Here is a 56,479-nt window from a genome sequence, read left to right as displayed (position 1 = left end):
CGCCACCGTCCACCACGTCCACGTAGTCCAGCAGGGTGAGGTTGCCCCGGGAACACAACCGGGCGGCCGGATCGGCGCGGCGGCGATCGAGGTCGATCCGGCGAGTCGCCGGACGGTGCTCATCCAGCCAGGTGGGCACGGACTTCCCCGCGTCGAGACCGGTCTGGTTGGCCAGCGCCTCGTCGCTGAAGTAGCCGAACAGTGTTTCGCCCCGGTAGAACGGCTCGCCGTCGGTGAACAGGGTGTAGGCGAAGCTCTGGAGCGAAGAGCCGGGCAGGATCGTGGTGGACAGTAGTTCCGACTCCTGCCGGATCGTCTTGTCCCGCAGGTCGACCTCGCGCAGGACGGTCGCCGTGCCACCGAGGTTGCGCAGGCTCATCGTCCGTTCCGGAGTGGACAGTGTGGGTCCGAGGTAGTACCCGACGAGCAACGCGGCCTGCAGCGACGTCTCCATGTAGACGAAGTTGGGCATGGAGTCGTTGGCGGTTTCGGCGTAGTACCAGGAATCCGCGGGTGAGTCGTACTCGGTGGTGTAGGTGGCGTGGTCGAACTTGCCGCGCTCACCGTCGATGCGCACCACCCGGTCGACCAGGAGCAGTCCGCCGGTCGGCAGGCGGGTGGCCTTGCGGCCGGTGTAGTGCGCGAACTCCGGCCCCATCGCGATTCCCTGGTCACCACGCGCCAGATGAGCCATGTGGAACTCGCTCAGCAGCGCTCCCTTGCGCCCCAGGTCCGGGACCTGGCCGCCGCGCTCGGGACCGATGGGCGTTCCCGGCTTCTCTTCGACGGTGACGGCCACGTCGGTGCCGTGCCCGTGCAGGCGAAGCCACGGCCGGGGCACGAGGTCCGCGGCGGTCAAGTGGAAATCGAGCGGACCGGTGGGCAAGGGGGCCAGCGGTTCGTGTGCGAAGACCGCGTCGGGCAGGCACAGGTGCAGGCCGAGGTAAAGGGCGAAGAGCTGCGCTGCTTGCCGGGCGGCCTCCTCGCCGTCCTGGCCCTCCCACGTCACGGCGACGCCGTCGGGACGCAGCGTCGCCGAGGTCAGGACGAGCGGATTCCCCGCACCCAGGCGAATGTCCGGGTTCGCGCCTCCCTGGTCGTAGGCGGGCCCGAAGACGTCCGCGATCGCGCCCTCCGCCAGGCGTTCGAGGTGAGCGCGGTCAAGGTTCGTGACCGGGGTGCGGGCGAGTGGTTTGAAGGCGCCTTCGTCGACCGTACTCGCTCGCAACGGCGCCGGAGGGGGCGTCCGCAACAGCGCGAGTTGCATCCGTTCCTGTGCCCGCAGGGCACTCACATGAGCGTCCATAATGGACTTGCGAAGATCGTGTGCCAGGTCGGCCGCCGCACGCGTGGGTGGTGCCTGAACGGCCGGCACCGCGGTGGGTTCGGAGGGCGCCTCGTCAGGCTCCGCCCAGGCGAGCGCGTCGAACGGCTCGCCGACGAACTCCAGGACAGTCATGCTCGTTCCTCGATTTCCTCGGTTTCGCGCCAGCCGCGCACGGACTCGCGGAACTTCTCCGTCATGTCCGGTGTGGACACCACGGTCACGCCGGTGAATCGCTGCCGGACCAGGCCGTCGCGGTCGCACGCGGTCGCGGTGACGGTCACCTGTGCGGCCGAGCCGTGCACGTCGTCGAGCACGAGGACGAACGCCTCTCCGTCCGGCAGCGGGGCGAAGTACTCCGCTCGGCCGACGCCCAGCGGCAGGCACGCCCCGCCGAGGATCTCCTTACCCAGGACCGGTGGTCCTTGCAGCAGCAGGTCCGCGAGCACCGGGCTGTGCAGCCGCCCGTGGAAGGCACCGCGCGGTTCGTCGTCGATGCGGCATTCGAGCACCAGCCGCCCGTCGGACCGTTCGAGGATCCGGCGCATCCCCTGCAACCGCGGCCCGTGGAACTGGATCGCTTGGCGGTAGATCTCTGCCGCGTCCTGTCCCTCCCCGAATTCGGGAAGCGCTGTCCGCGGCGCCTTGTCCGGTTGCGGGGCGAGCACGAAGGTCGCGGCGTAGTGCGAAACGGGCAGTGCGCCACCAGAATCGGAGCGGATCGCGGCACGCAACCTCACCCGTTCACCGTCCGGTGCGCCCGCCTCCACCTCGGCGCGCAGGCCGGTGGGCAGGCGGTCGTCGAACACGATGCCCTTGTGGACCTGGTAGTCGTGCACCTCGACCACGGTGAGGCCGGGGTGGGCGCGTTCGAGCACGTGGATGAGCCAGCCGAGGCCGAACGTGGCCGGCAGCACGGCGTGCGCGCCGATGCGATGCGCCTGGATCACCGGTTGCTCGGACAGCCCCGCCAGGTCGCGACGCGCGGTGAACGCCGACCCGCCGGAGCGGCTTGCGGAACTCAGCGACACGTCCGCGCCCACGAGCACGCACGTCTCGTCCTGGTGTGCCTCGGTGAACTGCTGGACGAAGGCGCGGGCGCCGACCTCCGGGTCGAGCAACGGCACCCCGCGCGCGGCGAACAGCTCCCGCAACTCGGGGGTCACCATCCCGCCAGCCCAGGCGCCCCAGTCGATCGCGGTGACCTGCGTGCCCGGGTGACGGGTGCGCAGGCTCGCGGCCAGGCGGCACAACGCCTCGTTGGCGGTGGCGTAGTCGGCCTGGCCGGAGTTGCCGAGGAGCCCGGCGACCGAGGTGAAGAACACCAGGTGCCGCAATGGTGCCTTCTCCAGAGCCGCGAGCACGGCCGCCGCCCCGCCGAGTTTCGCGGCGAACACGCGCTCGATCTGCTCGGCGGTCTTGTCGGGCAGCAGCGCGTCGGCGAGAACTCCGGCCCCGTGGACGAATCCCGTGACCCGGTGAGCGACATCGGCCAGCGCGGCACGCACCGCGGTCTCGTCGGTCACGTCGACCGTGAGGTACCGGGCGCGCGTGCCCAGCGCACCGAGCGTGGCCCGGATTTCCCGCTGCGCCAGCAGTTCCCGGTACCGGCGCTCGACCTCACGCGGGACCGGGCGGGGGGTGTTCGCGATGACCGCCGCCTTGAGGTCGCCGTCCTGGACACCCCACGCCCATTCGGGCTCCGCGGCGAGTTCGGTGCGGCCCAGGAGCACGAATTCCGCGGAGGTGTGGTCCGCGAGCGCGCGGACGCACAGGGCGGTGACACCACGGGCGCCGCCGCTCACCACCAGCACGTCTTCGCTGCCGACGGTGACTCGGTCGACTTCCTGGTCCACAATGGACACCCGGCCGGCCGAGGCGTGGCGGCTGGGCGCGATGGTCCAGCGATTGCCCATGGCGTCGACGCCGACTTCCAGCGTGTCGGTCGCGGCGTCGTCCAACTCGTCGAGAACCGCGTCCAGCGGCAGATCCGGATGAAGGTCCACGGCCCGGCAGAAGACACCGGGCGCCTCGGCCGCGAACGTCTTGACCAAACCGCCGACACCACCGAGCAGTGCTTCGGCCGGTTCGCACGAACCGTGCCAGCCGAGGCCGCCGTCGAGCCGGGTCACCGTCACGAAGGCGGGACGCGGACCGCCGAGCCGCCTGATGGCCTGCCCGGCGATCAGGATCGTGCGCGAGAGGGATTCCGTCGCGGCCGCCCAGGCGGAGTCTCCGGGGTCCGCGTCGAGGACGACCAGGCACAGGTCCGCCCGCTCGGGCATCTCGTCGCGATGGACGGTCCAGCCCCTTTCCTCCAGCGCGGCGGCCAGGGTGTGGTCGGCGCCGTAGACCGCCGCGACGGGATCGGCCCGGTGAACCGGGTCGATCCGGTCGAGGGGCGGAAGGCGGATCAGTTCGACGCGATGGTGCGGGGTGGCGTCGAGCCGATCACCTCGCCGGGGCTCGCCGACCCCGGCGTCACGCGCTTTTGGGTCCGCATCACCGGAGCCCTCCAGGTAGGCGACGATCTGGTCGAGGGTCCGCAACTCCCCCAGTTGCTCGGGACCGATGTCCGGCAACCCGGGCACCTGCTCCTGCACCGCGCCGAGCACCTGGACCCGCTTGATCGAATCCACCCCGAGGTCGGCTTCCAGATCCATCGACGGATCCACCATCTCCACCGGATATCCGGTCTTCTCCGCCACCACCGACAACAACACCTCACGCACACCGCTCGCGGGCGCGGCCTCCACCGGTGCGGCGGGCGCAACCGGTGCCGGCGCCGAGACGGCCGGAGCCGGAGCGGACGGCGCCACCGGCAGCGGGGCGGGCTGGGCCGGGACGGGCGCCACGGGCAGAGCCAGTGCGGGACGACTGGTCAGGGCCCGCAGTTCGGCGTCCACATCGGACACCGGCCCGGCACCCAGTTCGACCTCGGCCAGGGCGGCGAGGATCTCGTTGGCCCGGGTGTGGGTCTGCCCGATCGCCACGCTCTGGTCCTTCACCGCCGTGACGGCCTGGGCGAGCGCGGCGTCCACTTCACCACGTCCGAGGACGGAAGCCAACTGCTCGGCGACGCGAAGCTGGCCTTCGAGATACTGCGCATGGACGGTCAAATGTTGTTGCAGCGCGGAAAGCCCGTTCCTGGCTGCCGGGACCGGCACGGTTTGGGGTGTCGTGGCGGGAGCCGGGCTGGGCGTGACCTCTCGGGAAAGGGCGGGCGGTTCGGGGAGAGCCACTCGATATCCTCCGTTCAAAGCTTCCTCGTACGCGACGCGCCGGGCTTCCGGCACGTATTCCGGTGCGGAAAGCCGCACCGTGTGGGGTTTGGCCGACGGGATCTCCTGCGCCGGCGCGTCGAAGCGGTTGACCTGCTCGAGCGGGGCGCCCAGCACCACCAGGCGCAACGCGGCCTGCTTGAGCGCGAGGTCGCCGTCCCCGAGGGGGCCGGCGTCGGTGGGAATGGCGACGACCTCGTTCCCGAGCGTGCGGCGCACCAGCGAGGTGAGCACCTGCTTGGGACCGAACTCGACGAACACCGTGCAGCCCGCGTCCCGCATCGCCTCCAGCGCGGTGGCGAACTCGACCGGCCGCAGCAACTGGTCGACCAGGGTCCGCGCGTTGGCCTCGGGATCCGCGCCGTACTTCGCGCCGGGCGAGTTGGCGTAGACGGGCACGGACGGTTCGCCGATGCGCGCCGCCTCGACGGCCGGGCGGAACGCCTCGACCGCGTGCCCGACGTAGTAGGTGTGGAAGGCCGCGGCGACCGGAAGCCGACGGGCGGTCAGCCCGCGTTCGCCGCAGGCGGCGATCACCTTCTCGACCGCCTCCGTCCCCCCGCCGACGACCACCTGGTCGGGCGCGTTGTGGTTGCACACCACCACGTCGGAGTACTCGGCCAGGATCTCGATCACCTGCTCGCGCGACGCCCCGATCGCGGCCATCGTGCCGGGGTCTTCGGATCCGGGCTCCGCCGGAGCCATGGCCTGGCCGCGCGCCCGCGCCAGCCGGAAGAAGTCCCCATCGGACAGTGCTCCGGACGCCCACAGCGCGGTCAGCTCACCGAAGCTGTGCCCGAGGTAACCCGCGCACTCGAGCCCCAGCTCCCGCAGGTAGCGGAACTGCCCGGCGGACAGCGCACCGATCGCGGGCTGCGCGTAGTCGGTGCCTCGCAGCGTCGCCTCCTGCCGCTGACGCTGGTCCGCCTCGAACACCGGCGGCGGGAAGATCGCCTGGGCAAGGCGCGGCGAAGCCCCTTCGAAGGACGCGTTCGCCTCGTCCAGTGTCGACGCGACGACAGGGTTGTTGAGAGCCGCCTCCAGCCCCATGTCCAGGTACTGACTGCCCTGACCGGCGAACAGCGCGCCCACCTTCAGGTCCGGCACTGCCCCACGCCGGTAGTAGACCCCGCGCGGGTGCGTCCATTCGTCCACATCGGACAGACTGGACAGCTGTTTGACGGCCAGCGCACGCAGTTCGGCGGAATCGTCCACCGCGACGAACCCGATCCGGGCGTGGTCGGCGGGCACCGGTTCACCGTCGGAGGAAGGCGCGTCCGAGGTCAGCAAGTCCAGCAGCGCGGCCGGATCGGGCGCGTGCCACAGGTGCACGCGCGGGGTGCGGTGCAGGATCGGACCGTGATCGTGCTCTTCGAGCACCAGATGGAAGTTGGTGCCGCCGAAACCCATGGCCGACGCCGCCGCGCGCCGTACCGGACGTTGCGGGTCCCGGATCCACGGGCGGGTCTTGACGTTGACGTAGAACGGGCCCTCGGCGAAGTCCACCGCGTGGTTCGGGCGCTCGACGTTGATCGTGGGCGGCAGCACGCGGTGGTAAAGGCCGAGCGCGAGCTTCATCAGGCTCGCCGTGCCCGCCGCGCCCTTGGTGTGCCCGATCTGCGACTTGACGCTGCCCAGTCCGGCGCCGTGCCGCTCCGCCCCGGCTTCGGCCAGCACCTCACCGAGGGCGGTCAGCTCCGTGCGGTCGCCGACGGCGGTGCCGGTGGCGTGCGCCTCGAACAACTCCACCGAGGCAGGCGAACACTCCGCGTCCACGTACGCGCGCTCCAGCGCGACGCGCTGCCCCTTCGCCAAGGGCGCGTAGATGCTCTTCGACCGGCCGTCGCTGGAGGATCCGAGGCCGCGGATCACCGCGTAGATGCGGTTGCCGTCCCGCTGTGCGTCGGCGAGACGCCGCAGCGCGAGCATTCCGATGCCCTCACCGAGCAGCGTGCCGTCGGCATCGTCGTCGAACGGGCTGATCCGGCCGCTCTTGGACAGCGCGCCGACCTTGCTGAAGCACAGGTAGATGAAGATCGTGTTCTCGGTGTCCACGCCGCCGGTGATCATCGTGTCGGCACGGCCGTCGACCAGTTCGGCGATGGCGGTGCGGATCGCCGACAGCGACGCCGCGCACGCCGCGTCGACCGTCGAATTCATTCCGCCGAGCCCGAGCCGGTTGGCGACCCGCCCCGCGACGACGTTGGCGAGCAGGCCCGGGAACGAGTTCTCCTCCCACGGCGCGAACGCCTTGACGTACTTCGCCGAAATCTCCTCGGCGTCCTCTTCGGACAGTCCGCAGCTGCGCACGACGTCGCGCAGCACCGGGGTGGACAGGCGCGCGGCCAGCGGATGCATCAGCGGAACCGGTCCGGTGGTGCCCAGCACGACACCGGTGCGCAACGGGTCGTACCAGTCGCCGTCGGCGCCCGCGTCCCGCAGCACGTCCCGCGCCACGCCGAGACTGAGCGTCTGCATGGTGCTGGTGACTTCGAGTTGGTTGGGCGGCAACCCGAACTCCAGCGGATCGAAGTCCACGTCCGGGATGAACGCGCCGCGCCGCGAGTAGGTCTTGTCAGGCGCGTCCGGATCCGCGTCGTAGTAGTCGTCGAGGCTCCAGCGGGACGCGGGCACCTCCTCGGTGCAGTCCCGGCCGTCCACGATGTTCTGCCAGTACTCCCGGTGGTTGCGCGCCATCGGGAACAGGCCCGACATCCCCACGATCGCGATCGGGTTGCGCGCCAGCCGCCGGTCCGAGAGGTCGCTCACAGTATTCCTTTCTTATGCGGCGATGGCCAAAGTGGACAGTTCACCGGCGATGGCTTCGGCGAAGCGGCGGTGCCCCAGCGGGCTGGGATGCAGGCCGTCGGCCGACCACATGGCCCGGTTCCGCCATTCCGGATCACCGGCGAGATCGAGACAGAGGGTTCCGGTGGCCGCGGTGACCTCGGCCAGCACGCCGTTGGCTTCGGCGAACCGGTTCCGCAACAGCTTCCGGAAGCCCTCCGGCACCGGCAGATTGCCCGGGATGTCCGGGTAGTTCGCGGTGCACACCGTGGTGTCCATTCCCCGCAGCGAACCGAAGAGGGTGCTCAGGTTCCGGCGGAACCGCTGCGGGTCGTAGGCGGTGACCAGATCGTTGACGCCGACGATGACGCCGATCAGCGGCGGCTTTCCGGCCAGCGCCTTCGGCAACTGCGTCTCGACGACATCCTGGGTGGTGGCCTGGTAGGTACCGAGGTTGCGCACCGCGCCGTGCGGCAGCCCGAGCAGTTCCGCCAGCCGCGGCACCCAACCGTGGTAACCGCCGGGCACCGGATCACCCCGGCCCTCGACGAAACTGTCCCCCAGCACGGTCAGCCTGATCTTCGTCATCTCGTCATCCCTCGGTGCTTTTCTGGGAACGCGCCCATCCGATCGCGTGGCCAGGGCTCTCCTCAGCACCAACCTCACGCTCCGCGCGTCCGGAGCCCTGCCCCCACGATCGGATACCTTCGGATGGCGCGTTCATGACTCACCTCGAACAGGCCCGTCCTGTTTCGCTGATGGACTGTCGGTGAGAAGGCGCTGCTCGGCCGGGGTGCCCACTTCTTCGTAGAGCTGTTCGAGGTTGCGCGGCGCGAAGAATTCCTCGCCGGGGTAACCACCGGCGATGAGCCCGAAGAACTTCTTGATGTAGGAGGGACTTTGGCTCGTCGCGCCGAAGATGGCCTCGTAGTACGGGGTCAGGCGCAGCGTCGAGAGGCTGCAGGTGAGCTTGAACGTGCCGGCGCTTTCCGCGTCACGGATCTTCTCGTAGTCGGCCAGCGCCTCCTCCATCGGCACTTCACCGGCGAGCGCGCTGTGCAGCTTGCCTGCCAGCACCTCGCCGTACTTGAAGGCGTCCGTGATGCCCCAGCCGGTGAACGGGTCCTTGTGGTAACCGGCGTCGCCGACCAGAGCCCAGCCCGGGCCGTGCGAGCGACGGTAGTAGTTGTCGGGATAACGCATCGGGCGGAACGGCTCGACACGCTCACCGGCGTCTCGCAGTTGCTCGCCCATTTCCGGGTCGACCTCGTCGTAGATGTCCTGGAAGTGACGCTCCGGGTCGGCGCGGAACTCCGAGAACCGCTCCCGGGGCCGGATGATCGCCAGCAGGTTCAGCCCGTCGTTGGTGGGCCAAGTGCCGATTTGCTGCTCGGCGAAACTGGTGCGGTGGTGCATGCCCCAGTCCAAGCCGCTGTAGTAGGAGTAGTAGATGAACCCGGCGGCCGGTTCGTGGCGGTAGGTCTCGGCGCCGACCGCCTTCGCCACGACCGAGTTCGCGCCGTCGGCGCCGACCACGACCGTGGCGCGGAACTCCAGTTCCCGCCCGTCGGCCTCGCGGCCGCGCACCCCGATGACCCGGCCGTCGTCGAAGACCAGTTCGGTCACGGTGAACCGCTCGATCACCTCGGCGCCGGCCTCGCGCGCGGCGTCGACCAGGATCTTGTCGAGCACGGTGCGGCGGGGGCAGTAGACCACGTCGACGCCGTCGATCGGGTCGGCGAAGCCACGGATGTCGATGCCGGTGTAGGTGAAGTTGAGCTCCCGGATCGGGGTCACCCCGGTCGCGGCGACCCGGTCGAGCAGTCCCCAGTCCTGAAGACGGGACAGCCCGGCCTGGTGCAGGTAGTGCGTGGAAACGGTGTCGCTCGGGAAACTCGCCCGGTCCAGGACGAGCACACGATGCCCCTGCCTGGCCAGCAGCATCGCCACCGGCGAACCGGCACAGCGCGCGCCGACCACGATTACGTCATACATGTGCGCCTCTCCCGTCACACGGCGGTTGTGGAACAATTCTCCGCAATCGCTGGAATTGCGGTCAACGCGCTGCGCCGGATCCCCATGGCCCGATTGGCCCGCGCAATAGCCCGAACGTCGGGCGAAACCGGGTGGAAACAATTACCGCGATTTATTTGGCCGATTGTTCACTTCGAATCCACTCGGTAGAGTGCGGCGATATCGGCGGCATAGGCCTGGGCGATGACGGCACGGCGGAGCTTCATCGACGGGGTGAGATGCCCGGCGTCCACGGTGAAGTCACCGGCCACGATGACGAACTTACGGATGGATTCGGCGCGGGAGACCAGTTCGTTGGCTTCGTCCACCGCACGCTGAACATCGGCGACCACCGTGCGATCGGTCGCGTCGGCCGAGGAGTCCACTGTGACCAGTGCGGTGACGTACGGCCTGCCGTCACCGACGACCATGCAGTTGCTCACCAGCGGATGCGCCCGGACGCGGTCCTCCAGCGGTGCCGGGGCGACGTTCTTGCCCCCGCTGGTGACCAGGATCTCCTTACGCCGCCCGGTGATGACGAGGTAGCCGTCGTCGTCGACGCGCCCGAGGTCGCCGGTGTGCAGCCAGCCCGGCTCGGTGTCCACCGGTGCCGGCCAGTATCCCGGCGAGACGTTCGGACCCGACACCAGCACCTCGCCGTCGTCCGCGATACCGACGGTGGTTCCGGGAATCGGCCGTCCGACGGTGCCGGCGCGGTTGGACGCCGGGGCGTTCACCGTGACCGCGGTCGCGGCTTCGGTCAGCCCGTAGCAGTTCAGGATTTCGACACCCAGGTCGCGGTAATGGGCCACGGTCGTGTCGTCGAGGGATGCTCCCCCGCTGATGACATACCGCAGCGGGCCGAGATCACGCAGGCCGAGCTTCCGGATCTTCTCCAGCGCGTAGGGCACGAGCGCGAGGAAGGTCGGCCGCACCGTGGGCAGTTCGCCCAACAGTTCGGGCACGCCGGGCAGCAGAGCCGTGCGGGTTCCGGCGATCACGCAGGAAAGCAGGATGGTGCGGCCGAACACGTGGGAAAGCGGCAGCACCAGCGCGGTGGTGGCGGGCTCTGCGCTCCCTTCCGTCGCTTGACGGAACAGCCAGTCCGTCCGCAGCACAGTGTTCGCCGAGGAGGCGTACATGTTGCCGTGGGTCAGCAGACAACCCTTGGGCGGCCCCGTCGTACCGCTCGTGTAGACGATCGTCGCGAGGTCACCGGCACGGACTTTTTCTTGGTGGGCTTCGAACTCGGTGCCGGGCTCGTCGCGCCACGAGTCGAGTTCCGCGAACAACCACACGGTTTCCGCGCCCAGCCGGCTCGCGTCTTCCGCGGTCTCGGCGAAGAACCAGCTCGCCCCGGAATCACCGAGCACATGCCGGATCTGGTGCGGTGATGACGTCGGGTACACCGGGACGGTGACCGCGCCGATCGCCAGGATCGCGAAGTCCGCCAGCGCCCATTCGTACCCGGTGCGGCCCAGGATCGCGACCCGGTCCCCGCGCCGGACACCTCGCCGGAGCAGTTCTCCGGCCACCGATTCGACGTGCCGGACGAATTCGCGGTAGCCGATCTCATGCCAGCCGGATTCGCTCCGGCGGCGAAACAATGGACGGTCCGGATCTTCCCGGCGACCGGTCCTGAGCACCGAATGCAGTCCCCGATCGGCGGTGAGCTCCCGCCCGGGTCCGGAAAAAGAGGTCTTCACACGAAATCATTCTTCGGCCACCCCGCACGAGCGGCAACGCGCATTTCGCGAACGCCCGGTTGGATTCGCCTATCGCCCGGCTCGAGGTGGCTCAGGCACGCACGGCCTGCGGAGTGGAGAACGGGCCGCCCGCCTCCAGGCAGTCCAGGAACGCTTCCTGCAACCGGCTGTTTCCCGAGTCTCGCCACACCGCGTACAGGTCGACGGTCGGCACCGGATCGTAGAGCTGCACCGGCACCGGACGCACCCCGCCCGCCGCCGCGCCCGCGAACATGCCCCGCGACGCCGACGCGAAGCCCACCAGCGGTTTGACCGACACCAGGATCGCGGTCGCGCCCGGATCATCGATCACGTGGGCCACGTTGAGCCGGATGCCGGTCCGGTCGGCCGCCGAGGAGATCGCGTCGTACATCGCCGGGCTCTGCGCGCGCTCGAACAGGATGCACGGCTGACGGCCCAGCTCCGCGAAGGGCACACCCGGCCGCCCCGCCCACTTGTGGTGCGGCCCCACGACGGCGACCATCGTCAGCCTCAACAGCTTGCGGTACTGGAAGTCGGAGCTGACCGGGCGGCCGTAGACCAGGGCGACATCGAGGCCGCCGTCGGCCAGCGCGACCAGTTGCGGGCCCGTGCGTTTCTCTTCCAGCCGGACCGTCACATCGGGATACTCGGCGTGCATCTTGGCCAGCGTCGCGGGCAGAATGTGCTGGCCCGCGGGGAAGTTGTAGCCGACGCGCACGGTCCCGGTGCGGCCGGCCGCCGCTTCGCGCGCTGTGTGCGCGGCCTTTTCCATCTGTGCCACGATGGCCCGCGCCTCGACCTCGAACGCCCGTCCGGCCGAGGTCAACCGCACCTCGTGGGAGGTGCGCGCGACCAGTTCGACCCCGAGGGTGCGCTCCAGCCGTTGTAGTTGCTGGCTCAGCGAAGGCTGGGTCAGGTGCAGCCGAGCGGCCGCACGGCCGAAGTGCAACTCCTCCGCGATCGCGAGGAACGACACCAGATGTCTGAACTCCATCTCCGACCTCCAGCCGACTGCCCTGGACCAGCGTCGCGTACGCCGGAGAATTTTCGGTGAACCGCTGTTGCAGCCACCGGGAACAGCTGAATTAGCTGATGCTGCGGCACGAATCGACGAAGGTCACCAGTTCGCCCAACCGGTCACTCGGCGTGTCGACGGCGCGGTTGAGCACCTTGATCAGGTGCTCGTACGCGTCGGTGTGGTCGTAGCGCGCGGTGTCCGCGATCTTGAGCGCCCAGCGCCAGTAGCCACGCAAGGTGTCCGCGAGTGGCATCCGGAACCCGGCGATCACCTCACGGATCGGATCGAGGACCTGGTCGCCGTGATGCCGCAGATAGGACGAGACCACGTCGGCCATGAAGGTGAAGTGACGGGCCTCGTCACGGGACAACCTCGTCAGCAGTTCGCCCAGGACGGGATCGCCGGAGACCGCGCGCAGTTGCTGGTAGTAGATCTGAGTCGCCTTCTCCTGCACCAGGGCGTAGGCGAAGAACTGGACCGGGTGGCCGAAGGGCAGTTCGAACCGCGCCTGCCCCGGCTCGACCAGCGCCTGCCGCACCGACCGTTCGTCACGGAGGCCGGACGCGGCCTGGTAACGGGCCAGGGCCCGGGCGTGCGTGTCCTCCTCGGCCGCCCACCGCACGGTGAAGTGGTACAGCACACGGTTGTGCTGGTACTCGTCCGCGTCGACCGAATCGTCGACCGGGAAATGCTCGGTGTAGAGGGCGAAGTAGCCGGGCAAGTGATCTTCGATGACCGTGACGAACTCGACCGCGGAGCGCTGCCCGTCGGTGAGCCGTCCGGCATCGGCACCAGCCCAGTCGACCGCGGTTTCGACCTGCCACGAGCGCGCCTGCGCGGCTCCGGCGAAGTACCGGTCCACCGCGGTGGCCATCGCCTCCGGCGACAACAGTGTCACCTTGATCACCGTCCTTTCCGCGACCTTGCGCGCCCCCGCGATCGTGTCGACAGGGCGCGTCTCCCAGTGCATCTCACGCAGGATTGGTGGGCGCCCTGCCGCCCCGATAGCGGACCCAGACGGCGCGCTCCGTGGTCACCTTGATTGCCGCGGCTTGACACGGTCATTGGGTCACCGAGCCTTCGCGCAGACGAGGGCGTAGTGCTTGGTCGTGTAGCCCCAGCCCGCGTTGGCTATTTCCAGATACCGCAGCAGTTGCTCGGTGAGCCCGTCGGCGTGCGCGTCCAGCCTGCCGGCCGCGCCGCGGAGGTTGTCCATCCAGCATTCGATGGTGCGGCGGTAGTCGTCGGTGAGATCATGCACCGCACGGACGGAGAACCCCGCCGACTCGGCGCCGGCGACCAGCTCCGACAACGGGCGGAGGTTCCCCGAACCGAAGATGCCGTGCCGCACGAACTCCGTGCCGGGCCGCTCGTCACAGGCCTGCCGCACCGCTTCGCTGCGGAAACAGCTTTCCGACAGGTAAAGCAGGCCGCCACGGCGCAGCGCGACCCGGGTCTTGCCGAAGACCTCGTCGAGGCGTGGCATGTGCACCACCGAGCCGAGCATGGTCACGGCGTCGAACGCGCCCGGCTCGGGCCGGTATCCCTCGAACGACGCGACTTCGGTGGTGATCAGGTGATCGAGGCTCAGCTCGCCGCGCCGTCGCGCGATGAACTCGTGCTGGCGCTGGGCCGGACTGATGCCGTGCGTGTGGCAGCCGTACTCCTGCGCCAGGTAGATCAGCAGGGCACCCCAGCCGCAGCCGACATCGAGCACCCGCTCGCCGCCCAGCAGGCGCAGTTGCCCGGCGACGAACGAGAGCTTGCGCCGCTGAGCCTGCTCCAGACTCGTGGTGTCGGCATCGAACAACCCGGACGAATACTTCCGTAGCGGATCGAGGAATCCCGCGAAGATCTCCGGATCGAGGTCGTAATGCTGGTTCGTCGCCGCTGTCATGAGTGCTCCCGCGCCACGGCCCGGTCCACGACCGTGACGACCTCGTCGATCGTCTTCAACGCGAAGATCTCGTCGTCGGGCAGCTCGATGTCGTAGATCTGCTCGATCTTGGCGACGATCCGCAGCACCTTGATCGAGTCGGCGCCCTCCACGGCACGCAGGTCGGCGCCAGGGCTCAGCTCCCCCGTCTGACGGCCCAGCTCGGCGGCGACGATCGCGGTCACGGTCGTGGCGACGTCGGTCGTGTGCATGGTCACAACTGGCTCCCTTGTGGTTTGTAGGTCGCTTTCGCGGCGCCGACGACGGCACCGTGCGCGTCGAGGATCTCCGCATCGGCAGGCACCAATGGGCCTCCCGTGACGGCACGGGCGACGCACCGGTAGGGATGTCCCACCGTGACCACCCTGATGTAACGCAGGCGCATCGAGACGGTCAGCGCGGGCACGCCCAGCCGCATGACCACGAGGTTGCCCATGGTCTCGTCGCAGATGAGCGCGAGAATCCCGCCGTGGACCACCCCGGGGTAGGACTCGTAGTTCTTGTCCAGCGTGAAGTCTGTGGAAAGCGTTTTCTCGTCTTCGGCGAACTCCAGGGCGAGGCCGGCCGGATTGACCGGTGAACAGCCGAAGCAGTGGTGATCGGCACGGCCGGACCACGGCAGGACGGCCGTCATCACAGCGCCATCGCGATCGCGCGCCGGACGGCCCGGTTGGAGGAAAGGTCGTAGCCGGTCAGTGAACCGAAGGTGCGCCGGATCTTGCCCTGCAACTCGGCGAGTTCCCCGCTGTCGGCGACGCGGTCGAGGAACAGTTCGAAGCCGGTGTCGATCGTCTCGGTCTCGGCGAGTTCGTCCAGACCGGCCTTGAACACGCCCACCGGATGCTTGATCTTGTCGTCCGCGGTGTAGAAGTACAGCGTCTCCAGCACGGACGGGATCTCGCCGGGGTAGGCCTCCAGCCGCTTGGCGGCGAAATGCCGGAACTCACGAGCGTGTCCGGCCTCGTCGCGGCTCGCCCGCAACAGGAGGTCTTTGAGCACCGGCTCGTCCACCCACGCCGACACGGCACGGTAGACGTGGTTGACGGTCAGCTCCGAGATGATGTTGGTGGCGAGCGTGGCCGAAGGCGTGGTGCCCGGGTCGTAGGGCGCGCGCATCGCCTCGACCGCCCGGTGGTCCACCGTCTCTCCCACCGCCTGCAACCAGGAGGTGAACGAGTAGTGGTGCTGGACCTCCTGATAGCCCCAGATGACCGCGAATGCGGAGAAGTCGTAGTCGTCGGCGAACTCGTTGAGGAACCCGTGCACGGCGGCGATCACGTTGGACTCGCCCATCACCGCGCTCTTGACCAGGGTGACGTACTCGGGCTTCACCAGGCTGACGTCCACTTCGGACAGCGGAAGGGTGTGCAGCCGCCAATGGTTGCGGTCGTAGTGCCGGAAGACGTCCAGGCTGTGCATCCCGTCCATACCCGTTGTCATAAGCTCCTCCTTTTTCGCGGCTTTGCGCGCCCCCGCGATCGTGTCGACAGGGCGCGTCTTTCCAGCGCACGTCGCGCGATGCGGATCGGCGCCCTGCCGCCCCGATAGCGGACCCAGACGGCGCGCTCTGTGGTCACTTTGATTGCCGCGATTTGCTTTGATCGCTGAGACTCTCTCTTAAACGCTCCCGCATGCCGAGCCGCTGGAGCTTTCCGCTGGTGGTCCGGGGAATCGTGCGAGGCCGCACGAGATGGACGGCGAGATCGCCCAAGCCGAGTTCGGCCGAGCAGCGAGCGATGATCTCCGCGGTGAGGCGTTCGCGGTCGGTTTCCCGGGTTTCCGCGCACACCACGATCCGCTCCCCGTCGGCGAATGCGACGCACCGTCCTTTGTAGACGCCAGGGACGGATCGGACGATCGCTTCGACGTCGAGCGGGTAGACGTTCTCCCCGCGGACGGTGATCATTTCCTTGATCCGGCCGGTGAAGTACAGTTCACCGTCGCGCAGGTAACCGAGGTCGCCGGTGCGCAGCCAGCCGTCGGCCGTGAAGGGGCCGTCCGACCGGCCGAGGTAGCCACCGGTGACGGCCGCTCCGTCGACCTCGATTTCGCCGACGACACCGTCGCTCACACCGCCGTCGACGCGCACCCGCATGCCCGGCACCGCCCGGCCCAGTCCGACGATGCCGCGGGCACCCGGGTCGGTCTCGGCGAGGCGCACGGCCTTGCCCTCGGCCGCCAGCGCCGCCCGGTCCACCCAGTCGTAGACCGGCGGCCGGTCCAGCGGCGGAAGCGTGGCGACCAGGGTCGCCTCCGCCAGCCCGTAGGCCGGGGTCATCGCCTCGGGACGGAAGCCGGCCCGGCCGAAACGGTCGGAGAACGCCCGGATCGAGTCGACCGAGATCGATTCGGCGCCGTTGAACGCGACGCGCCAGTGCGCCATGTCCAGTCCCCGGTCGGCGGGCACCGCGGTGAGGAGGTAGTCGTACCCGAAGTTGGGCATCGCGCAGATCGTGGCGCGCGAGGCGAGGAACTCGGTGAGCCAGCCGGCCGGGCTTTTCACGAAGGTCGCGGGCGACCAGACGGTCATGGGAATCGCGTTGAGCAGCCCGGTGATCGTGCCGAACAGGCCCATGTCGTGGAACAGCGGCAGCCAACTGCCCCACGCATCGCCGTCGGTGATGGCGATGGCCGAGGTGATCGAATCGGCGCAGGCCAGCACGTTCGCGTGGGTCAGCACGACACCCTTGGGCTCGGCGGTGCTGCCGGACGTGAACTGCAGCACGGCGGTGTGTTCGGCGGTGGCCGCGTAGCCGCTCCACGGCTCGTGCCGAACCGTAGAAGCGGCGTCGTGGATCCGCGGACCGGTCAGCTGGTCCGCGACGGGGCGCAGCTTCGGCACGATCACCAGGTCCGTCATCGTCGACGTGTCCACAATAGACTGAAGACGGCGAACGTAGGCCTCGAGATCCCGCATGCCCATCGGCAAGGGCAGTGGGCACGCGGCGGCACCGAGGCGTCCGGCCGCGAACACGGCCTGGACGAACGCGGCACCGTTCGGGCACAGCACGCCGATCACGTCCCCCTCACGGGCACCGGCCTCGGCGAGCGCCGCGGCAATGCGCCGCGAGCCGTCGGCCAGTTCGGCATAGGTCAGGCGCTCGTCCTCACCGGGAAAGGAGATCGGCAGATCCGGAGCGGTCGCGGCCGCCGTGTCGAACCGTTCGGGCAGGGTCATGGTCACCTCCTGGCCTCACTCTGCGGGCATTTCCGGGCCAGGGGCAACGGAATTCGGGAAGCGTCTATCGAGCCATTGACATGCCGTCACACCAACGATTTCGCCGTTTTCCGTTCAGAATTCGTTCACTCGTGGCGAGCATAGTGACCGACCGTCGAGCGAGAAAATGAAGTCCACTGTGGACACTTCGGCCACTTCGCCCGTCGCGTTGGAGAGGATCACATGAGCGTCGCCAAGCGGATCGAAGAACTACAGGCCCTGCTGACCAAGGGGCTGACCGAAGGCATCGGTGTCGGCCACTCGCTCGGCGTGCTGTGCGCCGAACTGGGCGAGGGCCGGGCCGTCTACACGTTGAAGCCCAACCCGTCGCAGGCCAACGCCATGCTCACCGTGCACGGCGGCGTGCTGTCGACGTTGATGGACACCGCGATGGGCAGTGCCGTGTTCACGCGGTTGCCGGACGCGACCCTCTACACCACGCTCGAACTCAAGGTCAACTTCATTCGCGGGGTCGCGCTGGACGACGGCGAACTTCGCTGCGAGGCGACCACAGAGCACGTCGGCCGCCGCACCGCCACCGCGCAGGCGCGCGTCCACAACTCGGCGGGCAAACTCGTCGCGCACGGCACCTGCACCTGCCTCGTCCAGCCCCTCGGCTGAGGCCGGGCAGCGCCGGCACCGGCGATCACCCCGTGATGGCGGACGCGAACCGTTCGGCCATCATGGCCACGGTCGCGTTGAGGTTCGCGCGGACCGAGTCGGGCATGACCGAGGCGTCCACGACACGGAGGCCGTGCACGCCACGCACCTCACCTTCCTGGTTCACCACGGTTCCCGGCGCGTCCGGGCTCCCGATGGCGCAGGTGGACGAAGGGTGGAAGGTGCCCTGGATCTTGCGGCGGAGCCACGCGTCGAGAGCGGCGTCGCGAGCCATCTCGTCGTCGTCCGGGTCGACGCGTTCACCGATGACCGGACGCAGCTCCGCCGACGACTCCACCAGGTCGACGGTCAACCGCACCGCCTCGCGCATACGGCGCAGGTCCTCGGGATGGTCGAGGAAAGCGAGATCGACGACCGGCCGCGCGTCCGGCCCCTCGGGAGCGAGGGTCACACTGCCCGCACTCAGGGCCTGCATGAGGAACACCGACGCCTGGATTCCGGTGCCGCCGCCGTCCTCGAAGGCGGCGATCGAGAGCTTCATGTCGTCCCGGAGCGTCGACCCCGGCGCCGTCCAGCGCAGGGCCACCGGCGCTCGCGCCGAGGTCTGGTCGAGGTTCTGTCCCGGCCTCGCCCGCCAGCGCACACAGACCTGGGGATGTTCCCGCAGCGACCTGCCGACCCCCGGCAGGTCCGCGACAACGGGAAGGCCGTGTCGCCGAAGCTGTCCGGCGGGGCCGACCCCGGATCGCAGGAGCAGCCAAGGCGTGCCCAGGGCACCCGCGGCCAGGACGACTTCCTGTTCCGCACGGACGATGACCTCGTGCCCCGACGGGCCCCTGGCGACCACGCCGACCGCCCGGTCGTGGTCGAAGAGGATCCGCACGACTTCGTGGTCCCCCACGACACGGACCGTGGGACGCCCGCGCACGGCCGACAGGTGGGTGAACGCGGAGCTCAGCCGGACACCGTCCACGTTGTTGAACGGTTGCGGCCCCACCCCCGTCGCCCCGTCGGCGTTGAAGTCGGGACAGAGCGGGAAGCCCTTGGCCAGGCACATGTCCACGAAGCCGGCATGCAACGGATGCCAGTTGCCCGGCGCCACCCGGCTGACGGCGACCGGTCCGTGGTCACCGTGAGCGGGAAAGTCCTGGTCGGCCTCGGTCGCCGCGTACCACGGGGCCACCTGCTCCCAGGTCCACTCGGTAGCGCCGCGGCCGGCCCAGTTGTCGTCGAAGTCGTCGGCCAGCCCTCGTAGCCACACCTGCCCGTTGACCGAGCTTCCGCCTCCGATGACCTTGCCGCTGTGGAGCGTGTACGGCGTGCCACCCTCGGCGGTGAGGACGGTGTCCCATTTCCAGCTGTAGTCCCGGGTGGTGACGCGTCCCTCCGAGTACCCGCCGTAGCGAAGGATCGGCGGGGTCTCCTCCGGGCTCCCGAAGTCCGGTCCGGCTTCGAGCAGGACAACGGAACGATCGCCCCGCTCGGCGATGCGCGACGCCACGATCGCGCCCGCCGTGCCGCCTCCGACAACGACGACAGCGGCGTCGACTGTCGCTGTGCCAGCGTTCATGCTCACCTTCTTCGCGCTCCGTCAACCCGTTGCGGGCACAGTGTCACCGGACCCAGGGCGCCCGGCGGGGGCTCGCCTGCCCCGACCGAGGAGCCACCGGAGCCTCGCACCATTGACTATTAGGCACCCTAACATCTTTTCTCTCTCCCCTTCCGAAACGATCTTGTGTACCGCCCGGCGTGACACCGTTCCACCGGCACGGCGGTCACCTCCGTTCTCTCGGCGCCCTCTCGGCGCCCTCTCGGCGTGAGGGCCCACCACGCCGACCGTCGACACCCGCGTCCACTCCCCCTTTCTGTCGTATGCCTGCCGTAAGGTCCGCCTCGATCACCGTCCGACCACCACCCTCCGCCACACCGGCCCGCGCCGTCTCGATAAACATCGTAACCATGCGAACATACTCACGAACATCACTCTTTCCGGTACTATTTTTCGCGTGCCGCTGCGTCATTTGTTCGATAATATCGCCCTATGAGCGAACAGCGTGATCACCTCGAACAGCCCCGGACCACCCCTGGGGAAGCCTTGCCACGGCTGGGAACTCGCGAAGACGCGAAGCTCGACCGCGTTACCTCGTCCGCGCTTCCGGGTGCGCCCACCGTTTCTTCGTGTGACCCGGGCGAGACCGCAGATGGTCACAGACGAAGTCACGCCAAAGAACTATGGCGTCGGGTCTGGTTTCGGCGTGAGAACCGGCGTAGCCGAGCAGTCGCTTGTCCCGCGACCCCAGCGAGTCGAACAGGGCCAGCTGGCCGTCCCTGGGGAACACCTCGTCGTCCCACTGGAGGTGAAACAGTGCTGGAGCGTGGATCCGTCCGGCATCGGCCGCCATCCGTCCGGCCGCCTCCAGCCCCTTGGGGAAGCCCGGGCCCTGCCGGAGGCCGAACTTTCCCAGCACCACACAGCGGAGCCGGTCATCCAGAGCCGCCGACAAGGGAAGGCCGAACCTTGTTCCCATTGACATTCCCAGAAAAGCGAGGTGACCGGGATCCACCATGCCCAAGGCACCCAGAGCGCGCACCACCGCTTGCCAGTCACCCGTCATGCGATCGAGGACGACATCGAGCCCTTCCTCGGCGATGCGAGCCTGGTACTCGGCGGCCCGCGTCAGCCGGAGATCGTGGCGTGGTAGTCGGAGTTGCCGCAGGAAGCGCCCCCGTAGCCGGTTACGTCGACGGAGCCCCGGACGCCGCCGCCGTCACCGATGGTGACCCGCAACTGCCCGGCCACCGGATTGAAGAGGCAGGCCCAGATGTAGTCCGACGACGAAGTGAAATTGTTCCCGCCGGTCGCGGCGACCCGCTCGTCCGGCTTGATCGTGATCGTGTTCGCGTCCACGGTCACGAAGGCCAGGTCGATGTCGGCCGCGCTCGCGTCGGGATCGCAGCCCGAATTCGAACTGAGCCAGATCGCGCCGACGTCCGGTTGTCCCGCGGGGAAGCCGGAGATCAGGCAGACATCGGTCGCATTCACACCGTTCGTGGTACCGATGGCAGCGATGGTGGGAACCACGCGAAGTGTCGCGGCGCGCCGGAAAGAATTACCGGAAACGGTGCCGGAGATCGTCACATTGTACGAGCGGGCCGCCGATGTCCGGCTCGTGGCGGAGCTTGTCGGGGAGGTGGTCAGGGACGAAGAAGTAGGGGTATTGGCGCTGTTTTCTTCAGCCGTCGGTGATGGAGACGACGAGGATCGGCTGGTGGACAGTACATCGGGACTTGCCGTCACCGTGGACGACGTGGGAACGGCAGCGCCTGATCCTCCGCCACCGCAGGCGGACAAAGAAATGCCGATCGCCAGGGACATGACGATGATCGGTACTCCCGCACGGCGTGTTGTGCGCATGGTCTTTCTCCCCGTCGCCGTCCTCAGCATGGGCCGTGTTTCGCGGACTAAGTCCGCACGGGCCGGCCAGACGTTACGAGGGGATAATTCTTCCGGACCAGTAACGCCCGACCGCGCGCCGACGATCCCGCTGGCGTCGTTTTCTCTCGAGCATTGGCGCAGAAAAGGACGTGACCGGGTGAGTGACGAGGAGATCGTCGACTGGGCGCTGCGGTTGGCGAAAGAGGTGGTGCCCACCGAAGTCGAACTCGCACCGTCGATGGTCGTCGCCTACGTAGCCGGTGGGCGCGAGCGCGAAGAACTGTTCCGGACGAGGGGATCGGTCCCGTCAGGGTTCGATGTCGGCAGTGTGCTGGTCGTGTTCCCGCAGATCCTTGCCGGGCTCGCCGTCGCGGGACACAGCTTGTGGAACCTGTTGGGCGGCAACGCAAGCAGCGTGTCCACCCTGCTGAAGAATGTCGGTGAGCTGTGGGATCGCCGCAAGGCGGCACGGAAAGGAAAAACGGAGCAGACCGCCGTCGCGGACGACCCCGACCTGAGCCGCGTGATCGACGCGATCGAAACGCAACTCGCCGCGGCCGGAATGGCTCCCGCCGACCGGGAGTTGCTGACCTTCCGGATCGTGCGGGCTCTCATCGCCGACGGCAGCGGCACGCGTGCGTTCCTGACCGCCATCCGGCCGCCGTCGGCCTCGTGACCGGCAGGCTGACCTCCATCCGGCGGGCCGCCTCGCCCGCGCCGCCGTGGCCACTGTTCTGGCTCGCCACCACAGTGGTATGGACATTCCCGCACGGGGTGGCCCAGTGGTGGTCGGCCGTCCTCGATCTCTTCGGCGCCACCCCGAATCCCGCGTCCACGGTCTTCGGCAGCGACCTGCTGCGCGTCGCCGACCTGGTCGATCTCGTGCCACCACTGGTGATCGCGGCGGCGGTCCTGACCGTGTTCGGGGCGGGTCTTCGCGGTCGCGTGATCGAATCCCGCTTTCGCCTGCGCGCCCGGTTTCCCGCGCCCACGGTCGTGGCGATCACCGAGTTCGCCCGTGCTCACCTGCCTCACGTCGAGGTGCTGGCGAACCTCAACCGGACCGACCTGCCGGCGTTCGCCTATTTCCGGACACCGCGCAAGCCCCGGCTGGCCGTGTTCGCGCCACTGGTCGTCCTCTGGCAGGAAGATCGCGCGGCGGCGGAGGCCGTCCTGCGGCACGAGTTGCACCATTGCCGTCAGGGCGACAACGCACTCCTGGGTGTGGTGAGCCCCCTTGAGTTCGTCATCCGGCATTGGCCGGTCCTGTTCGCTTGCACCGTGCTGATCCCCACCGCGTCGCTTTGGCTGGCTGATTCGATCAGTTTCCTGTCGAGCGTCGATTCCCGTGGCGTGCCGCACACGTTCACCCAACTGGTGAAGCTGGCCGTACCGGATCTCGTCCTCATGCTGATCAGTTCCGCCAGTTTGCTTCTCGCCGCCATCACCATGCCCGTAGCCGCGTCGTGGAGCGCGGAACTCAACGCCGACCACATGGCGGCGGGCGCCACGCCACAAGCGATGATCGACGCGATCGGCCGCGCCGGCACCACCGGCGGTATCCGGCCGTGGCTGGTCAGCAGGCTCACGCACCCGCCGCGTGCCCTGCGCAAGGCCCTGCTGCGCGGCGGGCGGCGCACCACCGCCGTCGCGGCGGTCGCCTGCTACCCGCTGGCCTGGCTGGCACTGCTGGGCTGGGAACTCGTCGCCGCCAACGCGGTGTGGCTGTTCTTGAGACTGCCACCCGGCATGATCGGCGCCGAAAACCGCCACGCGGTCGGGATCTGGTGCGCGAATCTCTGGCCGGTGTGGCTCGCGGCGGCCGCGTTCGCGTTGCTGTGGCCGTTCCTCCGTCATGCCTGGACCCTGCGACGATAATTGACAACCCGCGCAAAAGCCGGATCGGACGGTGCAGATCCGGGAGCTGGGATCCGGCCGGCGGTAGCGCACTCGTCCGCAGCACCTGATCCATCGCACGAACAGGGTCCGTTTCGCATGAACCCCCGGACATCGGGTACCCCGAGACCATTGCACAAGACAACAGTCCCGGGTGCGGAAGGAGGGACCGGAAATGGGTCGCGGTCGTGTGGTGGTGGTGACCGGAGCCACGGGCGGTGTGGGACGGGCCACGGCCCGTGCGTTCGCCGCACGCGGAGACAGTGTCGCCACGCTGGCGCGGGGCGAGGAGGGGCTGGCCGCAGTCGCGGAAGAGATCGGGTCCGCGGGTGGGCGAGCGCTGCCGATCCCCGTCGACACCGCCGACTTCGCCGCGCTCGATCGCGCGGCCGGCGAGGTCGAGGAAAAGCTGGGGCCGATCGACGTGTGGGTCAACGACGCGTTCACTTCGGTGTTCGGGCGGTTCACCGATATCGAACCGAAGGAGTTCGAGCGCGTCACCGAGGTCACCTATCTCGGGTTCGTCCACGGAACGCGGGTGGCGCTGGACCGGATGCTGCCCCGCAAGCGCGGCACGATCGTCCAGGTCGGCTCGGCCATGGCGTACCGGGGTATACCGCTCCAAACCGCCTACAGCGGGGCGAAACACGCCATTCAGGGTTTCACCGAAGCGCTGCGCTGCGAACTCCTGCATGACAAGGTGCCGGTGCACGTCACCATGGTGCAGTTGCCCGCGGTGAACACACCCCAGTTCGACTGGGTGGCTTCCCGGCTGCCGCACAAGGCTCAGCCGGTGCCCCCGATCTACCAGCCCGAAGTCGCCGCCCGGGCCATCGTGCACGCCGCGGACCATCCGAAACGGCGGGAGTACTGGGTCGGCGGCAGCACCGTGGCGACCATGATCGGTGACAAACTCGCCCCCGGGATCCTCGACCGCTACCTCGCCAGGACGGGCTACCGGTCGCAGCAGACCGACCAAGCGCGGGAACAGGACCGGCGGGTCAACCTCTGGGAGCCCGTGGACGACCGGCCGGGTGCCGATTTCGGCGCGCACGGCCGGTTCGACGCCCGCGCGAAGCCCAGGAGCGTCCAACTGTGGGCTTCCCGCCACCACGGGCTGCTCGGCACCGTGGGCGCCGCGGCCGTCGCGGGGATCGGTGCTCTGGCGCTCCGGCGTGGCGGGGACTGAGTATCACCCTGCTGGGGGAGGCAGTCGAATACCAAATGTGTCGTCGCCGTGTACCGGGGCCGGACACGGGTACGTCTCCGTTACCACAACTGAGGACTCCCATAACGGGAGACGGAAACCGAGAGGCGCCGGGACACGCGCGAGTGGACCGGGCCCGCGGAATCTGTCCGGAGAAAGGAGAGGGAAATGGCAGAGCGCGCGGCTGCCCATGCCGCCGGCGGAGACGGCATGGAATACTCGTTCTGGCGAGAGCACACGCACATCAACCTGAGCCCGGTCGCCGCCCCGTCGATTCTCGGGCTGTTCGGTTTCGCGGTCTCGACGTTCATGGTCGCCGCCAACATGGCGGGCTGGTACGGCAATTCGACCTTGACGCCGTTGATCCTGGCTCCGTTCGCCTTCGCATTCGGCGGTGTCGCCCAATTCCTCGCCGCGATGTGGTCGTTCCGGGCGCGTGACGCTCTGGCCACGGGGATCCACGGAGCGTGGGGATCGTTCTGGATCGCCTACGGCATCTACAACCTCTTCGTGGGGCTCGGTGGCCTGCCGGGTCCGACGGCGAGCCCGCTCGCGGCGACCGCGTTCGGGTTCTGGTTCATCGGCCTGGCGGCGGTCACCTGGACCGGTGTCTTCGCGGCCTTCGCGGAGAACATCTCGATCGGGCTCGTCCTGCTGACCTTGGCCGCCGCTTCGACCCTGCTCGCGATCGGCCTGCTCGGCAACATCGGCATCCTCCGGCTCATCGCCGCGTACCTGCTGATCGTCTCGGCCATCCTGGCCTGGTACACCGCCAGCGCGATGATGCTGGAGGCGACCTACAAACGCGTCGTGTTGCCGGTGGGCAAGGTCGGCGCCGAGCCCAACGTGCCGGGCACCAAGCCCAAGCGCCTGATCCAGTTCGAGATGGGCGAACCCGGCATCAAGGTGGGCCAGTAGATCCACAGTAGTCGGTAGGTTCACAAGTAGGTTCACCGACGGTATGGGGCGCGGACGGAAACGTCCGCGCCCCATCACAACGTTGACTATTAGGTACCCTAACAGTAGCGTCGCCCGGGCCGAATCCGACGGAGAAGGGGCCAGGGCATGCCTTCCTTGCCTGAAGCGGTCACGACGGCGGACGCGTTCGTGGGCGCGCTCGGCGACGCCGGGATCGAGATGGTGTTCGGCAACCTCGGCAGCGACCATCCCGGGATCATCGAAGCCCTCGCGAAGGCCCGCGAACGCGGCGACCGCACCCCGGCGGTCGTGCTCGCACCGCACGAGGCGGTCGCGCTCGCCGCCGCGCACGGCTACGCGCTGGCCTCCGGGGACGCGGCCGCGGTGCTGGTCCACGTCGATGTCGGGACGGCGAACCTCGGCGGCGGCGTGCACAACGCGGCGCGCGGCAGGGTGCCGGTCCTGCTCGTCGCCGGCCTGACCCCCTTCACGATGGAAGGTGAGCTTCCCGGCTCGCGCAACAGCTACCCGAACCATCTCCAGGACGTGCACGACCAGCACGCGATCGTCCGGCCGTATGCGAAATGGAGCTACGATCTGCGCACCGGGGCCAACGTCCGGCAGGTGACCCACCGCGCGCTTCAACTGGCACGCAGCGCCCCGCGAGGCCCGGTCTATCTCACGGCGGCGCGCGAAGTGCTGGCGGCGCCCACCGACGGACGGCGGGTGGATCCCGCGCTGTGGCAGCCGGTCGAGCCGATTCCGGCGCCCGAGAAGACCGTCCGCGAAATCGTCGACGCCATCGCCCGGGCACGCTTCCCCGTCATCGTCACTTCGAGCTTCGGGCGAGACCCGTCATCGGTGGAACTCCTTGTGGAACTGGCGGAAACGCTGGGCGTCGGTGTCGCGCAACCGATCGCCGACGCGATGGGCTTCCCGGCGGATCACGAGCTTCATCTCGGCTATTCGGCTGGGCCCGTGCTCGAACAGGCGGATGTGGTCGTCGTGCTCGACAGCGACGTCCCGTGGATGCCCACGATCGCCGCGCCGAAGCCGGACGCGGCCGTCTTCCTGATCGACGCCGATCCTCTCAAAGAGGAAATCCCGTTGTGGTATCTGGAATCCCGCCGCTTCGTCCGCGCTGACTCGACCGTCGCGATAGGACAGTTGCTGGCTTCGGCGCGGGCCGGGACACAGCTCGGCGATGTCGCCGGGCGTCGTGGTGCACTGGCCGCCACGCACCGCGCGCAACGGCAGGGCTGGGCAGCCGAGCGGGAGGGGTCGCGGCTGACCGTGCCCGTCGTCGCGGCGGCCGTCGCCGAGGCCATCGACGAGGGCACCATCGTGCTCAACGAGTCCGTCAGCAATGCCGAGACCGTCTTCCGCCACCTGCCGCGTAATCGCCCGGGCACGTTGTTCGCCAGCGGCGGCTCGTCACTCGGCTGGTTCGCCGGTGCGGCGGTCGGCGTGAAGCTGGCGCGACCGGACGCCACGGTCGTGGCGCTCGCGGGCGACGGCACCTATTTCCTGAGCTCACCGGCGGCCGCCTACTGGATGGCGCACCGCTACGACGCCCCGTTCCTCACCGTGGTCCTCGACAACGGCGGCTGGCACGCCACGAAGCGCAACGTCCTTCGCCAGTACCCCGACGGAGCCGCCGCCAAGACCGGCCGCTACTGGGTGGATCTTTCCCAGACGGCCGATCTCGCCGGGGTCGCGGCGGCCGCGGGCGGGGCTTTCGCCGCCACGGTAACGGAAATCGACGAGCTCGCGCCGTCCTTGGCGGAGGGACTCGACGCGGTCAAGACCGGTCGCGCCGCCGTGGTCCGGGTCGTCCTGGACCGCATCGCCGCGGAACCCGCCGACTCGCTGCCCGACGGGTCCTACTGTGCCGGTCGTTACCAATCCGACCACAGCCACGGCGGAAATGGGGCCCGGTAAGCGGTTCGGCTCCGGGCCGTCTCCGCCTGCTTTTGGCCGGATTGGTAAAGGCGTCACCCAGCGGCCGGAAGCACCGCGACAGCTTCGATTTCGACGAGTTGATCGTCGGACATCAGGGCCGCCTGGACCATGGTCGAGGCGGGCGGTGGTGCGGTCGGGAACCACCTCGCCCTGGCCTTTCCGACCGCCGCCGCATACGACCGGTCAGCGACGTAGATGGTCAGCTTGATCGTGTCGTCCATGCCGCCTCCGGCCTCCCGGAGGATCGCGTCGATGGCGGTCAGGATGTGATCCGCCTGCCCACCGGGATCACCGGGAGCGACTGTCCTCCCCTCGCCGTCCCGCGCGGTGAGACCACTGACGAAGACGACGCGGCGGCCGGCGGGGACGACGAAGGCCTGGGTCAGCGGCACCGGCATCTTGAGCATGCCGACATTGAGCGGAGTCGCGTCGGTGCGGCCGCTCACGGAAAGGTCCGTGGCGTGCGCGGGAGTGTGCCTTCGCGCGTGACGATGGAATTGGTCATCGTCGCGTAGTCCGACAACAGGAACATCACCGGCCCCACCGCGTCCTCCGGCCGGTCGAGCTTGGAGTAGTCGGCATCCGGGTTGGACGCCCGGTACTGCGGGGTGTCGATCACGCCCGGGCGGCACAGGTTGACCCGCACGCCGTAGGGCGCCACCTCCCGCGCGAAGGTGGCCGCGAACCCGGCGACCGCGCCCTTCGACGAGGTGTAGGGCGAGGAGTGCGGTTTGCCGAAGTTCGCGGTGCCGGAGGCGAAGTAGACGATCGACCCACTGTTCTGGCGCGCCATCACCGGCGCGACCGCTTTCGACGCCCAGACCACCCCACCGAGGTTGATGGCGAACACCCGGTTGAGCTGATCCGGGGTCATCTCGAGGACGGGGATGAGCGGCTGCACGATCGCGCAGCACACCAGGCCGTCGATCCGTCCGTGTTCCGCCACCACGGCGCCGATGACCGACTGGACCTCGTCGTGGTCCGACACGTCGAGCCGCCGGAAGGTGATGTTGTCGTGCCTCGCCGCGACCGCGGTCCCGGCGTCGGAGTCGAGATCGAGCACCACGACCTTCGCCCCGGCCCCGGCCGCCGCGACCGCCGTCGCGGCGCCGATGCCGTTGCCGCCACCCGTGATCACCACCACCCGGCCGGAGAAGTCGTATCCGTCGGCCATGCGCGAACCTCCTCGTCCACCCGCCTGCGGAGGACCCGTCGTCCGCGCGGCAATTTATTTGGGTACCTGTCTATCAGGTACCCGAACCTTGTGGAAGCACGGGACGAAGGTTGCCAAGTTAGGATTGCTAACAGTAAGGTTCCCTAAGAAACGAGCAACGTGGCTCGAAGGGGATTGCGATGCGCACGAAGCGGACAGCGGCGGCCCTGCTGATCGTCACCGGCCTGGCACTTGCCGGATGCGGTGGCGGCGGAGCGAGCGCCTCGAAGCCCAAGGGAGTCCAGGGCGGCAACTGCGGACCGCTCGGCCAGATGACTTCGGCCACGGTCGCCACCAACCCCGGCGCGCAGGATCTGGTGGTCAAGACCGTCAAGGCCCAGGGCATCGACAAGAAGTACAACCTGGACCTCGACGTGAAGTCGTTCCTCAACCCGCCCGCCACCGCCCAGGCGATCACGCAGCACGCGGTCGACTTCGGCTTCGGCGGTCTGACCACGATGGTGCAGGCGCGCGCCGCGCATTCCGACGTCATGCTGATCGGGGCGCTGTCGACGCCCGGAAGCGGTGTGTTCGTGCCGAAGGACTCCCCGGCCGGCAACCTCGGTGATCTCAAGGGGAAGCGGGTCGGCTCCTTCACCGCGCTCAACGGCGCGGTCACCTCGTTGCTCCAGGTTTACGCGCAGAAGAAGTACCACCTCGACCTCCTGCATCAGGTCGACGGGACGATCCACGTCGCGCCGGAAGCGACGCTGGCCGGCCTGATGGACAAGGGTGAACTGGACGCGATCTATCTCTCCGTGGACGGAACCGCCCTCGCGCAGTACGAGGGCAAGTATCGTCAGATCGTCGATCTCACGACGGACTTTTCGACTGAGATGGGTTACGACGCCCTTTATCTCGGCCCCGTCACCACCGAGAAGTACGCCGGTCAGAACTGCTCGGCCGTCCGCGCCTACGTGAGTTCCCTCCAGGACGCGATCAAATACATCGAGAGCACGTCGACCGTGTGGACCACCTACGCGCAGTCGCTGGGACACCCGGACGCCGCGTCCGCCTACCAGAAGCTCTACAGCGGCTCGTTTGTCACGCAATGGACGCAGAAACAGGTCGACGACATGAAACACCTCGTCACCGACTCCATTCCCTATCTCGATCCGTCGTTCCCGAAGACTATTCCCGACGGATTGTTCTCGCTCGACTATCCGGTCTTCACCCCCTGACGCCGAAGGTGGGCAGGACGGCGGGCGCCGCGTACCCGATCGTAGGATCTCCTCCAATCGATGACGGGGATTTGAAGGAGACGCATGGCCATGGCCCGGCGACCAGTGACCGAACGCCCGGTCGAGGGCGAGACGCAGGATCTCGTCGTCGCGGTGCCCGCCCGGCTGTCCAGGCTCAACCAGTTGATCCTGGCCGGCCTCGACACCCGGCTGACCTTCCAGCAATACCGGACCCTGTCACGGGTGGCGGCCGGCCAGACATCGCTGAGCGAACTCGCGGCGCGAGGGAACATTTCGCTGCCGACGGTCTCGGAGAACGTCGACGGGCTGGTCCGGCGCGGCCTGCTGGCGACGGCGCAAAGCGAGCACGACCGCCGGGCGATCATCCTCGGCATCACCGACAAGGGCCGCGCCGCCGTGGAAGCCGCGGACGCGGCACTGGCCGACGCCGTGAAATACCTCCTCGCCGACATCCCGGCCAAGGACCTGCCGGTGGTCACGCGCGCCCTGCAGAGCCTGTATGACCGGGCGACCGGCTACATCGGCGAGCAGCTCGGCGGAGGCTGACGGCCCTTCGACGACCCGAGGAGAAACGCGTGACCGGCACCGCGCGGGGAGCGACCAGAGGCACTGAGCGCGGTTCAAACCCGCCGGCGTATGAGGCAAGAGAAAGGTGGCCCCAGGTGTCCACAATCCCAGCGCTCCAAGGTGAGGTCGTGATCGACACCGCCTCGATCCGGCGGAGAGCACGGCGCCGGTTCCTGCGCGGGTTGTGGCGGCGGGCGCTGTCGGTCGTGCTGCTCGTGCTCATCTGGCAGGTCATCGCCCTGTTCATGGAGCCGACGATCGTGCCGTCGCCGGGGACGGTGTTCGCGCAGATGGCGCGGAACCTCGGCGAAGGGAACACCTATCAGCAGCTCGGGGTGACGATGGTGCGGGTGGTCGGCGGGATGCTGATCGCCGTGTGCGCCGGCATCGCCATCGGCCTGATCATGGGACTGTCCAAACTCGGGGAAGATCTGCTCGACACCTGGGTCCTCATCTTCTTCACCATTCCGGCGATCGTCTACGGAATCCTCTGCATCCTCTGGTTCGGCCTCAACGATCTCGCCGCGATCATCGCCGTCGGCGTCGGGGCGACCCCGGCCATCGCGATCAACATCTGGCAGGGCACGAAGGCGATCGACCGCGACCTGATCCACATGGGGAAGGCGTTTCGCTTCTCCCGCCGGTCGATCCTGTTCCGGGTGGTGGTCCCCCAGCTCATTCCCTACATTCTCGCGGCGCTCCGGTACGCGCTGGGGCTTTCCTGGAAAATCGTCACGATCGTCGAGCTGCTCGGGCTTTCCAGCGGCGTCGGGTACACGCTGAACTACTGGTTCGGCAACTTCGACATGGTGCAGGTCCTGGCGTGGACGCTGTTGTTCACGGTCGCGCTGCTCATCGCCGAATTCGCCATCCTGAAGCCGGTCGAGGCCCGGCTGACCCGATGGCGGCCCGCCGCCCAGTTCCAGAGGGGAGCCTGAAACCGTGGCCGAATCCTATTTGGTGCTCGACCAGGTGGCGAAGTCCTACCCACGGCCCGGACAGCCGCCGCTGCGGGTGCTGGACGGCCTCGACGTCGCGGTCGAGGAAGGCGCGCTGCTCTCGATCCTGGGGCCTTCCGGCTGCGGCAAGTCGACTTTGCTGAACATCATCAACGGACTCGACGACGCCACCAGTGGCACCGTGCTGCTCGCGGGAAAGGAAGTCACCACGAAGACCCGCTCCGGCGTGAAGATCGGCATGGTCTTCCAGCAGCCGCGCCTGCTGAACTGGCGGTCGGTGCGGGAGAACGTCGCGCTCCCGCTTCGGGAAATGGGGTTGGGCACCGACGAGATCGACGCCCGCGTGCGCCGGTATCTCGACATCGTCGGCCTGTCGGAATTCTCGAACTACTATCCCTTGCAGCTTTCGGGCGGAATGCAGCAGCGCGTTTCGCTCGCCCGTGGCCTGGCGATCGAGCCGGATCTCCTGCTCGCCGACGAGCCGTTCTCCGCGCTCGACGAGATCTCCGCGCGCAAGCTGCGGCAGGAGTTCCTCCGCATCTGGGACCGGACCGGGACCACGATCCTGTTCGTCACCCACAACATTCGCGAGGCGGTCTTCCTCTCGACCAGGATGCTCGTGATCACCGCCAGGCCGGCGCGGGTTCACCTCGACCTTCCGGTCGAGGTCCCCTACCCGCGACGGCCGGACGACGACGCCCTCTTCGAGTTGGAGAAGTCGGTCACCCGCGACTTCATGCGGATGGAGGAAGAGACCGGCCTCACCGAAATCGGAAGCTGACCGGACGGGTTTTCCCCGACGGCTTGACCTTGACGCTGGGTCAACCCTTCATCCTTTGGCAGGAGCTTTCTCGTAGTCGGCGGGAAAGGCTCCGCGAAGGAGGGAGCTGACCATGTCGACCCGACCGGCCGCTGATCCGGCGATTCGCGTGCGGGGGCTGAAGAAGTCGTACGGAAAACTCGAGGTGCTGCGCGGTGTGGACTTCGACGTGTCCCGGGGCAGCATTTTCGCCCTGCTCGGTTCCAACGGGTCGGGCAAGACCACGACCGTGAGGATCCTCGCCACACTGCTGAAGGCCGACACCGGCACGGCCGGCGTCAACGGTTTCGACATCGCCACACAACCGGCGAACGTGCGGGAGTCCATCAGCCTCACCGGACAGTTCGCCGCCGTCGACGAAATCCTCAGCGGCCGGGAAAACCTCGTTCTGGTCGCCAGGTTGCGGCACCTGGAGGACCCCGGCGCGATCGCGGACGACCTGCTGAGGCGTTTCTCGCTGACCGACGCGGCCACACGCCGGGTCTCGACCTATTCGGGTGGTATGCGCCGCCGCCTGGACATCGCGATGAGCCTCATCGGGAACTCGCCCGTGATCTTCCTGGACGAACCGACCTCCGGGCTGGATCCCGAGGCGCGCATCGAGGTGTGGCAGGCGGTCAGGGAACTCGCCGGCCACGGCACGACGGTGCTCCTCACCACGCAGTACCTGGACGAGGCCGAACAACTGGCCGACCGGATCGCGATCCTGCACAAGGGCCGGATCATCGCGAACGGCACCCTCGCCGAACTCAAGAAGCTCTTCCCGCCCGCCACGGTCGAGTACGTCGAGAAGCAGCCCACGCTGGAGGAAATCTTCCTCGCGATCATCGGCCACGACGACAAGACCGCCACCGGCGCGAACACCTAGGGGGCAAGGATGACCACGCACTTCTTCGGCGATACCGGCGTGCTCACGGCACGAACCCTGCGCCATGTCATGCGCAGCGCGGACACCATCATCACGACCGTCATCACGCCGATCGCGATGATGCTGATGTTCGTCTACGTCTTCGGGGGCGCGATCGACGCCGGTCCGGGCCGCTACATCGACTACATGCTTCCCGGCATCCTGCTCATCACGATCGCGTCGGGCATCTCCTACACCGCATACCGGCTTTTCACCGACATGAAAAGCGGGATCTTCGAGCGTTTCCAGTCCATGCCGATCGCACGGCCGGGCGTGCTGTGGGCACATGTCTTCACCTCTTTGGCCGCGAACCTGATCTCGCTTGTGGTCGTCGTGGGCGTGGCTCTGGTCATGGGCTTCCGCTCGGGGGCAGGGGTGCTGGAATGGCTCGCGGTCGCCGGCATCCTGCTCCTGTTCACCCTGGCCCTGACCTGGATCGCGGTGATCCCCGGGCTCTCCGCGGGGTCGGTCGAGGGGGCGGGCGCGTTCTCCTATCCGCTGATCTTCCTGCCGTTCGTCAGCTCGGCTTTCGTGCCCACGAAGACCATGCCCGGGCCGGTGCGCGCCTTCGCCGAGCACCAGCCGGTGACGTCCATCGTCAACACGATCCGCGACCTGTTCGCCCAACGGCCGGTCGGCGGCGACATCTGGGTCGCGCTCGCCTGGTGCGTCGGCATCCTCGTCGTGGCGTACGTGTTCGCGATGGTCGTCTATCGCCGGAAAATCGCCTGAGGCAGGCTGGACCCATGCTCACCATCAGCCAACTCGCGGCGCACGCCGGGGTGACGGTGCGGGCGGTGCGCCACTACCACCGGATCGGGCTGCTGCCGGAGCCCGAACGCGATCACTCCGGATACCGGATCTATGACGCGGCCGCGATCGCGCGGCTCATCCGGATCCACACCCTGGCCGATGCCGGCGTGCCGCTGGCCCGGGTCCAGGAACTCCTGGACGCCGGCCCGGAGGAGTTCCGCGCCGGTGTCCAGGAGATCGACAAGGACCTGCGCGCCGAGATCCGGCGACTGCGGCACACCCGCGAACGGCTCGCCCGGCTGGCCGCCGGCGACCACCTGGCGCTCCCGCGGAGCGTGGTGGACTACCTCGACCGGCTACGCGATCTCGGCGTCGAAGAGCGGTACATCGAACTGGAGCGGGATGCCTGGATCATGATCGCAGCCCAGGTGCCGCACCTGATCGACGCCGTGATCGCCAAGAAGCACGAGCAGTTGGACGACCCTGACATGGTGAAGCTCTACAGCCTGCTCAGCGGGGCGCTCGACTGGCCGGCCGACGATCCGCGGATCGTCGAGATCGCCGACATCCTGGAGCGCCTGATGATCCGTGCTGTGGAGACCCGCGACGGCGGTGCCGACGGCTTCGACGACCGGTTCGTCGACCTGCTGGACTCGACCATGATCGAGTCCGCGCCGGGCGCCAAACGGCTCAGAGAAATCCTGGAGGCACGGGGCTGGAAGGGCTGGACCCGCGTCGAGCGAGTGCCTGCTGACAGGCTCGCCCCTCAGCCCGTAGACGCTCACCAGAGCACGAGGATCGCGAGTACGGGGACACCGGCCAGCAGCCAGGCGACGTAGTCGCCGATGTGGCCGGAATGCAGGCGGTGCAGGCCGTGCATGGTCCCGGTGACGGCCTTCGCTTGCCGCCAGCGGGGCCAGAGCATCGCGGCGCAGACACCGACCGAGGCCAGCGTGGTCAGCAGGCCGACGACCACGCCGGAGGTCGTCCACGCGGCCGGAGGCGGAGCCGAAGCCGCGGCGGCGGGCAGCGAAGGCAGGGCATCGTGGAGGTAGCCGGCGCGATCGGTGGCCTGGGAGCCTCCCTCGGCCGCCCACTTCCCGATCACCGGAACCAAACCGACGGCGAGCGAACACAGCAGGAGACCGGCCGCGGCGACCGTCATTTCCGGTGGGGTGCGGGAGATCCGGCCCTTGGTCTCCGGTTCCTCGTCCGAGCCGGTGGTGGTGTCTTCCGTACTGTCCGGCCGCGTTCCAAGTCCTAAGTAGACTCTCGCACCCGCGCGCAGGACCGCCGCCCCGGACACCGCCGCGACGACGAACGCCACCGGCAGAAGCCAGTCCGGCCCGGTCTCGTCGGACACCGCCTGGCCGAGCGCGACGCCGAACGGTGGCAGCCCGGCCAAGGCGAGCCCGCCCACGAGGAAGAGTGCCGCCTGGAACCGGGAATTCCGCACTCGTCCATGCAGTTCGTCGATGTCCACACTGCCGTAGCGGTCGCGGATCACACCGGTCAGCAGGAACAGTGATCCCTTCGCCCCGGCGTGCCCGGCCACCGCGAGCACGAAGCCCACCAGCGCGGGTCCCTCCAGAGTGCTCAGTCCACAAAGGAACAGGCCGGTGTGGGCGATGGTCGAATAGGCCAGCATCCGTTTCAGATGACGCTGCGTGAAGCTCATCACCGCGCCGAGCAGGGCGGTCACGATGCCCAACACGGTGGCGATCCGGGGCAGCGCCGAGGACAGCACCGGCGTGAACACGATTTCCTGAATCCGGAAGGTCCCATACAGGCCGAGCTCGACCATGATGCCGGAGAACAGCACGCACACCGGTGCCGGTGCGACCGCGTGCGCGTCGGCGAGCCAGAAATGGAAGGGCACCACCGCGGCCTTGACCAAGAGCCCGGTGATCACCAGGACGAAGGCCGCCACCACGAGCCCGTCCTTCGGCCCCTGGGCCAGCACCACGCCGACCTGCGCGAGCCCGAGTTGCCCCGTCCGCGCGTACAACAGCCCGATGCCCATCAACGAGAAATACGCCCCGAGCGAGTTCACGACACCGAAGTTGAGCGCCCCCTGGACCGACTCGGCTTCCTCGGTCTGATAACCGGTCAGGGCGTAGGCGACCGCGCTCATCAGCTCGAAGAAGACGAACAGGGTGAACAGGTCGCCGGTGAACAGAAACCCGAGCATGCCGGCCAGGAACAGCAGCATCATGGCGTGGAACCGGGCTTCGACGGCCTCGAAGTAGCGCCGGCTGTACAGCAGCGCGAACAACGTGAGCACACCGGCGAGAAGGCCGAGCAGCGCGGCAAGCTGGTCGGCCACCAGCACGGTCCCGACCGAGCGAACCCCTTGGGGCGTATGGTTTCCGACCCAGTTCACCACCCGGCCGTGCCGGCAGGACAACGTCAGCGCGAACAGCACCACCGTGATCACCGCGGACAGGCCGAGCGCCAGCGCGTCGACGGCGGCGCGAGGAAGGAGGCGGCCGAGGGCGAGCAGCAGGCAGGCACCGGCCAGCGGGACCGCGATCGCAAGGGCGGGAAGGGCAGTCACGGACACGTCAGCCTCGCAGCGCGCGAAGCTCGTCCGGGTCGATCGTGCCGTGCCGCCGGGCGACCTGGATGGTGATCGCGAGCAGCAACGCGGTGACGGTCGCCGACACCACGATGTCGGTCAGCGTCATCGCCTGCACCATCGGGTCGACCACCGGGCCGGCCGGCAGGATCGGCGGGCTCGCCCCACGCTGGTACCCGATGCCCAGCAGCAGCACGTACGTCCCGGACTGGGCGACCGACAGCGACACGACGGCGTGCACCAGGTTCCGGCTGCGCGCGATACCGAGGCTTCCGATCAGCAGCAGCCACCCGGCGACGGCGTAACAGCCGTAGGTCGCGATCATGCGCCGTCCCCCGACCGGACCATGGCCTGTTCGAGGAACTGAGCCAGCAGCACCAGCAGGCCCGCCGCGACCTCGACACCGACGAAAAAGCTCAGCACCGGAACGATTCCGGCCGAGAGCAGGGAACCGAACGTCCCGGACGGCAGGAAGTTCGCCAGGAAGGATCCGGCCAGGCCCAGCCCGATCAGACCGGTGACGACATAGAGGCCGGTGGCGGCGGCATCGACGTACTCACACCAGTCGATCGGGCGCAACCGGTCCAGCGCCGGGTAGTCACCGGCCAGATACAGCAGATGCCACCCGGTCGCCAGCGCGACGCCGCCCTGGAATCCGCCGCCGGGGGTGAGATGGCCGTGCAGCACCACAATGGCCCCGAGCACCACGGTGACCGGCAACAGGAGATAGCCGGTGAACTTGACCGACGGGAGCACCGGGCGTACGGGCTGCTCGATCTGGCGGCGGGTCGCCCGGGAAGGCGCCAGGAGCGACAGGGTCCCGACCACGGCCGCCACCACGATGGTCTCCTCCCCCAAGGTGTCGAGTGCCCGCAAATCGAAGTTGACCGAGGAAACGACGTTCTGCGTCGACCGTGCCTGCGCGATCGGCACCGCAAGATCGCTGTAGACGTGCGCGGCTCCAGGCGTGCGGAGGAAGGCGGCGCACAGCAAGGCGGCGATGCCGGCGGCACCGGCCAGCGCCAGGACGGTCCGGAACCGGCGGTTCACGACTTGCCCCGCCCGATCTTGCGCAACGTCAGCAAGACCAGCAGGGGCACCACGGCCGCGCCGACGGCGAGTTCGGACAGGGCCACGTCCGGTGCCTGGAGCAGGACGAACAACAAGGTGAGCGAAAAGCTGTAGACGGACAGCGTGACCGCCTGACGGGCGGGCTCGGTCGTGCGCACCACGACCAACCCCGCCACCGAGACCAGGGCGAGCATGCCCAGCAGTAATGCCGTGCTCATCGGCGCTCCCGCACCAAGCGAGCGGTGGCGCTCTGCTGCACCGGTCCGACCACGGCGAGCAGGACCACGGTCAAGGCGACCATCGCGGAGGTGAGGTTCCAGCCGATTTCGATCACGAGCCCGAGCCCGATCAGTGGTCCGCCCAAGGTCGTCACCGGGGTCAGGAAGTGCAGCCGGGCCAGCGTGCCGTGAGCCCGCAGCATGCCGGCCACGGCGACCAGGACCACCGCCACACCGGCGAAGGCGAGCACCGCGGCGACAGGGTTCATGGTGTTCACCGCTGCCCGAGGAGCCGGGTGAACACGATCGTGCCCGCGAAGGAAAGCACCACCAGCACCAACGGCAGGATCAGCGCGCTCGATGGCCCGTACGCCTGCGTGAGGCACAGCAACGACAGAACGGTCACCGCCGCGGCGAGTTCCGTACCCACCAGCCGGTTCACCGGATCGCCCCGGGAAGCCAGCCACAACGAAGGAGCGAAGCCGCCCGCGAGCAGTACCGCCGCCGCGATGAGCCACGTCGTCATCGCTGTACCTCATCGAGCGCCCGGAGCCGGCCCGGCACAAGCCGGTGCACGATCACCGCGGCCTCGTCCGGTGGCACATCGGCCACCATCGCGCCCGGTGACATCCCGATCGCGACCGTCGCCACGGCCTGCCGGGCTTCGAGCCGATCGGCCGGAAGCGTCAGCCGTTCCGTCCGGCCGGGCCCGCGTATCCGCAACGCGGTGATGGTCTCGGCCACCGCCGACAGCGGGACCCGCACGAACCAGCGCCACCAGCGACGGTCCGGCGCTTCGAGCCCGCCCAAGGACCGCCGCGCCGCCACCGCGATGGCGGCGCCGGGCAGTGCGAACACCGCGGCCGCGACCGCTTCGGGCGCGGTGACGCTCGACGCGGTCAGCAGCCAGACAACGCTGAGAACGACCCACCAGCAGACGAATTCCCCGGCAACCGTGCGCACGGCTGACGGATGCCCCTTTCGCAGGTCCGTCAAACCGCGGTGACGCGACGGTGACGGCGAAACAAGCGCCGGCTCAGATGTCCGTTTAGGAGATTTCGTCCCGGCAACCTTATGGCCATGGCCGAAACGAGAACGGGACTACGGGTGTTGTCGTGGCACGTGCATGGCTCCTGGACGACATCGTTCGTGCGGGGGCCGCATACCTACCTGGTGCCACGGTTGCGCGGCGGCGGTCCGTGGGGTCTCGGTCGCGCGGGGCGGGACTGGCCACCGAACGTGCGCGAGGTCGCCCTCGGTGAACCACTCGAGGTGGATGTCGCGGTCCTGCAACGGCCGGAAGAGTTCGCCCTTGTCGAAGGGTGGCTCGGCCGCCGACCCGGAATCGACCTTCCGGCCGTGTACGTGGAGCACAACACTCCGCGAGAACACGCGGTCACCAGCCGCCATCCGCTGGCCGGGCAGGACGCGGTGCCCGTCGTGCACGTGACTCACTTCAACGATCTGATGTGGGACAACGGTGATTGCCCGACCCAGGTGATCCCGCACGGCGTGGTGGACCCCGGATATCGTTACACCGGAATGCTTTCCCGCACCGCGGTGATGATCAACGAGCCGGTGCGCCGTGGCCGGATCACCGGCACCGACCTGTTGCCCGCCTTCGCCGAAGACGGGCCAGTCGACGTGTTCGGGATCGGCACCGACGCGCTCGGTGCGCCGCTGACCGGCGTCGGGGACCTCGCCACCGCGGACCTGCACACCGAGGTCGCGCGGCGGCGCGTCTATCTGCACACCGCACGGTGGACATCGCTCGGCCTGTCCTTGATCGAAGCGATGCTGCTGGGCATGCCGGTCGTCAGCCTGGGTACCACGGAGGCCTTTCGAGCCGTGCCACCGGAAGCCGGTGTCGTCGACACCGATGTCGGACGGCTTCGCGAAGGCGTCCGCGCCTTCCTGAACGACCCCGATCTCGCCCGCGTGACCGGCAAAGCGGCGCGCGAATCGGCGTTGGCCGACTTCGGGATCGAGAAATTCCTGCGTGCCTGGGACCGCTTACTGACCGAAACCTTCGAGCGGACGCGGTAACGCGCAGTGTCGCCCCAACGAACTCGCGGGAAGGAGAAGAGCCATGAAGATTTCCCTGGTTTCCGAACATGCGAGCCCGCTGGCCGCGCTCGGCGGGGTGGACGCGGGCGGGCAGAACGTGCACGTCGCCGAGCTTTCCGCCGCGTTGCGCCGGCGCGGACACGATGTCACCGTCTACACGCGACGGGATTCCGCACGGCTGCCGCGTGAGGTCGACACGCCGCAGGGTTACCGGGTGGTGCACGTGCCCGCCGGGCCGGCGCGGCAACTGCCCAAGGACGCACTGCTGCCGCACATGGACGAGTTCGGCGAATTCCTGCGGAACGAGTGGACACGCGACGAGCCGGACCTGGTCCACGCCCACTTCTGGATGTCCGGTCTCGCCTGCCTCGCCGCCGTCGAAGGCACCGGAATTCCCATGGTGCAGACCTTTCACGCGCTGGGCTCGGTGAAGAAGCGGCACCAGGGGGACGCCGACACCAGTCCGGAAGGGCGGATCGAGCTGGAGCGGTCGATCTGCCGCAGGGCCGACCAGGTGGTGGCGACCTGCTCCAACGAGGTCTTCGAAATCGCGCGGATGGGCGTGCCGCTGCCCCGGTCGCGGACCTCGGTCATCCCCTGCGGGGTCGACCTGAACCTGTTCACGCCGGAAGGCCCCCGCGCGCCCCGCACGGCGCGGCACCGGATCGTGACCGCCGGCCGTCTGGTGCCGCGCAAGGGTTTCGAGGTCGCGGTGGCGGCACTCGCGCGACTGCCCGAGACGGAACTGGTCATCGCGGGTGGCCCGGTCGAAGACGACCCGGAGGCGCGGCGCCTGTCAGGGCTGGCCGAAGAGCTGGGGGTGGCCGACCGGCTGCGGATGCCCGGGCTGGTATCCCGTGCGGACATGCCTCCGTTGCTGCGCTCGGCCGATGCGGTGGTGTGCACGCCGACCTACGAACCGTTCGGCATGGTGCCGCTGGAAACGATGGCCTCCGGGACGCCGGTCGTCGGGTCCGCGGTGGGTGGTCTTATCGACACGGTGGTCGACGGGCGAACCGGTTTCCTGGTGCCGCCCGGGGATCCGGACGCCGTCGCCGCCGCCGTCCGAAAGCTCTGCGCAAGCGACCAGCTTCGCGAAGCCTACGGTGCCGCCGGTGCCGCGAGGGCTCGTAAGCGGTACTCGTGGGACCAGATAGCGGCCGAGACGGCCTCGGTCTACCACCAGGTTCACACCGCCGGGCGCACCGGCCGGAGGATGGCGCTGTAACACACAGGAATAACGAGATCCGTCGCTCGTCACGTCAGCCGACGTAACGGCGAGCGACGGAATTCCGCTGGGAGTCCTCAAGGGACATCAGGCCCGCCTCGACCGTCCGGGGGACGACGCGGCGATTCCTGACCACCCAAGGAAGTCCACGCAGTGCGGCCGCGACCGCGCTCGCGGTCGCACCGTCGGCAGGGGCGGAACGAAGGACGGCGGCGGTCCGCCGCAGCGCGCTCCGGACCGGGCGCCGAAGCCATAGGGTCCACAACGTGTTGCGGATGCCCAGCTTGCGACGGTCACGGGAGTCACGGCTGGCCGACGGTGCGTGGTGGATGACGACGTCTTCGGCCCAGCACATCCACCAGCCCGCCGCGGCGAGATCGAGGGCGAGCAACTCTTCCTCGCCGCCGAGCCACATTCGCGGGGAAAAGCCACCGACTTCACGGAAGGCCGAAACCCGGAACACGGACAGGCCCGCCATCACACCCAGTAGCGCTGGACCGGGCAACCAGTCCGGGCCGCGCACCGGGGAATGCCGCAGTTCCGAGGTCAGTGGGTCCTCTTCCAACCCCGGCTCGACAAGGCAGCGTCCGGTGACCGAGGCCAGGCCCGGATACCGTTCGAGCAGCTCGGTGGCGCGGGTCAGCGCGCCGGCCTGCCACCGCGTGTCGTCGTCGCAGAAGGCGACATACGGCGTGGTCAGCAGGTCCACGGCGACGTTGCGGCCGACCGCGCCCAGGTTGCGGTCACTGCGAATCAACCGGACTTCAGGATGTTCACGAGCCACCGCGTCGGCCGTCCCGTCGGCCGACCCGTTGTCCACCACGATCATCGGTGCCGCATCCGGCAAAGACGTCATCCAGCGCAAGGTTTCGAGCAGTTCTTCCCTGCGATTATGAGTGATGACGACAGCGGTAACCGAATTCACGCGGCCTCCAGGGTACGGACGTCGTGTTCGACCCGGCTCGGCAACGGCCTGCGGGCCTTGAGAGCACGGAGAAGACGGCGCAGGGCGGCGCCGAGCGCCAGCGCCGCACCCGGGTCGCGCGGAATCTCGCGGGCGAGTTCCGTCACGGCGCGCAGGCACTCCCGCGGTGGCCGCCGGAGCCACGCGATCAGGACGTTGTTGCGCTGCTCCAGGTGGCGACGCCGTCCCGTCGCCCGCCGGGTGGAAGGGTGATGGTGCGCGCGGATTTCCGGGACATAGCACAACTTCCAGCCCAGCGCGGCCAGGTCGTAGGACAACAGTTTCTCCTCGGCGGCGAAATGCAGCAATGAGCTGAACCCGCCCGCTTCGCGATACGCCCGCACCCGCACGATCGCCGAGCAGGCAAGAAAGCCGAGCACCGAAGGCCCCGGCAGCGCCGGGTCACGGCCGAGCGGACTGTCCATCATCGCCTCGTGCACCGGATCTTCTCGCTCCGCGTCCCCGACCAGGGTCTTCGCCGCGATCAACCCCACCCCCGGGTGGACGGCCAGCAGCGATTCCGCCTGTGTCAGCGCATCCGGAGCCCACCACGAGTCGTCGTCGCTGAAGGCCACATACGGAGTCCTGGCCAACGCCACGCCGACGTTCCGGGCCGCCGCTCCCGCGTTGGCGGTCAGGTGCACCACCGTCACCCCGGGGACCCGGCCCGCGCGATGCGCGGTGTCGTCGGTGGAGCCGTTGTCCACCACGATGATCGGTGGTGCCGGTCGCAGAGCACGCAGCCGCGCGAGCGTCCGCTCCAGTTCGTCCGCCCGGTCCCGTGTCGCGATGACCACGGTCGTTCGTGATGTCATGCGGTCAGTTCCTCGCGCAGCTCGCGGACCAATTCCGTCATCGGCGGTTCGGTCGACGACTTCGCCACGGCCATCGCCTTCGCCTTGCCTTCGCTTGACCGGCACCAACGCCACCAATGCTCGAGCGCGGGCGGGTCAGCCAGGGTCAGCGCGGGCCAGCGCAACGCCTGGGCCTGCGCGGTGAGCTTGCCTCCTCCGGAGACCGGGTCCACCGCGAGTACGGGCACCCCGGCACGCAGGCCGAGGACGAGGCCGTGCAACCGGGTGGTCACGATCACGTCCAACCGCGACAGCACCGACGCGAACTGGTCCGGTGTCGAGCAGTGCCGCCAGTCGGTGGTGTCCAACCGGGTGTCCAGCGGAAGCCACGCACAGTCCACTTCGGACATCCACGCCGAGAGGGTGTCATGGACGGTGTCGTGCCGCCGCCGGTCGCCGTACTCGGCCTGTCCAGGGGCGAAGATCACTCCGGCGACCGGCGTGGCGGCCGTGTCGCCGGACAAGGAAAGATCGGCGCGGGCGGGGCCGCATCCGTCGCGGGCCAGCACCCGGTGGAAGCCGGTGACCGCCGGATCCCGCGCGTCGAGCACGGAAACGCCGACCGCGATGCGCTCGCAATCGGCGAATTCGTGGTGCAACTGTTCGACCTGCCAGCCGTGCACCGGGCCACAGGCGAAGACAAGATGCGTGTAGTCGCGGGGATCGGTTTCGGCGAGCGTGCGCGCGCTGGGTAAATAGCCGTCACTCCACGCGATGTCCGCGGCGATACCCGATTCGGTGAGCGCGGAACGCACACACCGCAGGCTGAGCACGTCACCCGCGGTCGCCTCTCCGTGCCGGAAACTCGCCCAGCCGGTGACCAATACCCGCATGCGGCCCGAGTACCCGATGGGCCCACGGTGAACCACTGGTTTCGCCGCGTTTTCAACGGGTATCACGCAGGGCGTGTCGTTTACCCGCGCGCTGGTCACCGGCGGATCAGGTTTTCTGGGCAGCCATCTCTGCGAGTCGTTGCTCCGGGACGACGTGGACGTGGTGTGCCTGGACAACTTCGCCACCGGCGCGGCGGCGAACGTCACACATCTCGCCGGCCAGGCGGGGTTCACGATGCTGGAGCACGACGTCACGCGGCCTTTCGAGGTCGAAGGCGAGTTCGATCTGGTGGCGCATCTGGCGTCGGCCGCGTCGCCCCCGGACTACTTCGGGCTTCCCATCGAAACATTGCGGGCCGGCGCTCTGGGGACGGCCAACGCGCTGGATCTCGCGCGGGCCCATGGCGCGCGGTTCCTGCTCGCCTCGACCAGCGAGGTCTACGGCGACCCCCTGGTGCACCCTCAGCCGGAAACGTACTGGGGCAATGTGAATCCGATCGGGCCCCGGAGTGTCTACGACGAGGCGAAGCGTTATGCGGAGGCGCTGACCACCGCCTATCGTCGCGAGTTCGGCGTGGACACCACGATCGCGCGCATTTTCAACACCTACGGTCCGCGCATGCGACCCGACGACGGCAGGATGATCCCGTCCTTCGTGTGCCAGGCGCTGACCGGGCAGCCTCTGACCGTCACCGGGCGCGGTGATCAGACTCGTTCGGTGTGTTATGTCGACGACACCGTCCGTGGTCTGGTCGCGCTCGCGGCGAGCGGCCATTCGGGACCGGTCAACCTCGGTAATCCGGACGAACGTCCGGTGCTCGCCCTCGCGCGGGAAATTCGGGAAGTGACGGGGGCGGACGTGCCGATCCGGCACGTGGATGCCGCCGTGGACGATCCGAAGCGGCGTTGCCCCGATATCTCGCTGGCGAAGTCCGTCCTGGACTGGCGCCCGGAAATTTCGTTTTCCGAAGGAATCTCGCGCACCGTCGCGTGGTTCGCCGATGGCTTCGCAGAGCAAGTGTCGCTTCACTGAGTAGCGACGTCCAGGGAATTCAGTCTTTTACTGTTTGACGTTGACTGCGCCGGGTAGCGCTATAGAGAACCTGAGTTCGACCACGAGCAGGGAGGGCCCGTATGCGAATCCTGGGCGTGAACGCGATCTTCCACGATCCGGCGGCCGCGCTCGTGGTCGACGGGGAAATCGTGGCAGCGGCCGAAGAGGAGCGATTCTCGCGGCGTAAGCACGGTAAGCGGCCCGTTCCGTTTTCCGCGTGGGAGCAGCCGGAGGCCGCGGCCGCGTGGTGCTTGCGCCGCGGCGGTATCGAGGCGAGGGACCTCGACGCGGTGGGCTTTTCCTACGACCCGGCGCTCGTCGACCATGACCTGGGCGGGCTCGATCCGACCTGGGAGCCGCTGCGCACCACCTACGCCGAACGTGCGCCTTTCCTTCTCCAGAGCGCATTGCCCGGACTCGACCCGTCGATCGTGAAGTTCGTCCCCCATCACGTGGCACACGCCGCTTCGGCCGCGTTGGCCGCGCCGTTCGACGACTGCGCGGTGCTGGTGGCCGATGGCCGGGGAGAAAGTGCCTCCGCCCTCGCCGGTCAGTACCGCGAGGGAAAACTCGAAGAGCTGGCCACCCAGCGCCTCCCGCATTCGCTCGGGCTGATGTACGAGGACCTTACCGAACACCTCGGTTTCGCCCGCTCCAGCGACGAGTACAAGGTGATGGCGCTGGCCTCCTACGGCAAGCCACGGTTTCTGGACGAGCTGTCCACATTGGTCTACCTGACCGGCGAAGGCGGCTTCCGCACCGAACAGATCGACTGGGATTCCTTCGCGCCGCGACGGCGGCGGGGTTCGTCTTTCGACGACGTCCATGCCGACCTCGCGGCGAGTGTCCAGAAACGGCTGGAGGATGTGCTGCTGGGACTGCTCGACTGGTTGCACGCGCGCACCGGGCAACGGAACCTGGCCATGGCCGGTGGCACCGCGCTCAACTGCGTCGCCAACACCCGGCTGCTCGCGGAAGGCCCGTTCGAGCGGTTATGGGTGCAGCCCGCCGCCGGTGACGCCGGTACGGCGCTGGGTGCCGCGCTGCAACTGGCGGCCGAGTCCGGCGAGCCGAGGACGACCATGACGAGCGCCGCTCTCGGTCGTGATTGGACGGACGACGAACTGGAAGAAGTACTACGGCATGCGAAAATCCGGTACGAACGCCCGCCAGACCTCGCCGCGACGGTCGCCGACGCGCTGGCGGACGACCAGATAGTCGCCTGGTTCCAGGGCCGCGCCGAATTCGGTCCGCGCGCGCTGGGCCACCGGTCGCTGCTCGCGCATCCGGGTTACGAAGCCAACCTGGAACGGCTCAACGATGTGAAGGGCCGTGAACAGTTCCGGCCCGTGGCGCCGATGGTCCTGGCCGATCGCGCCGGTGACCTGTTCGGGCGAGGCCCGATTCCCAGTCCGTACATGCTTTTCGTCCACGATGTCGCGCCGGAATGGCGGGACCGTATACCGGCGGTGACCCATGTGGACGGTACGGCGCGGATCCAGACCGTCGATGCCGGGGCCGAACCGCTGATGGCCGCGGTGCTCCGCGAGTTCGAGCGCCGGACCGGATTGCCCACGGTCGTCAACACCAGCCTCAACACGGCGGGCAGGCCGATGGTCGACAGCCCGCGCGACGCGCTGGAATGCTTCGGCTCGGCGCCGGTGGACCTGCTCGCGATCGGACCTTTCGTGGTGCTGCGATGACGGGGTACTCGATCGTGATTCCGACCACCGGCCGGGACAACCTTCACGCGCTCCTCGACGATCTCCGCCAGGGCGAAAACCCGTTGCTCAAGGAAATCATCGTCGTCGACGACCGGCCGAAGGCCCCTCAGCGGGCCCGGGAACTGCGCGTGGAAGGTGCGCGAGTGCTCGTCTCGGGCGGCCGTGGTCCCGCCGCCGCCCGGAACACCGGCTGGCTCGCGGCCGCCACCGAATGGATCGCCTTCCTCGACGACGACGTGCGGGTTTCCCCGCGCTGGCACGCCGATCTGGTCGCCGACATCGCGGATCAGCCCGCCGACGTGGGAGCGTCACAGGCGGAAATCACCGTCCCGCTGTCCGAAGATCGCAAACCGACCGACGACGAGCGCGGCACCGCCGCCTTGGCGAAGGCCCGGTGGATCACCGCGGACATGGCCTACCGCCGGGAGGCGCTGCTCGCCGTGGGCGGTTTCGACGAACGTTTTCCGCGCGCCTACCGGGAAGACGCGGACCTGGCGCTGAGGGTCCGCGAGGCGGGCTATCGGATCGTCCGGGGGCAGCGGGTTACCGTCCACCCGGCGCGCCAGGCCGGTCCGCTGGCCAGCCTGCGCGCCCAGCGAGGCAACGCGGACAACGCCCTGATGCGTCGTAAGCACGGCCGGGCGTGGCGAAGGAAGGTCGGTGAAGGCCCGGGCAGGCTCGGCCGTCACGCGCTGACGACCATTTCGGGCGTCACCGCTTTGGCCGCGCTCACGGCTCGGCGGAGGCCGGTCGCCCTCGCCGCAGCCGCCGCCTGGACCGTGCTCACCGCCGAATTCGCGGCCCGCCGGATCGCGCCGGGCCCGAAGACGGCCGGGGAAATCGGCCGGATGCTGCTCACCAGCGTGCTCATCCCGCCGGCCGCGTGCGCGCACCGGATCGCGGGCGAAGCCAAGGCGCGGCGCACAAAGCCGCCCGGACAACCGGTGCCTCCCGCCGCCATCCTCTTCGACCGGGACGACACGCTGATCGTCGATGTGCCCTATCTCGGAGATCCGGAACGGGTGCGGCCGGTGCCCGGCGCGGAGGAAATCCTTACGCTGCTGCGAAAGGCCGGCATTCCCGTCGGCGTGGTGAGCAACCAGTCCGGAGTCTCTCGCGGCCTGATCACCGAGCAGGACGTCGAAGCCGTGAACGCCAAGGTGGAACAGGTACTCGGACCGTTCGGAACCTGGCAGGTCTGCGTGCACGGCGACGACGACCGTTGCTCCTGCCGCAAACCCGCGCCCGGCCTGATCCTGCGGGCGGCCGAAGCGCTCGGCGTCCAGGTACGCGAATGTGTCGTGATCGGTGACACCGGAGCCGACGTGGACGCGGCGGAGGCCGCCGGTGCGGTGGGCATTCTGGTGCCGACCGCGCGCACGCTGCCCGAAGAGGTCGAACGCGCCCGTCTCGTCGCGCCGAACCTGCGCGAAGCCGTGCGGTTGGCGGGTGTGCGATGAAACGCGTTCTCGTCGCCCGTCTCGACAGCATCGGTGATGTGCTGCTCGCCGGACCGTGCGTGCGCGCGGTGGCGGCGCACGCCGAATCGGTGACCCTGCTCGCCGGACCGCGCGGCCGCGCCGCCGCCGAGCTTCTGCCCGGCGTCGACGAAATCATCGAATACCTGGCGCCGTGGATCGACCCCGAACCACCCCCGATCGCGGCCGAAGACGTGGAAAGCCTGGTGAAGCGGATCCGGAACGCGGAGATCGACCGGGCGCTCGTGCTGACCTCGTTCCACCAGTCCCCGCTGCCGCTCGCCCTGATCCTGCGGATGGCGGGCGTGCCGTGGATCGGCGCGATCAGCGAGGACTATCCGGGCTCCCTGCTCGATCTTCGCCACCGCGCCGACGGCGATCCGCCCGAGGCCGAACGCGCGCTGTCGCTGGCCGAAGCGGCCGGATTCCGCCTGCCCCCAGGGGATGACGGCACGCTGGCCGTGCGCCGCCCCCTGCCCGACGTGTCCGCGCTCACCGGCGACCCCGGTTACGTCGTCGTGCATCCCAACGCCTCTGTCCCCGCCCGGCAACCCTCTCTCGCCCGCAGCGCCGAACTGGTGCGGGCACTGGCATCCGAAGGCCATCGCGTCATCGTGACCGGCGCTCCCGGGGAGCCGACGGCGGAAGTCGCCGGCACCTCGGCGCGCGACCTCGGTGGTGCCACGGACCTGTCCGGGCTCGCTTCGGTGCTGGCGAACGCCGCGGTGGTGGTCGCGCCGAACACCGGTCCCGCCCATCTCGCCGCCGCCGTCGGCACGCCGGTGGTGTCGCTGTTCGCCCCGGTCGTTCCGGCGGCGCGCTGGGCGCCCTACGGCGTGCCCCACGTCGTCCTGGGCGACCAGCACGCACCCTGCCGGGACACGCGGGCGCGTGAATGCCCGGTACCGGGCCATCCCTGCCTCGACGCGCTGGCTCCCGGACCCGTGCTGGCTGCCGTCGCCGAGTTGACCGCAATCACGGGAGGATCTCAATGACTGTGTCAAGTAGCGGCGGGCACGGTCGGGGCTGTGGGTTTCCAGGTTCGGTTGTCGCGGAGCATGGCCCACAGCACGTCGACCAGGCGTCGGGCGAGGGCGATCATGGCTTTGGTGTGGCGTTGTCGCTCGGCCCTTTTGCGTTGGTAGAAGACGCGGGAGGGGCCGTCGGTCTTGAGGCTGGAGAAGGCGGCCATGTAGAACACATGCCGCAGCCGGCGGTGGTAACGCTGGGGTCGATGCAGCACTCCGGTGCGGCGGCCGGAGTCGTGGGGAACCGGCGCGAGGCCAGCGTAGGTGGCCAGCCGGGCGGGGGTGCCGAACGCAGCCAGGTCCCCGGCGGTGATGGCCAGGAACTCCGCCCCCAGGATCGGTCCCATTCCGGGCATGCTTTCGATGATCGCCGCTTGGGGGTGGGTGCGGAACCGCTGGGTGATCAGCTTGTCCAGATTCTTGATCTCTCGATCGAGGTCCAGCAGCTGACGTGCCAGCCGGTTGATCAAGGTAGCCGAGGTCGATTCTCCAGGCAGGGCAACAGTTTGTGCGTCCGCTGCGGCCAGCGCCTTGGCGACGATGCCGGGAATCGAGGGCCGGTGGGCGCCTTCGGCGTGCAGGTACCCGGACAGGCCTTGCTTGCCCGTTTCGCGGATGGCCGCTGGCGTGCAGTAGCGGGTGAGGAGGACCAGCGCCGAGCGGGTGGAGTAGTCGAAGGCGCGTTCCAAGGCCGGAAACACGCGGGTCAGCAGGTCACGCAGCCGGTTGACGCCCCGGACCCAGTCCGCCATCAGGTCAGCGCGGTGGCCGACCAGCAACGACAGTTCCACCACCATCTCGTCAGGCGTGTTGATCTCGGTCAGGTCCCGGCGCAGCCGCGCGGTCTCTGCGATGATCTTGGCGTCGCGGGCGTCGGTCTTGCCTTCACCGGCGAAAGCGCTGCTCATCCGGTTGACCACCGCGCCAGGCACGTAGCACACACGCTGACCGGCGGCGATCAGCAGCGCCAGCAGCAGCGCCGCCCCGGCCGAGGTCAGGTCCACCGCCCATCGCACCTCGCCGGCCGTGTCCGCGGCGCGCGCGATCAATCCCTCGATCGCGGTCTGGTCATTGGAAATCTGCTTGGACCACAACACGGTCCCGTCGCGGTCGATTGCCGTGGCGTGGTGGGAGATCTTGCCCGCGTCCACGCCTACCCAGGCCACATCAGGAACAGCCACTCGGCCTTGCCTCTCATCGGTGCCATCACGCCCGAAGGACTGCTCCGCTGGCATACCCCTAAACAGCGACTAACCGCCACGCATCTCAATGAGCAGCCGGAGAGTCCAGATCGACGGGGTGGCCATCCTCCCCGAGCCATCCAAGCGACAGTAAGTCGTCAGCCACGCCCCGTCGTCTCCGGGCGCCCAGGGCGATCTTCCCTGAACAACATCAACCTTAGGGGTACGTCGTGATCGAAGAACACTTCGCCGCGCTCCACAACGCTTTGGAGAGCACGCGCTACTACGCACCGCGAATCCGCGCCTGGGGCGAACATCTGGCCACCCGGCTGACCACCGGGTCGCGCCTGCTGACGTGCGGCAACGGCGGCAGCGCCGCCGAGGCGCAGCACCTGACCGGGGAACTGGTCGGCCGGTTCCTTTCCGAGCGGCAACCGCTTTCCGCGATCGCGCTGCACGCCGACACTTCGGCGGGCACGGCGATCATCAACGACTACGGCGGGCACGAACTGTTCGCCCGGCAGGTGCGCGCGCACGGCCGGCCCGGTGACGTGCTCATCGCGCTGTCCACCAGTGGCAGCAGTCAGAACGTGGTCACGGCGGTGAAGGCGGCGTCCGAACTCGGGGTCACGACCTGGGCGCTCACCGGGCCCGCCCCCAATCCACTGGCCGCGTTGTGCGACGACGCGATCGCGGTGGAGGCGCCCACCACGGCCACCGTGCAGGAAGTCCATCTGGCGCTGGTGCACGCCCTGTGCGCGGTGCTGGACGACGCGATCGGTGTGACGGCGTGAAGCCCCTGGTGGTGGTCGGCGACGCGCTGCTCGATGTCGACGTCGAAGGCAGCGCCGATCGGCTGTGCCCGGAGGCGCCCGCGCCCGTGGTGGACGTGAGCCGGCGCTGCCCGCGGCCGGGAGGCGCCGGGCTGGCCGGGTTGCTCGCCGCGCGGTCCGCGCCGGAGGTCATCGTCGTGACCGCGCTGGGCCACGACGATGCCGGCCGCAGGCTCGGCGAGTTGATCGGGCGGGAAGCGACCGTGGTACCGCTGCCGCTCGACGGCACGACGGTCACCAAGACGCGCGTCCGCGCCGGGGGCCAGACCCTGGTGCGGTTGGATTCCGGTGACGGCCGCGCGGCCTCGACCGCGCTGCGGGCCCGGTCCGCCGCGGCCCTGCACGGGGCCGGCGCCATTCTGGTGGCGGACTACGGGCGAGGAGTGGCCGCGCACCCGGAAATCCGCCGTCTGCTCACCGAACTGGCGCAGCGGATTCCGGTGGTGTGGGACCCCCACCCCCGTGGCAGCGCGCCGATTCCCGGCGCCCGGTTGATCACACCGAACGAAGCGGAGGCGCACGGTTTCGCGCCAGGGCACGGTGATCCGGTCGAACTGGCTCGTGCGCTTCGCGCGCGATGGGAAGCCGAGGCGGTCAGCGTCACCCTCGGCTCCCATGGTGCCGCGCTGTCCACCGGGCAGGTGGTGCCCGTATCGTCGTCCGCTCGCATGGCCGGCTCCCTGACCTCCGATGTCTGTGGCGCCGGGGACCGGTTCGCCACCGCCGCGACGGCCGCGCTGATGGCCGGCGCCTCGGAGGCGGACGCGGTGGCCGCCGCGGTGCAGGCGGCATCACGGTTCGTCCTGGCGGGCGGCGCATCCGCACTGTCCACTCCGGACTCACTTGACGATCCCGGCCCCCGGCACGGCCCGGAGGAAGTGTGGCAGGTGGTGGAGCGGACCCGCCGCGCCGGTGGCCGCCTGGTGGCCACCGGCGGATGCTTCGATCTGTTGCACCCCGGGCACGTCACGCTCCTCCGCCAGGCGAGGGCCTTGGGCGACGCCCTCGTCGTCTGCCTCAACTCCGACGAATCGGTGCGGGGGCTCAAGGGCGCGGGCCGCCCGATCCTGGCCGCCGCCGACCGCGCGCGGATGCTGTGTGAACTGTCCTCAGTGGACGCCGTGGCGATCTTCGACGAGCCGTCCCCGGGTCCGCTGCTGGACCGGCTCCGGCCCGACGTGTGGGTCAAGGGCGGCGACTACACCGGCAAGGAAATGCCCGAAGCCGCGACCGTGCGGCGCCACGGCGGCGAGGTGGTGCTGCTGCCCGTCGTCGACGGGCATTCGACCAGCCGCCTGGTCCAAGCGGCCCAGGCATCGGTGTGAAACCCGAAGCAGGAAAGGAGATCTCGTGCGCTCACCTGGCAATGTCCTGATCACCGGCGGTGCGTCCGGCCTCGGCGCGGCCACCGCACACGCGGTCAAGGAGGCGGGCGGGCGCCCGCTCGTCCTCGACCGGGCGGAAGTCGACGGCTTCGAACACCGGACCGTCGACCTCGCCGACTCCCCGGCGGCGGCCACCGCGGTCGCCGAACTGGCCGAAGAGGCCGGTGGCCTGAACGGAGTGTTCACCGCGGCGGGCATCGACGCCTGCGGCAAGCTCGGCGATGTGTCCACAGAGGACTGGGAGCGGGTCGTGCGGGTGAACCTGCTGGGCACCGTCGCGGTCGTCCGCGCCGCGCTCCCGTTCCTCGAACGGAGCCACGGCACGGTCGTCACCTGCGCGTCGACGCTCGGGCTCAAGGCGGTCAGCGACGCGACCGCCTACTGTGCCTCGAAGTTCGGCATCGTCGGCTTCAGCCGCGCGCTCGCGGCGGAGACCGCCGGACGCATCGGTGTCACCATGCTGGTGCCTGGCGGCATGGACACCGCGTTCTTCGACGGCCGTGACGAGCAGTACAAGCCGCCGCCGGACGCGAAACTCAACAATCCGGCCGACGTCGCCCAGTCCGTGCTGTTCGCGCTCGGCCAGCCCGAAGGGTGCGAGGTCCGGGAACTCGTCGTCTGTGGATCGGAAGAAAGCTCGTGGCCCTGATCCTGGTGCTCCGCGCGCTCGGCCTCGGCGACCTGCTCACGGCCGTACCGGCGCTGCGCGCGCTACGGCGGGCGCGTCCGGAAGAACGCGTCGTGCTCGCCGCACCGGCGGGCCTGGCCGACGTCGTCGGCTTGGTGGACGCCGTCGACGAGTTGCTGCCCACCGCCGGCCTCGGCGCGCTCGACTGGTCCGGGCCGCCGCCGTGCCTGGCGGTGAACCTCCATGGTGCCGGGCCGCAGAGCATCGCGGATCTGCTGGCCCAGCGGCCCGGCAGGCTGCTGACCCACCAGCACCCCGCCTACCCGGACGTACCCGGGCTCGGCTGGCGGCAGGATCTGCACGAGATCGACCGCTGGTGCCGCCTGATCGAGTACGGACGGTTTCCCGCCGACCGCACCGATTTCGCCCTGCCGCCGCCCTCGATGCCCAGTCCGGCACCCGGCGCGGTCGTCGTGCATCCCGGCGCGGCTTATGCCGCCCGCCGCTGGCCGCCCGAGCGCTACGCGAAGGTCGCGACCGCGCTGTTCACTTCCCAGAACCAGGTCGTGGTGACCGGGAGCGAGAGCGAACGGGACCTCGCGACCGCCGTCGCCGACGCCGCCGGGTTGCCCGATTCCGCTGTCCTCGCCGGGAAGACCGGGCTCGGGGAGCTGGCCGCGCTCGTCGCCGGAGCCTCGCTGGTCGTCTGCGGGGACACCGGTGTCGGACACCTGGCCACCGCGTTCGGCACTCCCTCGGTCCTGCTTTTCGGTCCTACCCCGCCGAAACTGTGGGGCCCGCCTCCGGGCGATCCGCGCCACGTGACGCTCTGGGCAGGCGATGTCGGTGACCCGCACTCCGATCAGCCCGACTCGGGGCTTCTGCTCCTTTCCGAGCATCAAGTGCTCATCGCCGCCGAGCGCCTGCTGGAGAAATCTCATGCCGAGTGAACAACGCGCCGTCGGTGTCGTAGGCGCCGGTTACGTCGGCTTGACCACGGCCGCCTGCCTCGCCCGGCTCGGACACGACGTGATCTGCGCGGACATCGACGAGTCCAAAGTGGACAAGTTGGGCCGCGCGGAGGTGCCGATCGCCGAGCCGGGGCTGCCCGCCCTGGTTCGGGAGGGCCTGGACTCTTCGCGGTTACGGTTCACCACCGAGCTTGGCGCCCTGGCCCGCTGCGACGTCGTACTGCTGTGCCTGCCGACGCCGATGAGCGAACAAGGGGACGCCGACCTCGGCGCCGTCGACGCCGCGCTCGGCGAGCTGGCACCCGTCCTCGCCCGTGGGTGCGTCCTGGCGACGAAGTCGACCGTGCCCGTCGGCACCACACTCCGGCTCCGGCAGCGGCTCAGCGGGAACTGGGGGCGAGCCGACGTCCGGGTCGTCAGCAATCCCGAGTTCCTGAGGGAAGGGCACGCGGTGACGGACTTCCTGCACCCGGACCGGATCGTGCTCGGCACGGACGACGACGCGGCGGGTGAGGCCGTCGCCGCGCTCTACGAGAACCTGGACGCGCCCGTGGTGCGCACCGGATTCGCCAGCGCCGAGCTGGCCAAGTACGCCAGCAACGGCTTTCTGGCGCTCAAACTGTCCTATGTGAACGAACTCGCCGAGTTGTGTGAGCGGCTCGGCGCGGACATCGGTGACGTGGGCCGCGTAATGGGCATGGACGGCCGGATCGGCCCCGCGTTCCTCGCCCCCGGCCCCGGCTGGGGCGGCTCCTGCCTGCCGAAGGACACCGAGGCCCTGGTGCGCACCTCGGGCACCGCGGGTCTTGACTTCCGCCTGCTGCGCGAGGCGACCTTGACCAACCTCCGGCAGCAGGACCGCGTGCTGGCCAAGGTGCGTCGCGCGGTCGGCGGTCGGCTCGCAGGGGCGCGAATCGGCGTGCTGGGGCTGACGTTCAAGGCGGGGACCGACGACCTCCGCCACTCCCCCGCCCTCGCGGTCGCGGACCGGCTCGCCCGCGAGGGCGCGATTCTGACCGCCTACGACCCGAAGGTCGAACCGCCCGGACCCGCCGGTCTCGACGCGCAGGTCGTCGACGACCCGTGCTTGGTGGCCAAGGACGCCGAAGTGATCCTCGTGCTCACCGAGTGGCCGGAATTCCGGCAACTCGATTGGCCGCGACTGGCCACGCTCAGTACCCACGCCACCGTCGTCGACACCCGCAACCTGCTCGACGCCGACGCACTCGCCCGCGCCGGCCTCCGGCACACCGGGACAGGCGCTGGGTGACGGTCCGGGCTTACCCTGCGCGGTTTCGGGTATCCGAGCGTCATGGGTAGCACCGGACGGTTTCTGATCATCGGCGGCGGACCAGCCGCCCTTGCCGCCGCGCGCGCGTACCGGGCGTGCGGGGGCGATGATGAGGTGTGCCTGATCAGCGCGGACAACGAAGCGCCCTACGCGAGGCCCCCGCTGTCCAAGGAGTATCTCCGCGGTGAGGCCGGGGACGGTGACCTTCCCCTGGAAGAGCGGGCCTTCTATCGCGACCAGGAGATTCACGTTTCCCTCGACGACGCGGTCGTCGGATGGGACACGTCGGCGAAGGTCGTCGCCACCGCGTCCGGCCGGACTCTCGAATACGGCCGCTGCCTGTTCGCGGCGGGCGCGGAACCGCGGCGGCCGAAGGTCCCCGGCGCGGATCATCCCGACGTCCGCACGCTTCGTTCGGCGCAGAGCGCACGGGAAATCCGTAGCGTGGCGGAAAGGACACGGAACGCGGTGATCGTCGGCGCCGGTTTCATCGGTTGCGAAGCGGCGGCTTCCATCAGCCGGCTCGGGACCCAGGTCACTCTCATCTGCCCGGGCCCGGTGCCGCAGCACCGCAGGCTCGGCACCGAGGCGGGCGCGGAGATCCTCCGCTGGCTCAAGTCCGAGGGCGTAAGCGTCCTTCGCGCGACGAAGCTGCTCGGCGTCGAAGACGGTTACCGCGTGCGCACGGACCTGGTGCCGCTGCTGGACACCGACCTCGTTCTGCTAGCCACCGGCGTCAAGCCGCGCGTGAGCCTGGCCGAACGAGCCGGCCTGGAAATCGAACAGGGCCGCGTCGTCGCTGACGAGAAGCTCGCCACCAGCGCAGATGGCGTCTACGCCGCAGGTGACGTGGCATTCGCCCTCAACGCGACCGCCGGACGACGGTTGCCCGTCGAACACTGGGGCGAAGCCGAGACCATGGGCGAAATCGCGGGAGCCAACGCGGCGGGTGAGAAGCGCGTCTGGCGCAACGCCCCCGGCTTCTGGTCGGTGATCGGCGACCGAGTGCTCAAATACGCCGCCTGGGGCGACGGGTTCACCGACGCGACGATGGTTCGCCACGACACGGCGCCGGGAGCCTTCACGGTCTGGTACGGCGACTCCGGCCGGACGGTCGGCGTCCTCACCCACCAGGCCGATGACGACTACGAAAACGGTTCGGAACTCGTGGAGCGGGGTGCGCCTGTCCCTGCCGTGCCTGTGGGGACACGCCGGTGACCGATCTTCTCGAAGCCGCCGGAACGCCCTTGGCGTGCGGCGGTGTCTTTCCGCTGCCCACCGGCGAGGACCACGATTTGTGGAAGCGCCTCGGCCGTGCGGGCTTCCGCC

Annotated in this window: 54 protein-coding genes (2 of these 54 only partly in view); 26 read left to right on the top strand and 28 right to left on the bottom strand. The window is 69.0% G+C overall.

Going from position 1 to position 56,479, the window contains the following annotated elements:
- From ACFSXZ_RS25575 to ACFSXZ_RS25520, 12 genes are all read right to left on the bottom strand, one after another.
- Nucleotides 1-1,459, bottom strand: the 5' portion of a protein-coding gene (locus tag ACFSXZ_RS25575) for a beta-ketoacyl synthase (protein WP_378267733.1). The gene continues 404 nt to the left of window position 1, outside the view; the window shows 1,459 of its 1,863 coding nt (coding positions 1-1,459); the start codon lies at nucleotides 1,457-1,459; its stop codon lies beyond the left edge, outside the window.
- Nucleotides 1,456-7,374: an SDR family NAD(P)-dependent oxidoreductase gene (locus ACFSXZ_RS25570; RefSeq protein ID WP_378267732.1), complete on the bottom strand. Its 5,919-nt coding sequence runs from the start codon at nucleotides 7,372-7,374 to the stop codon at nucleotides 1,456-1,458. The genes ACFSXZ_RS25575 and ACFSXZ_RS25570 overlap by 4 nt, the downstream gene beginning before the upstream one ends.
- A gap of 12 nt (nucleotides 7,375-7,386) precedes the next feature.
- The gene (locus tag ACFSXZ_RS25565; protein WP_378267731.1) at nucleotides 7,387-7,980 is read right to left on the bottom strand and encodes an SGNH/GDSL hydrolase family protein; all 594 of its coding nucleotides are present in this window, start codon (nucleotides 7,978-7,980) and stop codon (nucleotides 7,387-7,389) included.
- Between the two features lie 132 nt (nucleotides 7,981-8,112).
- The gene (locus ACFSXZ_RS25560; RefSeq protein WP_378267730.1) at nucleotides 8,113-9,387 is read right to left on the bottom strand and encodes an NAD(P)/FAD-dependent oxidoreductase; all 1,275 of its coding nucleotides are present in this window, start codon (nucleotides 9,385-9,387) and stop codon (nucleotides 8,113-8,115) included.
- A 167-nt stretch (nucleotides 9,388-9,554) separates the two neighbouring features.
- Nucleotides 9,555-11,111 (bottom strand): AMP-dependent synthetase/ligase, encoded by a 1,557-nt coding sequence (locus ACFSXZ_RS25555; RefSeq protein WP_378267729.1) that lies wholly within the window; start codon nucleotides 11,109-11,111, stop codon nucleotides 9,555-9,557.
- A gap of 91 nt (nucleotides 11,112-11,202) precedes the next feature.
- Entirely contained in the window at nucleotides 11,203-12,126 is a 924-nt protein-coding gene (locus ACFSXZ_RS25550) for a LysR family transcriptional regulator (protein WP_378267728.1), read from the bottom strand.
- 91 nt (nucleotides 12,127-12,217) lie between these two features.
- Nucleotides 12,218-13,120: an acyl-ACP desaturase gene (locus ACFSXZ_RS25545; protein ID WP_378267727.1), complete on the bottom strand. Its 903-nt coding sequence runs from the start codon at nucleotides 13,118-13,120 to the stop codon at nucleotides 12,218-12,220.
- A 99-nt stretch (nucleotides 13,121-13,219) separates the two neighbouring features.
- Nucleotides 13,220-14,047, bottom strand: coding sequence for an SAM-dependent methyltransferase (locus ACFSXZ_RS25540; protein WP_378267726.1), 828 nt, complete (start codon nucleotides 14,045-14,047; stop codon nucleotides 13,220-13,222).
- Nucleotides 14,044-14,298, bottom strand: a complete 255-nt coding sequence (locus ACFSXZ_RS25535; protein ID WP_378267775.1) for an acyl carrier protein — start codon at nucleotides 14,296-14,298, stop codon at nucleotides 14,044-14,046. Before ACFSXZ_RS25535 ends, ACFSXZ_RS25540 begins: the two co-directional genes overlap by 4 nt.
- 2 nt (nucleotides 14,299-14,300) lie before the next feature.
- Entirely contained in the window at nucleotides 14,301-14,720 is a 420-nt protein-coding gene (locus ACFSXZ_RS25530) for a PaaI family thioesterase (RefSeq protein WP_378267725.1), read from the bottom strand.
- Complete coding sequence (locus tag ACFSXZ_RS25525; protein WP_378267724.1) at nucleotides 14,720-15,526, bottom strand: ferritin-like domain-containing protein; 807 nt, start codon at nucleotides 15,524-15,526, stop codon at nucleotides 14,720-14,722. Before ACFSXZ_RS25525 ends, ACFSXZ_RS25530 begins: the two co-directional genes overlap by 1 nt.
- A 133-nt stretch (nucleotides 15,527-15,659) precedes the next feature.
- Nucleotides 15,660-17,264 (bottom strand): AMP-binding protein, encoded by a 1,605-nt coding sequence (locus tag ACFSXZ_RS25520; RefSeq protein ID WP_378267723.1) that lies wholly within the window; start codon nucleotides 17,262-17,264, stop codon nucleotides 15,660-15,662.
- Between the two features lie 222 nt (nucleotides 17,265-17,486).
- Here ACFSXZ_RS25520 and ACFSXZ_RS25515 point away from each other — a divergent pair, with 222 nt between their 5' ends.
- Nucleotides 17,487-17,924, top strand: a complete 438-nt coding sequence (locus tag ACFSXZ_RS25515; RefSeq protein WP_378267722.1) for a PaaI family thioesterase — start codon at nucleotides 17,487-17,489, stop codon at nucleotides 17,922-17,924.
- Between the two features lie 25 nt (nucleotides 17,925-17,949).
- Here the strand turns inward: ACFSXZ_RS25515 and ACFSXZ_RS25510 are convergent, their stop codons facing one another.
- From ACFSXZ_RS25510 to ACFSXZ_RS25500, 3 genes are all read right to left on the bottom strand, one after another.
- The gene (locus ACFSXZ_RS25510) at nucleotides 17,950-19,494 is read right to left on the bottom strand and encodes a GMC family oxidoreductase (RefSeq protein ID WP_378267721.1); all 1,545 of its coding nucleotides are present in this window, start codon (nucleotides 19,492-19,494) and stop codon (nucleotides 17,950-17,952) included.
- Between the two features lie 568 nt (nucleotides 19,495-20,062).
- Nucleotides 20,063-20,539, bottom strand: a complete 477-nt coding sequence (locus ACFSXZ_RS25505; RefSeq protein WP_378267720.1) for a hypothetical protein — start codon at nucleotides 20,537-20,539, stop codon at nucleotides 20,063-20,065.
- A 62-nt stretch (nucleotides 20,540-20,601) separates the two neighbouring features.
- Nucleotides 20,602-20,967 (bottom strand): hypothetical protein, encoded by a 366-nt coding sequence (locus ACFSXZ_RS25500; RefSeq protein WP_378267719.1) that lies wholly within the window; start codon nucleotides 20,965-20,967, stop codon nucleotides 20,602-20,604.
- Nucleotides 20,968-21,517: 550 nt separating this feature from the next.
- Here ACFSXZ_RS25500 and ACFSXZ_RS25495 point away from each other — a divergent pair.
- The 5 genes from ACFSXZ_RS25495 to ACFSXZ_RS25475 all read left to right on the top strand — a co-directional run bounded on the left by ACFSXZ_RS25495 (nucleotide 21,518) and on the right by ACFSXZ_RS25475 (nucleotide 27,322).
- Nucleotides 21,518-22,036: a hypothetical protein gene (locus ACFSXZ_RS25495; RefSeq protein WP_378267718.1), complete on the top strand. Its 519-nt coding sequence runs from the start codon at nucleotides 21,518-21,520 to the stop codon at nucleotides 22,034-22,036.
- Nucleotides 22,033-23,238: a M48 family metalloprotease gene (locus ACFSXZ_RS25490; protein WP_378267717.1), complete on the top strand. Its 1,206-nt coding sequence runs from the start codon at nucleotides 22,033-22,035 to the stop codon at nucleotides 23,236-23,238. The genes ACFSXZ_RS25495 and ACFSXZ_RS25490 overlap by 4 nt, the downstream gene beginning before the upstream one ends.
- 193 nt (nucleotides 23,239-23,431) lie before the next feature.
- The gene (locus tag ACFSXZ_RS25485) at nucleotides 23,432-24,445 is read left to right on the top strand and encodes an SDR family oxidoreductase (protein WP_378267716.1); all 1,014 of its coding nucleotides are present in this window, start codon (nucleotides 23,432-23,434) and stop codon (nucleotides 24,443-24,445) included.
- A 186-nt stretch (nucleotides 24,446-24,631) separates the two neighbouring features.
- On the top strand, nucleotides 24,632-25,381 hold the full coding sequence (locus tag ACFSXZ_RS25480) for an acetate uptake transporter family protein (RefSeq protein WP_378267715.1): 750 nt from the start codon (nucleotides 24,632-24,634) through the stop codon (nucleotides 25,379-25,381).
- 147 nt (nucleotides 25,382-25,528) lie between these two features.
- Complete coding sequence (locus ACFSXZ_RS25475) at nucleotides 25,529-27,322, top strand: thiamine pyrophosphate-requiring protein (protein ID WP_378267714.1); 1,794 nt, start codon at nucleotides 25,529-25,531, stop codon at nucleotides 27,320-27,322.
- 53 nt (nucleotides 27,323-27,375) lie between these two features.
- On the opposite strand, the gene ACFSXZ_RS25470 is transcribed toward ACFSXZ_RS25475, so the two are convergent.
- Both ACFSXZ_RS25470 and ACFSXZ_RS25465 read right to left on the bottom strand, forming a co-directional pair.
- Nucleotides 27,376-27,789, bottom strand: a complete 414-nt coding sequence (locus tag ACFSXZ_RS25470) for a RidA family protein (RefSeq protein WP_378267712.1) — start codon at nucleotides 27,787-27,789, stop codon at nucleotides 27,376-27,378.
- Nucleotides 27,786-28,517, bottom strand: a complete 732-nt coding sequence (locus tag ACFSXZ_RS25465) for an SDR family NAD(P)-dependent oxidoreductase (RefSeq protein ID WP_378267711.1) — start codon at nucleotides 28,515-28,517, stop codon at nucleotides 27,786-27,788. Before ACFSXZ_RS25465 ends, ACFSXZ_RS25470 begins: the two co-directional genes overlap by 4 nt.
- A 179-nt stretch (nucleotides 28,518-28,696) precedes the next feature.
- Here ACFSXZ_RS25465 and ACFSXZ_RS25460 point away from each other — a divergent pair, with 179 nt between their 5' ends.
- From ACFSXZ_RS25460 to ACFSXZ_RS25430, 7 genes are all read left to right on the top strand, one after another.
- A complete protein-coding gene (locus ACFSXZ_RS25460) occupies nucleotides 28,697-29,737 on the top strand; it encodes an ABC transporter substrate-binding protein (RefSeq protein WP_378267710.1) in 1,041 nt (346 codons plus the stop codon).
- A 90-nt stretch (nucleotides 29,738-29,827) separates the two neighbouring features.
- Nucleotides 29,828-30,304, top strand: a complete 477-nt coding sequence (locus ACFSXZ_RS25455) for a MarR family winged helix-turn-helix transcriptional regulator (protein ID WP_378267709.1) — start codon at nucleotides 29,828-29,830, stop codon at nucleotides 30,302-30,304.
- Between the two features lie 116 nt (nucleotides 30,305-30,420).
- Complete coding sequence (locus ACFSXZ_RS25450; RefSeq protein WP_378267708.1) at nucleotides 30,421-31,263, top strand: ABC transporter permease; 843 nt, start codon at nucleotides 30,421-30,423, stop codon at nucleotides 31,261-31,263.
- A gap of 4 nt (nucleotides 31,264-31,267) precedes the next feature.
- Nucleotides 31,268-32,065 (top strand): ABC transporter ATP-binding protein, encoded by a 798-nt coding sequence (locus tag ACFSXZ_RS25445; protein WP_378267707.1) that lies wholly within the window; start codon nucleotides 31,268-31,270, stop codon nucleotides 32,063-32,065.
- 112 nt (nucleotides 32,066-32,177) lie between these two features.
- Entirely contained in the window at nucleotides 32,178-32,972 is a 795-nt protein-coding gene (locus tag ACFSXZ_RS25440; RefSeq protein ID WP_378267706.1) for an ABC transporter ATP-binding protein, read from the top strand.
- Between the two features lie 9 nt (nucleotides 32,973-32,981).
- Nucleotides 32,982-33,743 (top strand): ABC transporter permease, encoded by a 762-nt coding sequence (locus ACFSXZ_RS25435; RefSeq protein WP_378267705.1) that lies wholly within the window; start codon nucleotides 32,982-32,984, stop codon nucleotides 33,741-33,743.
- Between the two features lie 14 nt (nucleotides 33,744-33,757).
- A complete protein-coding gene (locus ACFSXZ_RS25430) occupies nucleotides 33,758-34,603 on the top strand; it encodes a MerR family transcriptional regulator (RefSeq protein WP_378267704.1) in 846 nt (281 codons plus the stop codon).
- Here the strand turns inward: ACFSXZ_RS25430 and ACFSXZ_RS25425 are convergent.
- From ACFSXZ_RS25425 to ACFSXZ_RS25395, 7 genes are read right to left on the bottom strand one after another with little or no spacing between them, the layout of a single operon-like run.
- On the bottom strand, nucleotides 34,546-36,327 hold the full coding sequence (locus tag ACFSXZ_RS25425; protein ID WP_378267703.1) for a complex I subunit 5 family protein: 1,782 nt from the start codon (nucleotides 36,325-36,327) through the stop codon (nucleotides 34,546-34,548). The genes ACFSXZ_RS25430 and ACFSXZ_RS25425 overlap by 58 nt on opposite strands.
- A 1-nt stretch (nucleotide 36,328) precedes the next feature.
- Complete coding sequence (locus ACFSXZ_RS25420) at nucleotides 36,329-36,667, bottom strand: sodium:proton antiporter (RefSeq protein WP_378267702.1); 339 nt, start codon at nucleotides 36,665-36,667, stop codon at nucleotides 36,329-36,331.
- Nucleotides 36,664-37,392: a hydrogen gas-evolving membrane-bound hydrogenase subunit E gene (mbhE, locus tag ACFSXZ_RS25415; RefSeq protein WP_378267701.1), complete on the bottom strand. Its 729-nt coding sequence runs from the start codon at nucleotides 37,390-37,392 to the stop codon at nucleotides 36,664-36,666. Before mbhE ends, ACFSXZ_RS25420 begins: the two co-directional genes overlap by 4 nt.
- Nucleotides 37,389-37,631 (bottom strand): Na(+)/H(+) antiporter subunit B, encoded by a 243-nt coding sequence (locus ACFSXZ_RS25410; protein ID WP_378267699.1) that lies wholly within the window; start codon nucleotides 37,629-37,631, stop codon nucleotides 37,389-37,391. Before ACFSXZ_RS25410 ends, mbhE begins: the two co-directional genes overlap by 4 nt.
- Nucleotides 37,628-37,900, bottom strand: coding sequence for a monovalent cation/H(+) antiporter subunit G (locus ACFSXZ_RS25405; protein ID WP_378267698.1), 273 nt, complete (start codon nucleotides 37,898-37,900; stop codon nucleotides 37,628-37,630). Before ACFSXZ_RS25405 ends, ACFSXZ_RS25410 begins: the two co-directional genes overlap by 4 nt.
- A gap of 5 nt (nucleotides 37,901-37,905) precedes the next feature.
- Nucleotides 37,906-38,157, bottom strand: coding sequence for a monovalent cation/H+ antiporter complex subunit F (locus ACFSXZ_RS25400; protein WP_378267697.1), 252 nt, complete (start codon nucleotides 38,155-38,157; stop codon nucleotides 37,906-37,908).
- Nucleotides 38,154-38,594: a hypothetical protein gene (locus tag ACFSXZ_RS25395; RefSeq protein ID WP_378267695.1), complete on the bottom strand. Its 441-nt coding sequence runs from the start codon at nucleotides 38,592-38,594 to the stop codon at nucleotides 38,154-38,156. The genes ACFSXZ_RS25400 and ACFSXZ_RS25395 overlap by 4 nt, the downstream gene beginning before the upstream one ends.
- Nucleotides 38,595-38,711: 117 nt before the next feature.
- Between ACFSXZ_RS25395 and ACFSXZ_RS25390 the strand changes: the two genes are divergently transcribed.
- Nucleotides 38,712-39,677: a glycosyltransferase gene (locus ACFSXZ_RS25390; RefSeq protein WP_378267693.1), complete on the top strand. Its 966-nt coding sequence runs from the start codon at nucleotides 38,712-38,714 to the stop codon at nucleotides 39,675-39,677.
- 43 nt (nucleotides 39,678-39,720) lie between these two features.
- Nucleotides 39,721-40,926, top strand: a complete 1,206-nt coding sequence (locus ACFSXZ_RS25385) for a glycosyltransferase (protein WP_378267692.1) — start codon at nucleotides 39,721-39,723, stop codon at nucleotides 40,924-40,926.
- Nucleotides 40,927-40,960: 34 nt separating this feature from the next.
- Here the strand turns inward: ACFSXZ_RS25385 and ACFSXZ_RS25380 are convergent, their stop codons facing one another.
- From ACFSXZ_RS25380 to ACFSXZ_RS25370, 3 genes are read right to left on the bottom strand one after another with little or no spacing between them, the layout of a single operon-like run.
- Nucleotides 40,961-41,851, bottom strand: coding sequence for a glycosyltransferase family 2 protein (locus ACFSXZ_RS25380; protein WP_378267691.1), 891 nt, complete (start codon nucleotides 41,849-41,851; stop codon nucleotides 40,961-40,963).
- Nucleotides 41,848-42,705: a glycosyltransferase family 2 protein gene (locus ACFSXZ_RS25375; protein WP_378267690.1), complete on the bottom strand. Its 858-nt coding sequence runs from the start codon at nucleotides 42,703-42,705 to the stop codon at nucleotides 41,848-41,850. Before ACFSXZ_RS25375 ends, ACFSXZ_RS25380 begins: the two co-directional genes overlap by 4 nt.
- Nucleotides 42,702-43,577 carry a polysaccharide pyruvyl transferase family protein gene (locus tag ACFSXZ_RS25370; RefSeq protein WP_378267689.1) on the bottom strand — a complete coding sequence of 292 codons (876 nt, stop codon included), beginning with the start codon at nucleotides 43,575-43,577 and terminating at the stop codon, nucleotides 42,702-42,704. Before ACFSXZ_RS25370 ends, ACFSXZ_RS25375 begins: the two co-directional genes overlap by 4 nt.
- A 73-nt stretch (nucleotides 43,578-43,650) precedes the next feature.
- On the opposite strand from ACFSXZ_RS25370, the gene ACFSXZ_RS25365 reads away from it, so the two are divergent.
- The 4 genes from ACFSXZ_RS25365 to ACFSXZ_RS25350 all read left to right on the top strand — a co-directional run bounded on the left by ACFSXZ_RS25365 (nucleotide 43,651) and on the right by ACFSXZ_RS25350 (nucleotide 48,828).
- A complete protein-coding gene (locus ACFSXZ_RS25365; RefSeq protein WP_378267688.1) occupies nucleotides 43,651-44,610 on the top strand; it encodes a UDP-glucuronic acid decarboxylase family protein in 960 nt (319 codons plus the stop codon).
- 101 nt (nucleotides 44,611-44,711) lie between these two features.
- Nucleotides 44,712-46,334: a carbamoyltransferase family protein gene (locus ACFSXZ_RS25360; RefSeq protein ID WP_378267687.1), complete on the top strand. Its 1,623-nt coding sequence runs from the start codon at nucleotides 44,712-44,714 to the stop codon at nucleotides 46,332-46,334.
- A complete protein-coding gene (locus ACFSXZ_RS25355) occupies nucleotides 46,331-47,815 on the top strand; it encodes an HAD-IIIA family hydrolase (RefSeq protein WP_378267686.1) in 1,485 nt (494 codons plus the stop codon). Before ACFSXZ_RS25360 ends, ACFSXZ_RS25355 begins: the two co-directional genes overlap by 4 nt.
- The gene (locus ACFSXZ_RS25350; RefSeq protein WP_378267685.1) at nucleotides 47,812-48,828 is read left to right on the top strand and encodes a glycosyltransferase family 9 protein; all 1,017 of its coding nucleotides are present in this window, start codon (nucleotides 47,812-47,814) and stop codon (nucleotides 48,826-48,828) included. The genes ACFSXZ_RS25355 and ACFSXZ_RS25350 overlap by 4 nt, the downstream gene beginning before the upstream one ends.
- Nucleotides 48,829-48,833: 5 nt before the next feature.
- Here the strand turns inward: ACFSXZ_RS25350 and ACFSXZ_RS25345 are convergent, their stop codons facing one another.
- Nucleotides 48,834-50,042, bottom strand: coding sequence for an IS110 family transposase (locus ACFSXZ_RS25345; RefSeq protein WP_378267684.1), 1,209 nt, complete (start codon nucleotides 50,040-50,042; stop codon nucleotides 48,834-48,836).
- 230 nt (nucleotides 50,043-50,272) lie between these two features.
- Here ACFSXZ_RS25345 and ACFSXZ_RS25340 point away from each other — a divergent pair, with 230 nt between their 5' ends.
- The 7 genes in view from ACFSXZ_RS25340 to ACFSXZ_RS25310 are tightly spaced (at most 42 nt apart) and all read left to right on the top strand, a layout consistent with a single transcriptional unit that may run on beyond the window.
- Entirely contained in the window at nucleotides 50,273-50,836 is a 564-nt protein-coding gene (locus ACFSXZ_RS25340; RefSeq protein ID WP_378267683.1) for a D-sedoheptulose-7-phosphate isomerase, read from the top strand.
- The gene (locus ACFSXZ_RS25335) at nucleotides 50,833-52,200 is read left to right on the top strand and encodes a PfkB family carbohydrate kinase (RefSeq protein ID WP_378267682.1); all 1,368 of its coding nucleotides are present in this window, start codon (nucleotides 50,833-50,835) and stop codon (nucleotides 52,198-52,200) included. The genes ACFSXZ_RS25340 and ACFSXZ_RS25335 overlap by 4 nt, the downstream gene beginning before the upstream one ends.
- Before the next feature lie 25 nt (nucleotides 52,201-52,225).
- The gene (locus ACFSXZ_RS25330) at nucleotides 52,226-52,909 is read left to right on the top strand and encodes an SDR family oxidoreductase (protein WP_378267681.1); all 684 of its coding nucleotides are present in this window, start codon (nucleotides 52,226-52,228) and stop codon (nucleotides 52,907-52,909) included.
- Nucleotides 52,900-53,838 carry a glycosyltransferase family 9 protein gene (locus tag ACFSXZ_RS25325; protein WP_378267680.1) on the top strand — a complete coding sequence of 313 codons (939 nt, stop codon included), beginning with the start codon at nucleotides 52,900-52,902 and terminating at the stop codon, nucleotides 53,836-53,838. Before ACFSXZ_RS25330 ends, ACFSXZ_RS25325 begins: the two co-directional genes overlap by 10 nt.
- Complete coding sequence (locus tag ACFSXZ_RS25320) at nucleotides 53,828-55,129, top strand: UDP-glucose dehydrogenase family protein (RefSeq protein WP_378267679.1); 1,302 nt, start codon at nucleotides 53,828-53,830, stop codon at nucleotides 55,127-55,129. The genes ACFSXZ_RS25325 and ACFSXZ_RS25320 overlap by 11 nt, the downstream gene beginning before the upstream one ends.
- Nucleotides 55,130-55,171: 42 nt before the next feature.
- The gene (locus ACFSXZ_RS25315; RefSeq protein ID WP_378267678.1) at nucleotides 55,172-56,368 is read left to right on the top strand and encodes an NAD(P)/FAD-dependent oxidoreductase; all 1,197 of its coding nucleotides are present in this window, start codon (nucleotides 55,172-55,174) and stop codon (nucleotides 56,366-56,368) included.
- Nucleotides 56,365-56,479, top strand: partial view of a hypothetical protein gene (locus ACFSXZ_RS25310; protein WP_378267677.1) — the 5' portion only. It continues 101 nt past the right edge of the window; the window shows 115 of its 216 coding nt (coding positions 1-115); its start codon is at nucleotides 56,365-56,367; the stop codon falls past the right edge of the window. The genes ACFSXZ_RS25315 and ACFSXZ_RS25310 overlap by 4 nt, the downstream gene beginning before the upstream one ends.

Source organism: Amycolatopsis pigmentata, from assembly GCF_042684065.1.
Lineage (GTDB): Bacteria > Actinomycetota > Actinomycetes > Mycobacteriales > Pseudonocardiaceae > Amycolatopsis_E > Amycolatopsis_E pigmentata.
The sequence above is the reverse complement of the archived record's forward strand: the minus strand, read 5'-3'. Positions and strand labels throughout refer to the sequence as shown.

Coding starts and splice junctions, on each gene's coding strand:
- ACFSXZ_RS25360 (WP_378267687.1), top strand. CDS start 44,712: ATGCGAATCCTGGGCGTGAACGCGATCTTCCACGATCCGGCGGCCGCG.
- ACFSXZ_RS25525 (WP_378267724.1), bottom strand. CDS start 15,526: ATGACAACGGGTATGGACGGGATGCACAGCCTGGACGTCTTCCGGCAC.
- ACFSXZ_RS25390 (WP_378267693.1), top strand. CDS start 38,712: ATGGCCGAAACGAGAACGGGACTACGGGTGTTGTCGTGGCACGTGCAT.
- ACFSXZ_RS25520 (WP_378267723.1), bottom strand. CDS start 17,264: ATGACCCTGCCCGAACGGTTCGACACGGCGGCCGCGACCGCTCCGGAT.
- ACFSXZ_RS25440 (WP_378267706.1), top strand. CDS start 32,178: ATGTCGACCCGACCGGCCGCTGATCCGGCGATTCGCGTGCGGGGGCTG.
- ACFSXZ_RS25560 (WP_378267730.1), bottom strand. CDS start 9,387: ATGTATGACGTAATCGTGGTCGGCGCGCGCTGTGCCGGTTCGCCGGTG.
- ACFSXZ_RS25565 (WP_378267731.1), bottom strand. CDS start 7,980: ATGACGAAGATCAGGCTGACCGTGCTGGGGGACAGTTTCGTCGAGGGC.
- ACFSXZ_RS25405 (WP_378267698.1), bottom strand. CDS start 37,900: ATGAACCCTGTCGCCGCGGTGCTCGCCTTCGCCGGTGTGGCGGTGGTC.
- ACFSXZ_RS25460 (WP_378267710.1), top strand. CDS start 28,697: ATGCGCACGAAGCGGACAGCGGCGGCCCTGCTGATCGTCACCGGCCTG.
- ACFSXZ_RS25370 (WP_378267689.1), bottom strand. CDS start 43,577: ATGCGGGTATTGGTCACCGGCTGGGCGAGTTTCCGGCACGGAGAGGCG.
- ACFSXZ_RS25475 (WP_378267714.1), top strand. CDS start 25,529: ATGCCTTCCTTGCCTGAAGCGGTCACGACGGCGGACGCGTTCGTGGGC.
- ACFSXZ_RS25505 (WP_378267720.1), bottom strand. CDS start 20,539: ATGACGGGTGACTGGCAAGCGGTGGTGCGCGCTCTGGGTGCCTTGGGC.
- ACFSXZ_RS25375 (WP_378267690.1), bottom strand. CDS start 42,705: ATGACATCACGAACGACCGTGGTCATCGCGACACGGGACCGGGCGGAC.
- ACFSXZ_RS25315 (WP_378267678.1), top strand. CDS start 55,172: ATGGGTAGCACCGGACGGTTTCTGATCATCGGCGGCGGACCAGCCGCC.
- ACFSXZ_RS25545 (WP_378267727.1), bottom strand. CDS start 13,120: ATGCACTGGGAGACGCGCCCTGTCGACACGATCGCGGGGGCGCGCAAG.
- ACFSXZ_RS25355 (WP_378267686.1), top strand. CDS start 46,331: ATGACGGGGTACTCGATCGTGATTCCGACCACCGGCCGGGACAACCTT.
- ACFSXZ_RS25510 (WP_378267721.1), bottom strand. CDS start 19,494: ATGAACGCTGGCACAGCGACAGTCGACGCCGCTGTCGTCGTTGTCGGA.
- ACFSXZ_RS25350 (WP_378267685.1), top strand. CDS start 47,812: ATGAAACGCGTTCTCGTCGCCCGTCTCGACAGCATCGGTGATGTGCTG.
- ACFSXZ_RS25455 (WP_378267709.1), top strand. CDS start 29,828: ATGGCCCGGCGACCAGTGACCGAACGCCCGGTCGAGGGCGAGACGCAG.
- ACFSXZ_RS25435 (WP_378267705.1), top strand. CDS start 32,982: ATGACCACGCACTTCTTCGGCGATACCGGCGTGCTCACGGCACGAACC.
- ACFSXZ_RS25465 (WP_378267711.1), bottom strand. CDS start 28,517: ATGGCCGACGGATACGACTTCTCCGGCCGGGTGGTGGTGATCACGGGT.
- ACFSXZ_RS25550 (WP_378267728.1), bottom strand. CDS start 12,126: ATGGAGTTCAGACATCTGGTGTCGTTCCTCGCGATCGCGGAGGAGTTG.
- ACFSXZ_RS25515 (WP_378267722.1), top strand. CDS start 17,487: ATGAGCGTCGCCAAGCGGATCGAAGAACTACAGGCCCTGCTGACCAAG.
- ACFSXZ_RS25535 (WP_378267775.1), bottom strand. CDS start 14,298: ATGCACACGACCGACGTCGCCACGACCGTGACCGCGATCGTCGCCGCC.
- ACFSXZ_RS25530 (WP_378267725.1), bottom strand. CDS start 14,720: ATGACGGCCGTCCTGCCGTGGTCCGGCCGTGCCGATCACCACTGCTTC.
- ACFSXZ_RS25480 (WP_378267715.1), top strand. CDS start 24,632: ATGGCAGAGCGCGCGGCTGCCCATGCCGCCGGCGGAGACGGCATGGAA.
- ACFSXZ_RS25410 (WP_378267699.1), bottom strand. CDS start 37,631: ATGAGCACGGCATTACTGCTGGGCATGCTCGCCCTGGTCTCGGTGGCG.
- ACFSXZ_RS25430 (WP_378267704.1), top strand. CDS start 33,758: ATGCTCACCATCAGCCAACTCGCGGCGCACGCCGGGGTGACGGTGCGG.
- ACFSXZ_RS25540 (WP_378267726.1), bottom strand. CDS start 14,047: ATGACAGCGGCGACGAACCAGCATTACGACCTCGATCCGGAGATCTTC.
- ACFSXZ_RS25385 (WP_378267692.1), top strand. CDS start 39,721: ATGAAGATTTCCCTGGTTTCCGAACATGCGAGCCCGCTGGCCGCGCTC.
- ACFSXZ_RS25400 (WP_378267697.1), bottom strand. CDS start 38,157: ATGACGACGTGGCTCATCGCGGCGGCGGTACTGCTCGCGGGCGGCTTC.
- ACFSXZ_RS25485 (WP_378267716.1), top strand. CDS start 23,432: ATGGGTCGCGGTCGTGTGGTGGTGGTGACCGGAGCCACGGGCGGTGTG.
- ACFSXZ_RS25420 (WP_378267702.1), bottom strand. CDS start 36,667: ATGATCGCGACCTACGGCTGTTACGCCGTCGCCGGGTGGCTGCTGCTG.
- ACFSXZ_RS25320 (WP_378267679.1), top strand. CDS start 53,828: ATGCCGAGTGAACAACGCGCCGTCGGTGTCGTAGGCGCCGGTTACGTC.